General features: G+C 68.6%; 46 protein-coding genes and 2 tRNA genes (1 of these 48 only partly in view). 29 read left to right on the forward strand and 19 right to left on the reverse strand.

From position 1 onward, the window contains the following. From RIB98_04215 to RIB98_04230, 4 genes are all read left to right on the forward strand, one after another. Nucleotides 1-510: the 3' end of a CoA transferase gene (locus RIB98_04215; protein ID MEQ8840163.1), read on the forward strand. It extends 750 nt beyond the left edge of the window; the window shows 510 of its 1,260 coding nt (coding positions 751-1,260); the start codon falls outside the window, past its left edge; the stop codon is at nt 508-510. Nucleotides 511-544: 34 nt separating this feature from the next. Continuing rightward, nucleotides 545-1,213 carry a TetR family transcriptional regulator gene (locus RIB98_04220; GenBank protein MEQ8840164.1) on the forward strand — a complete coding sequence of 223 codons (669 nt, stop codon included), beginning with the start codon at nt 545-547 and terminating at the stop codon, nt 1,211-1,213. Nucleotides 1,214-1,416: 203 nt separating this feature from the next. Then, entirely contained in the window at nt 1,417-1,674 is a 258-nt protein-coding gene (locus tag RIB98_04225) for a DUF5658 family protein (protein MEQ8840165.1), read from the forward strand. Between the two features lie 21 nt (nt 1,675-1,695). After that, on the forward strand, nt 1,696-3,195 hold the full coding sequence (locus tag RIB98_04230) for a carboxyl transferase domain-containing protein (protein MEQ8840166.1): 1,500 nt from the start codon (nt 1,696-1,698) through the stop codon (nt 3,193-3,195). Between the two features lie 12 nt (nt 3,196-3,207). Here the strand turns inward: RIB98_04230 and serC are convergent, their stop codons facing one another. Beyond that, the gene (gene serC, locus RIB98_04235; protein ID MEQ8840167.1) at nt 3,208-4,359 is read right to left on the reverse strand and encodes a phosphoserine transaminase; all 1,152 of its coding nucleotides are present in this window, start codon (nt 4,357-4,359) and stop codon (nt 3,208-3,210) included. A 72-nt stretch (nt 4,360-4,431) separates the two neighbouring features. Here serC and RIB98_04240 point away from each other — a divergent pair, with 72 nt between their 5' ends. From RIB98_04240 to RIB98_04260, 5 genes are all read left to right on the forward strand, one after another. Then, nucleotides 4,432-5,640 carry a pyridoxal phosphate-dependent aminotransferase gene (locus RIB98_04240; protein ID MEQ8840168.1) on the forward strand — a complete coding sequence of 403 codons (1,209 nt, stop codon included), beginning with the start codon at nt 4,432-4,434 and terminating at the stop codon, nt 5,638-5,640. A 158-nt stretch (nt 5,641-5,798) separates the two neighbouring features. Beyond that, the gene (locus RIB98_04245) at nt 5,799-7,559 is read left to right on the forward strand and encodes a prolyl oligopeptidase family serine peptidase (protein ID MEQ8840169.1); all 1,761 of its coding nucleotides are present in this window, start codon (nt 5,799-5,801) and stop codon (nt 7,557-7,559) included. A 28-nt stretch (nt 7,560-7,587) separates the two neighbouring features. Next, entirely contained in the window at nt 7,588-9,426 is a 1,839-nt protein-coding gene (locus RIB98_04250; GenBank protein ID MEQ8840170.1) for a putative glycoside hydrolase, read from the forward strand. A 91-nt stretch (nt 9,427-9,517) separates the two neighbouring features. Then, nucleotides 9,518-11,083, forward strand: a complete 1,566-nt coding sequence (gene serA / locus RIB98_04255; protein MEQ8840171.1) for a phosphoglycerate dehydrogenase — start codon at nt 9,518-9,520, stop codon at nt 11,081-11,083. Nucleotides 11,084-11,107: 24 nt separating this feature from the next. Next, the gene (locus RIB98_04260; protein MEQ8840172.1) at nt 11,108-12,322 is read left to right on the forward strand and encodes a hypothetical protein; all 1,215 of its coding nucleotides are present in this window, start codon (nt 11,108-11,110) and stop codon (nt 12,320-12,322) included. On the opposite strand, the gene RIB98_04265 is transcribed toward RIB98_04260, so the two are convergent. The 4 genes from RIB98_04265 to leuC form a co-directional block, all read right to left on the reverse strand. Next, complete coding sequence (locus RIB98_04265; GenBank protein ID MEQ8840173.1) at nt 12,319-12,717, reverse strand: hypothetical protein; 399 nt, start codon at nt 12,715-12,717, stop codon at nt 12,319-12,321. The two genes, RIB98_04260 and RIB98_04265, sit on opposite strands and share 4 nt — an antisense overlap. Nucleotides 12,718-12,756: 39 nt before the next feature. Next, nucleotides 12,757-15,129, reverse strand: coding sequence for a beta-propeller domain-containing protein (locus RIB98_04270; protein ID MEQ8840174.1), 2,373 nt, complete (start codon nt 15,127-15,129; stop codon nt 12,757-12,759). Nucleotides 15,130-15,262: 133 nt separating this feature from the next. Beyond that, nucleotides 15,263-15,856, reverse strand: coding sequence for a 3-isopropylmalate dehydratase small subunit (gene leuD / locus RIB98_04275; GenBank protein MEQ8840175.1), 594 nt, complete (start codon nt 15,854-15,856; stop codon nt 15,263-15,265). A 114-nt stretch (nt 15,857-15,970) separates the two neighbouring features. Continuing rightward, entirely contained in the window at nt 15,971-17,374 is a 1,404-nt protein-coding gene (gene leuC, locus RIB98_04280; protein MEQ8840176.1) for a 3-isopropylmalate dehydratase large subunit, read from the reverse strand. Nucleotides 17,375-17,439: 65 nt separating this feature from the next. Here leuC and RIB98_04285 point away from each other — a divergent pair, with 65 nt between their 5' ends. After that, nucleotides 17,440-18,093, forward strand: coding sequence for a helix-turn-helix domain-containing protein (locus tag RIB98_04285; GenBank protein ID MEQ8840177.1), 654 nt, complete (start codon nt 17,440-17,442; stop codon nt 18,091-18,093). A gap of 9 nt (nt 18,094-18,102) precedes the next feature. Then, complete coding sequence (locus RIB98_04290) at nt 18,103-18,231, forward strand: hypothetical protein (GenBank protein MEQ8840178.1); 129 nt, start codon at nt 18,103-18,105, stop codon at nt 18,229-18,231. Here the strand turns inward: RIB98_04290 and RIB98_04295 are convergent, their stop codons facing one another. The 5 genes from RIB98_04295 to RIB98_04315 form a co-directional block, all read right to left on the reverse strand. Next, the gene (locus tag RIB98_04295) at nt 18,232-19,917 is read right to left on the reverse strand and encodes a class I adenylate-forming enzyme family protein (GenBank protein ID MEQ8840179.1); all 1,686 of its coding nucleotides are present in this window, start codon (nt 19,915-19,917) and stop codon (nt 18,232-18,234) included. Next, nucleotides 19,914-20,807: an alpha/beta fold hydrolase gene (locus RIB98_04300; GenBank protein ID MEQ8840180.1), complete on the reverse strand. Its 894-nt coding sequence runs from the start codon at nt 20,805-20,807 to the stop codon at nt 19,914-19,916. The genes RIB98_04295 and RIB98_04300 overlap by 4 nt, the downstream gene beginning before the upstream one ends. Further along, nucleotides 20,807-21,277: a transcription elongation factor GreA gene (gene greA / locus RIB98_04305; protein MEQ8840181.1), complete on the reverse strand. Its 471-nt coding sequence runs from the start codon at nt 21,275-21,277 to the stop codon at nt 20,807-20,809. The genes RIB98_04300 and greA overlap by 1 nt, the downstream gene beginning before the upstream one ends. A gap of 107 nt (nt 21,278-21,384) precedes the next feature. Further along, a complete protein-coding gene (locus RIB98_04310; GenBank protein MEQ8840182.1) occupies nt 21,385-24,342 on the reverse strand; it encodes an S-layer homology domain-containing protein in 2,958 nt (985 codons plus the stop codon). A 140-nt stretch (nt 24,343-24,482) separates the two neighbouring features. Further along, nucleotides 24,483-25,412, reverse strand: a complete 930-nt coding sequence (locus RIB98_04315) for a phytanoyl-CoA dioxygenase family protein (protein MEQ8840183.1) — start codon at nt 25,410-25,412, stop codon at nt 24,483-24,485. Between the two features lie 220 nt (nt 25,413-25,632). Here RIB98_04315 and RIB98_04320 point away from each other — a divergent pair, with 220 nt between their 5' ends. From RIB98_04320 to RIB98_04340, 5 genes are read left to right on the forward strand one after another with little or no spacing between them, the layout of a single operon-like run. Continuing rightward, entirely contained in the window at nt 25,633-26,613 is a 981-nt protein-coding gene (locus RIB98_04320) for a 3-isopropylmalate dehydrogenase (protein MEQ8840184.1), read from the forward strand. Nucleotides 26,614-26,635: 22 nt separating this feature from the next. Beyond that, nucleotides 26,636-27,553, forward strand: coding sequence for a branched-chain amino acid transaminase (locus tag RIB98_04325; protein MEQ8840185.1), 918 nt, complete (start codon nt 26,636-26,638; stop codon nt 27,551-27,553). Then, nucleotides 27,550-29,229, forward strand: a complete 1,680-nt coding sequence (gene cimA / locus RIB98_04330; GenBank protein ID MEQ8840186.1) for a citramalate synthase — start codon at nt 27,550-27,552, stop codon at nt 29,227-29,229. The genes RIB98_04325 and cimA overlap by 4 nt, the downstream gene beginning before the upstream one ends. A 36-nt stretch (nt 29,230-29,265) precedes the next feature. Continuing rightward, nucleotides 29,266-29,838 carry a DUF427 domain-containing protein gene (locus RIB98_04335; protein MEQ8840187.1) on the forward strand — a complete coding sequence of 191 codons (573 nt, stop codon included), beginning with the start codon at nt 29,266-29,268 and terminating at the stop codon, nt 29,836-29,838. 22 nt (nt 29,839-29,860) lie between these two features. Then, nucleotides 29,861-30,382: a hypothetical protein gene (locus RIB98_04340; protein MEQ8840188.1), complete on the forward strand. Its 522-nt coding sequence runs from the start codon at nt 29,861-29,863 to the stop codon at nt 30,380-30,382. A 5-nt stretch (nt 30,383-30,387) separates the two neighbouring features. On the opposite strand, the gene RIB98_04345 is transcribed toward RIB98_04340, so the two are convergent. Continuing rightward, nucleotides 30,388-31,575 carry a hypothetical protein gene (locus RIB98_04345; protein ID MEQ8840189.1) on the reverse strand — a complete coding sequence of 396 codons (1,188 nt, stop codon included), beginning with the start codon at nt 31,573-31,575 and terminating at the stop codon, nt 30,388-30,390. Nucleotides 31,576-31,650: 75 nt separating this feature from the next. Continuing rightward, nucleotides 31,651-32,022, reverse strand: coding sequence for a DUF4190 domain-containing protein (locus tag RIB98_04350; GenBank protein MEQ8840190.1), 372 nt, complete (start codon nt 32,020-32,022; stop codon nt 31,651-31,653). Nucleotides 32,023-32,080: 58 nt separating this feature from the next. On the opposite strand from RIB98_04350, the gene gltX reads away from it, so the two are divergent. The 3 genes from gltX (at nt 32,081) to RIB98_04365 (ending at nt 34,316) form a co-directional block, all read left to right on the forward strand. Further along, entirely contained in the window at nt 32,081-33,505 is a 1,425-nt protein-coding gene (gltX, locus tag RIB98_04355; protein ID MEQ8840191.1) for a glutamate--tRNA ligase, read from the forward strand. Between the two features lie 3 nt (nt 33,506-33,508). Continuing rightward, on the forward strand, nt 33,509-34,138 hold the full coding sequence (locus RIB98_04360) for a YdcF family protein (protein MEQ8840192.1): 630 nt from the start codon (nt 33,509-33,511) through the stop codon (nt 34,136-34,138). Nucleotides 34,139-34,244: 106 nt separating this feature from the next. Next, nucleotides 34,245-34,316 (forward strand) — tRNA-Gln (locus RIB98_04365). 56 nt (nt 34,317-34,372) lie between these two features. Here the strand turns inward: RIB98_04365 and RIB98_04370 are convergent. Both RIB98_04370 and RIB98_04375 read right to left on the reverse strand, forming a co-directional pair. Beyond that, nucleotides 34,373-35,203 carry a methyltransferase domain-containing protein gene (locus RIB98_04370; GenBank protein ID MEQ8840193.1) on the reverse strand — a complete coding sequence of 277 codons (831 nt, stop codon included), beginning with the start codon at nt 35,201-35,203 and terminating at the stop codon, nt 34,373-34,375. Continuing rightward, a complete protein-coding gene (locus RIB98_04375; protein MEQ8840194.1) occupies nt 35,204-35,737 on the reverse strand; it encodes an OsmC family protein in 534 nt (177 codons plus the stop codon). Nucleotides 35,738-35,852: 115 nt separating this feature from the next. Here RIB98_04375 and RIB98_04380 point away from each other — a divergent pair. Then, a tRNA-Glu gene (locus RIB98_04380) sits at nt 35,853-35,928 on the forward strand. 62 nt (nt 35,929-35,990) lie between these two features. Here the strand turns inward: RIB98_04380 and RIB98_04385 are convergent. Next, nucleotides 35,991-36,305, reverse strand: coding sequence for a hypothetical protein (locus tag RIB98_04385; protein ID MEQ8840195.1), 315 nt, complete (start codon nt 36,303-36,305; stop codon nt 35,991-35,993). A gap of 128 nt (nt 36,306-36,433) precedes the next feature. Here RIB98_04385 and RIB98_04390 point away from each other — a divergent pair, with 128 nt between their 5' ends. The 9 genes from RIB98_04390 to RIB98_04430 all read left to right on the forward strand — a co-directional run bounded on the left by RIB98_04390 (nt 36,434) and on the right by RIB98_04430 (nt 45,971). After that, on the forward strand, nt 36,434-37,099 hold the full coding sequence (locus RIB98_04390) for a response regulator transcription factor (GenBank protein ID MEQ8840196.1): 666 nt from the start codon (nt 36,434-36,436) through the stop codon (nt 37,097-37,099). A 125-nt stretch (nt 37,100-37,224) separates the two neighbouring features. After that, on the forward strand, nt 37,225-37,467 hold the full coding sequence (locus tag RIB98_04395; protein ID MEQ8840197.1) for a sigma factor: 243 nt from the start codon (nt 37,225-37,227) through the stop codon (nt 37,465-37,467). A gap of 480 nt (nt 37,468-37,947) precedes the next feature. Next, a complete protein-coding gene (locus RIB98_04400; protein MEQ8840198.1) occupies nt 37,948-38,499 on the forward strand; it encodes a hypothetical protein in 552 nt (183 codons plus the stop codon). A gap of 136 nt (nt 38,500-38,635) precedes the next feature. After that, nucleotides 38,636-39,151, forward strand: a complete 516-nt coding sequence (locus RIB98_04405; GenBank protein MEQ8840199.1) for an inorganic diphosphatase — start codon at nt 38,636-38,638, stop codon at nt 39,149-39,151. Nucleotides 39,152-39,175: 24 nt separating this feature from the next. Further along, on the forward strand, nt 39,176-40,003 hold the full coding sequence (locus tag RIB98_04410; GenBank protein MEQ8840200.1) for an SDR family oxidoreductase: 828 nt from the start codon (nt 39,176-39,178) through the stop codon (nt 40,001-40,003). Between the two features lie 73 nt (nt 40,004-40,076). Continuing rightward, nucleotides 40,077-40,523 (forward strand): SRPBCC family protein, encoded by a 447-nt coding sequence (locus RIB98_04415; protein MEQ8840201.1) that lies wholly within the window; start codon nt 40,077-40,079, stop codon nt 40,521-40,523. Further along, nucleotides 40,520-43,087, forward strand: coding sequence for a sulfatase-like hydrolase/transferase (locus RIB98_04420; GenBank protein ID MEQ8840202.1), 2,568 nt, complete (start codon nt 40,520-40,522; stop codon nt 43,085-43,087). Before RIB98_04415 ends, RIB98_04420 begins: the two co-directional genes overlap by 4 nt. 97 nt (nt 43,088-43,184) lie before the next feature. Further along, entirely contained in the window at nt 43,185-44,360 is a 1,176-nt protein-coding gene (locus RIB98_04425) for a ferritin-like domain-containing protein (protein MEQ8840203.1), read from the forward strand. 138 nt (nt 44,361-44,498) lie between these two features. Next, on the forward strand, nt 44,499-45,971 hold the full coding sequence (locus RIB98_04430) for a carotenoid oxygenase family protein (protein MEQ8840204.1): 1,473 nt from the start codon (nt 44,499-44,501) through the stop codon (nt 45,969-45,971). A 10-nt stretch (nt 45,972-45,981) separates the two neighbouring features. On the opposite strand, the gene RIB98_04435 is transcribed toward RIB98_04430, so the two are convergent. The 4 genes from RIB98_04435 to RIB98_04450 are packed head-to-tail and all read right to left on the reverse strand — an operon-like array spanning nt 45,982 to nt 49,327. Beyond that, nucleotides 45,982-46,776, reverse strand: a complete 795-nt coding sequence (locus RIB98_04435; protein MEQ8840205.1) for an SDR family oxidoreductase — start codon at nt 46,774-46,776, stop codon at nt 45,982-45,984. Then, on the reverse strand, nt 46,773-47,627 hold the full coding sequence (locus RIB98_04440) for an LLM class flavin-dependent oxidoreductase (protein MEQ8840206.1): 855 nt from the start codon (nt 47,625-47,627) through the stop codon (nt 46,773-46,775). The genes RIB98_04435 and RIB98_04440 overlap by 4 nt, the downstream gene beginning before the upstream one ends. A 4-nt stretch (nt 47,628-47,631) precedes the next feature. Next, nucleotides 47,632-48,000 (reverse strand): ester cyclase, encoded by a 369-nt coding sequence (locus RIB98_04445; GenBank protein MEQ8840207.1) that lies wholly within the window; start codon nt 47,998-48,000, stop codon nt 47,632-47,634. Nucleotides 48,001-48,031: 31 nt separating this feature from the next. Beyond that, nucleotides 48,032-49,327, reverse strand: a complete 1,296-nt coding sequence (locus tag RIB98_04450) for an MFS transporter (protein ID MEQ8840208.1) — start codon at nt 49,325-49,327, stop codon at nt 48,032-48,034. Nucleotides 49,328-49,491: the final 164 nt, after the last annotated feature.

The raw sequence follows: 49,491 nt of genomic DNA on the forward strand, positions 1-49,491 counted from the left end.
GATCTCGTCGTCGAAGGATCGCGTCCGCGGGTCATGGATTCGCTCGGGATCGATCCGGTGGTGACTGCGGCACGGGGCACGAGCTGGCTGTCGATCACGGCTCACGGCCGGACGGGTCCGGCCGCGGATCGCATCGGCTTCGGCGACGACGCGGCGGTCAGCGCCGGCGTCGTGGTGCCGGGAGATCCGCCGATGTTCGTGGCGGATGCGGTTGCCGATCCGTTGGCGGGCCTGAGCGCCGCCGCCCATGGCGCCGAGCTGCTGGCCGCAGGGCGTGCTGCGGTGGTCGAGGTCCCCCTCGCTCGAGCGGCGGCCTGGGCCGGATCCCGTCAGTTCGCGGCACCGCTGCGGCCGGCCGGCAACGGGTGGGAGGTCGAGGTCGACGGCGAGTTCGTTCCGGTTGCGGAGCCTCGTCATCGGCCGGTGCCCCCGCCGGCGCCACGCCACGGCACGCACACAGCCGCGGTTCGCGCCGCGTTTGTCCACGACGACCTCGTGCCGCCCGGCTGATCGTCGGGTGGTCGCCCCGATTAGGGTCCGCGGGATGGAGGACAGACCGGCGGAGACACGTGGTGCGACAGCCGAGAACCCGCTGGCCTCGGATGGGCGGGTGCCCGGACGACGCGGTCGGGCCACCCGGCAGCGGCTGCTCGAGGAAACCGAGAACCTCCTGGGTCACGTGCCGTTCCACGACATGAAGGTCGTCGACATCAGTCGCGGTGCCGGAACGTCGCCGGCGACCTTCTACCAGTACTTCGCCGACGTCGACGCGGCGGTGCTCTCCCTGATCGAGGAGATGGTGACGAACGGCAGCGACGAGCTGCGGGCGCTCGTCGCCGATCCGGCGTGGACCGGTCCGGACGACGCCGCCGCGCTGGCCGAGGGATTCCTGCGCTACTTCGACGAGCACGCAGCGATGCTCCGCGTGCTCGACCTGGCGACGACCGAGGGCGACGAACGATTCCGGACACTGCGGCTCCGTCTGCTCAACGGTGTGTTCCTCGCCCTACGCGAGTTGACCGAAGGGGCGGCGGCCGAGGGGAGGCTCGCGAAAGGGGTCGATCCGGGCGCCGCAGCCGGCATCCTCACCACCATGCTGGCGCACGTCAGTGCGCATCAGCCCGGGTTCGCCGGCTGGGGAATCGAGCGGGGTGCATTGGCCCAGACGATGGCGACGTTGATCGACTGGACGATCCGCTCCCACTCCCGGTGACCGGGCTGATCACTCTGCGTGTTGACGTGGGGTGGGTCGTTCGCACTAGGTTCGGCCGGGGCGAAGGATGCGCCGGGCGAAGAGCGCGTGTGACGGGAGCGAGTGTGCCAACCGAGATCGTGGGACTGGAACCCCGAACATCGAACCGATTGCGGTGGAGTGCATTCGTCGCGGATTCGAGATGGCCGCTCTTCGCGATCCTGGTGGTACTGAACGTCGTCGACCTCATCACCACGGTGATGGTCCTCGACCGTGGCGGCGTCGAGCGCAACCCGTTCGTGCAACCCATCGTCGACAACATGTGGCATGTCGGACTGTTGAAGGGCGTCGTCCTCGTGTTGGTCGCGACCCTGCTCACCCGCTGTCACGGGTCACGCATCGCGGAGCTGGCGCTGACCCTCACCACCGGCTGGTATCTCGCCGTGGTGTCGTGGAACGTCGCGGTTCTCACGATCCTCTGAGTGCCCACTAGGGTCCGCTCGATGACCGACGGCCACGACTGGGCGGACACCCTCGACGATCTCGAGGCCCGCCGTACCCATGCCCACGCGATGGGTGGGCCCGACAAGCTCGAGGCCCGTCGGGCGGCCGGGCGTCTCGATGCCCGTGGTCGCCTCGACGCACTCCTCGACCCCGGGTCCTTCGTAGAGATCGGCACACTCGCCGGCGCCGGCGCACCCGCCGATGCCCTCGTGGCCGGTGTCGGACGGATCGACTCACGCCCGGTGGCGGTGGGCGCCGAGGACTTCACCACCCTCGGCGGCTCGATCGGGCCGGCCGCCAGTCGAAAGCGGTGGCGAGTCGCCGACATCGCGAGACGCGAACGCATTCCCCTGGTCATGCTGCTCGAGGGCGCCGGTCATCGCCCGCCGATGCCCGGCGACCCGGGCGGTGGCGGACCCGGTGACCTGCAGGCCCAAGGTCGGCTCTCCGGGCTCGTGCCGATGGTGTGCGGCGTGATGGGATCATCGGCGGGGCACGGCGCCATCACCGCGCCATTGTGCGACTGGGCGGTGATGACCGGCGACGCCGCGATCTTCACCGCCGGACCTCCGGTCGTGCAGGCCTCCCTCGGAGAGGACGTGACCAAGCACGAGCTCGGCGGAGCCGCGGTCGCCGTCGCCAGCGGGGTCATCCACAACGTGGCCGCCGACGACGCGGCCCTCGTGGCCGACATCCGCACCTATCTCTCGTACTTCGGCTCGTCGGCGTGGGAGCGGCCGCCCTGGGTCGACACCGGCGACCTCGACCGTCGCCGCATCGACGACCTCCTCGCGGTGGTGCCCCGGGACGCCAACGTGGCCTACGACATGCGCCACGCCGTGAGCCTCGTGGTCGACGGCGGCGGCTTCTTCCAGATCCAGCCCGACTTCGGGCCGTCGATCGTCTGTGCCCTGGCTCGGATCGGCGGCCACGCCGTGGGCGTGGTCGCCAACCAGCCCGCGTTCATCGCCGGGTCGATCGACGTCGACGCGGCCGACAAGGCCGCCCACTTCGTACAGGTCTGCGACAGCTTCCATCTGCCGCTGGTGTTCATGACCGACAATCCGGGTGTGCTGGCCGGCACCGCCTCCGAACGGGCCGGCATCCTGCGAGCCGGCGCCCGCATGTTCACCGCCCAGACCCGGGCTCGGACGGTGAAGATCCAGGTGACCCTGCGCAAGGCCTACGGATTCGGGTCATGCGTGATGGCGATGAACGGCTACGACGAGCAGACACTCTCCTATGCGTTCCCCGGTGCCACGATGGGTGCGATGGGTGCTCAGGGCGCCGGCAACGCGGTGGGCGCCGACGACGAGACCCGGGCCGGACTCCGCCAGGCCGAGCTGGAGTCCAGCTATCGCTCGGCGTCGGGACTCGGGTTCGACGAACTCATCGACCCGCGAGACCTGCGCAACGCGGTGCTCGACGGGCTCACGCTCAGCGCTCGGCGGCGGGCCGGAGCGGCCGAACCCGTCGCCCGTGTCGGCATCACCCCCTGATCGGGCGGACGGTCAGGCGAGGGCGCTCACGCAGTAGTCGAGACAGTGGGTGAGGGCCTCGATGTCGGCGGGCTCGATGGCGGGGAACATGCCGATGCGCAGCTGGTTGCGGCCCAGCTTGCGATAGCCGTTGGTGTCGACGATGCCGTTGGCCCGCAGGACGTCGCACAGCGTGTCGGCGCTGATCGACTCGTCGAAGTCGATGGTGGCGACCACCTTGCTGCGCTGCGATTCGATCTGCACGAACGGCGAGGCGGCGTCGCTGGCGTCGGCCCAGCCGTAGAGGATGTCGGCCGACGTCGCCGAACGGCCCGCCGACCACGACAAGCCGCCGTTGTCGTTGAACCAGCCGACGGTCTTCGCCGTGAGGAAGAGTGTGGCCAGTGCCGGGGTGTTGTAGGTCTGGTCCTTGCGCGAGTTGTCGAGCGCGATCTTGAGATCGAGCGACGGCGGGCACCAGCGGTCGGAGGCGGCGAGGCGCTCGATGCGTTCGACCGCGGCAGGGGAGATCATCGCGATCCACAGCCCGCCGTCGGCGGCCAGCGCCTTCTGGGGAGCGAAGTAGTAGACGTCGGTGGCCGACGCGTCGAAGTGGAGACCGCCGGCGGCCGAGGTCGCGTCGACGAGCATGAGGGCGTCGGGGTCGTCGACGCGCACCGGGTCGAACATGACGCCGGTGGACGTCTCGTTGTGCGGGTAGCAGTACGCGTCGACACGTGGTCCGTCGAGACCGCTGACGGCAGCGAGTTCGGGGTGGGTGCCGGCGTCGGATTCGGCGACCGATGGATCGGCCAGGTGGGGCGCTGCCGCGATGCCCGAGGCGAACTTCCCGCCGAACTCGCCGAACGAGAGATGATGGCTGCGCTGCTCGATCAGACCGAACGTGGCGCAGTCCCAGAAGGCCGTCGATCCGCCGTTGCCGAGGATGATCTCGTAGCCGTCGGGTGCACGGAGAAGCTCGGCCAGTCCGTTGCGGACCTCGGCCACCATGAGCTGGACGGGCAGCTGGCGGTGCGACGTGCCGAGATAGTCGACGGCGTGATCGGCCAGTGACCGGGCGATCTCGGGACGGACCTTCGTGGGGCCGCTGCCGAACCGTCCGTCGGCCGGCAACAGCTCGGCGGGGATGGTGATGTCGGGCACGGGCGGGGGTGTCGAGTTCACGCCAGCCATGGTGACAGGAAATGCCCGAAACCGTCGCGCTTTCCTCGGGGAAGTTCCATAGTCTCGATTGCCATGAGCACACCCGAGAGCACCGCTCGAATCTCGCGCCGCGTCGGCGCCATCGCCCCCTCCGCAACCCTCGCCGTCTCCAACAAGGCGAAGGCGCTGAAGGCAGCCGGCGAGAACGTCATCGGCTTCGGTGCCGGCGAACCCGACTTCGCCACACCGGACCACATCGTCGAGGCCGCCGTCACCGCGTGCCGCAACCCGGTCAACCACAAGTACTCCGCGGTGGGTGGACTGCCCGACCTGCGTGAGGCACTGGCGGCCAAGACCCTCCGCGACAGCGGGTTCGTCTGCGATGCGGCCGACATCCTCGTCACCAACGGCGGCAAACACGCCGTCTACAACACCTTCGAGGCGCTCCTGAACCCCGGCGACGAGGTCATCCTCCCGGCCCCGTACTGGACCACCTATCCCGAGCCCATCGCCCTCGCCGGCGGGGTCACGGTCCCGGTGCTCACCACCGCACCCAACGGATTTCGGGCCACGGTCGAGCAGCTCGAGGCCGCACGCACCGACAAGACCAAGGCGCTCGTGTTCGTCTCGCCGTCGAACCCGACGGGCGCCGTCTATTCCCTCGACGAGATCGAGGCGATCGGCAAGTGGGCCGCCGAGCACGAGATCTGGGTCATCACCGACGAGATCTACGAGCACCTCGTCTACGGCGACAACGAGTTCCACTCGATGCCCGTCGTCGTGCCCGAGATCCGCGATCGCTGTGTGGTGCTCAACGGCGTGGCCAAGACCTACGCGATGACCGGTTGGCGGGTCGGCTGGATGATCGGCCCGTCCGATCTGATCAAGGCCGCCTCCAACCTCCAGTCGCACTCCACGAGCAACGTCTGCAACGTCGCTCAGGCCGCCGCGCTGGCGGCCGTGTCCGGTCCGCTGGACGCGGTCGTCGAGATGCGGGCCGCGTTCGATCGCCGCCGCCGCACCATGCACACCATGCTGAGCGGCATCGACGGTGTGGTCTGTCCCGAGCCGCAGGGCGCGTTTTACGCGTACCCCGACCTGTCGGGCGTGCTCGGCCGCGCCTACGACGGCGTCACGCCGACCACCACTCTCGAGCTCGCCGACCTGTTGCTCGAGAAGGCGAAGGTGGCCATCGTGCCCGGCGAGGCCTTCGGCGTTGAGGGTGGCGCTCGCCTCTCGTTCGCTCTTGGTGACGACGACCTCGGCGAGGGCGTCGGCCGCATCGTGGAGTTCCTGTCCTGAGCGCCGCATCCGACACGACTCCCTACGGGGCCTGGCCGTCGCCGATCTCGGCAGCGTCGCTCGTCGAGGGCGCGGTCGGGATCAACGAGGTCGCGGCCGACGGCGACGATGTCTGGTGGGCCGAGTCCCGTCCGCAGGAAGCCGGTCGCACCGCGGTCATGCGCAGCCGCGCCGGCACGGTGGAGGAGATCACCCCGGCCGAGGCCAACGTCCGCACCCTCGTGCACGAATACGGCGGTGCGTCGTGGTGGGTGGCCGACGGCGTGTTGTTCTGGGTCGACTTCGCCGACCAGCGGCTGCGGCGCACGGCGGGAGCGCAGACGACCGTGCTCACGCCCGAGCCGCCCACACCCCGTGGCCTGCGCTACGCCGACGGTGTCGTCACCGCCGACGGCGCAACGGTCGTGTGTGTGCGGGAGCGGCACGGCGACGGCGCCGAGCCGGTCAACGAGCTCGTCGCGATCGCGACCGACGGCAGCGAGGCCGCGACCGTGCTCTGGCAGGGGAGCGACTTCGTGTCGTCGCCCCGACTCTCACCCGACGGCGCCATGCTCGCGTTCATCTCCTGGGACCACCCGGCGATGCCGTGGACCCGCACCCGCCTCCATGTGTACGCCGTCGACGGTGCCTCGCTCGGGGCCGAGCTGTTGGTGCTCGGCGGCGAGCGCGCGTTCTGCGAGCCGGGGTGGGACACCGCCGGATCCGATACTGCAGGTTCCGATACCGGCCGCCTGCTGGTCGTGGTCGACGACGACGAATGGTGGAACCTCTACGCCGTCGACATCGGGTCGGGCGCGCTCGAGCCGGTCGTCAGCGGTCGATTCGAGATCGCCATGCCGCCATGGGTCTTCGGTATGAAGCGGTGGGCGGTCGTCGACGGCACCATCGTGGCGGTTGCCGGCCTTCCCACCGGCGACGAGCTGATCGTCGACGGGCGCACCTCCACCACGATCGACAGCAGCATCAACTCGCTCTCCGCGGCCGGCTCGTCCGTCGTCGCCACCGGCGCCGGCTACGACCACGAGGTCGAGGTCGTCTCGATCGACGTCGCCGATGGCGTACCCCGACGACACATCGTGCGGCCCGCCAAGCCGCTCGACTACGACCGCGGGTACCTCGTCGAGCCCGAATGGATCTCGTTCCCGACCGGACCGTCGGGCGAGGCGGTGGCGCACGCGCTCTACTACCCGCCTGCGAACCCCCGCCACGTCGGCCCGGCCGACGAGAAGCCGCCGCTCCTCGTGCTCGCCCACGGTGGGCCGACCACGCAAGCTCGGCGCCGGCTCCAGACCTCGCTGCTGTATTGGACGTCTCGTGGTATCGCCGTGGTCGACGTCGACTATCGCGGCTCGAGCGGTTACGGCCGCACCTATCGCCAGGCCCTCGACGGGCAGTGGGGTGTCAGCGATGTCGAGGACTGTGTCGCCGCTGCGTCCTTCCTGGCCGATCGCGGTGACGTCGACCCCGATCGACTGATGATCCGCGGCGGTAGCGCCGGCGGGTTCACCGTGCTCAGCGCGCTGGCCTTCCACGATGTCTTCGCGGTCGGTGCGAGCCGCTACGGCGTCGCCGATCTCGAAGCCCTCGCGACCGACACCCACAAGTTCGAGTCCCGCTATCTCGACTCGCTCGTCGGCCCGTACCCCGACGCCAAGGCCATCTACCACCAGCGATCGCCGATCCATCACGTCGACCGGCTGCGGGCGCCGATGATCGTGCTCCAGGGCGACGACGACGCGATCGTGCCGCCCAACCAATCGGAGATGATCGTCGATGCGCTCGAAGCGAACGGTGTCGAGGTCGAGTACCGATTGTTCGAGGGCGAGCAGCACGGATTCCGCAAGGCGGAGAACATCGTGACCGCGCTCGAGGCCGAGTTGGCCTTCTTCGGCCGCATTCTCGGCTTCACTCCGGCATAGCCCGTCAGGCGACGCCTACTGTCGGGCGATGACTCGTCACAGGATGCCAGTCGTGTGGAGAGCGCTGGCCGGGTGGATGTTGCTGGTGACGGTGATGGGACCGGCGACGTCCATCGGGACGGCCGAGTCCGCGCGTGCCGCCGAGTCACGGCCACTGTCCGTGCTCGTCACCTCGACAACCGGCACGCCGCTCGCCGGCGCGACCGTCGCGGCCGGTGGTCGGCTCGCGGTGACCGACGGCCAGGGCCGCGCCGCCATCGCCGACGTCGTGCCCGGCACGGTCACGATCTCACATCCACGCGGCGAGCGAGCCGTCGAGTGGGACGGCACGGGCGATCGGCTCCGAGTGATGCTCGGTGGCGCCGTACTCCGGGCGCTCCACGTCGGCGGCGCTCTGCCGGGCTCGGCCCGGTGGCACGAGTTGCTGGCAGTGGCCGACCGCACGGCGCTCAATGCGGTCATGCTCGACATGAAGGACGAGGCCGGCACGGTCTGGCCGACGTGGAGCGGCTCGGCCCCGGCCCGGCCGGGCGCCGGGCGGTGGGATCTCGCCGAGGTCGTCGCCGAGGTCCACGCCAGGGGGCTCGCGCTCATCGTGCGCATCGTCGCCTTCCAGGACCCGCGTTTCGCGCGGCTCGCGCCCGGCGCCGCGGTCTTCGACGCCGCCCGCGGCGCACCGTTCGAGCGCAGGGGACAGGTGTTCCTCGATCCCAGCGATCCCGAGGCCCGACGCTATGTGCGCGAGCTGGCCGAGGCGGCCTGTGCGGCGGGAGTCGACGAGGTGCAACTGGACTACATCCGCTTCCCGGACGGCCTCTCGCCCGACCTCCGCTTCGACCGCGCCGACCCTGGTGATGCCCGGTCCCGGAGCGACACGATCACCGGCTTCATCTCGGAGGTGCGAGAGGAGGTCGGCGCCTGCGTGCTGGCGGCGGACATCTTCGGGTTCGTCACCTCCATCGACGGCGACGGGGGCATCGGGCAGGACATCGAGTCGATGGCCGCGGTCACCGATGTGCTGTCGCCGATGGTCTACCCGGACCACTGGACTCGGGGCTGGTTCGGCTACGACTCGCCCGAGGCGAATCCGGCCGGCGTGGTCACGGCCTCGATGACCAACGCGCTCGTCCGGGCCGGCGACGCCGCGATCATGCGACCGTGGCTGCAGGACTTCGGCTCGTATGGCGCAGCGGAGGTCCGGGCCCAGATCGATGCCGCCGACGCACTCGGCCTCGGCTGGATGCTGTGGAACGCACGCAGCGAATACCACACCGACGCGTTGCCGACCGCCGCGGAGGTGCGAACACCCGACGAGCCGCCTCCGCCCACCGTCGAGTTCCTGCCCCGGTCGGGCTACTGGGACGTCGCCGATCGCAGCACGTTCAGTGGCGATGTCGCCTGGCTCGGCGGCCAGGACATCACCCGGGGCTGTAACCCGCCGTGGCGCGACGAATTCTGTCCGGCGCGGGGCGTGACCCGGGCCGAGGCCGCGGCCTTCCTGGTCCGAGCCCTCGACCTGCCGGCGTCCGACGTCGACCGCTTCGCCGACGACGACGGGAACACTCACGAGGACGACATCGACGCGCTGGCGCTCGCGGGGATCACCCGGGGCTGTTCGTTCACCCGCTTCTGCCCGGACACCGTGCTCACCCGTGAGCAGATGGCGTCGCTGCTCGCCCGCGCCCTCGACCTGCCACGAGGCACCGGCGGGACCTTCGTCGACGACGATGGATCGACGCACGAGGCGGACATCGAACGCATCGCGGCGGTGGGCATCACTCGCGGGTGCGGCGCCGTCACCTACTGCCCGAGCAGTCCTGTCACCCGCGAGCAGATGGCGGCCTTTCTGCACCGGGCTCTCGGCTGATCGTCGGCGAGCCCCTGTCGTTCGGGGCCTCGGTGACGAATAACCCGGCGGCCGGGTTGGCGGCCCACGTCTCGGCCGCAAGGATGGCGCCATGTCTCGCATTCTCGTGACCGAATCCATCGCCGAGTCGGGGCTGGACCTTCTCCGTTCGGCCGGCCACGAGGTCGATGTGCAGCTCGGTCTCGAACCCGACGCCCTGCTCAGCGCCATCGTGGGCGCCCACGGTCTGATCATCCGATCCGCGACGCAGGTCACCGCCGAGGTCATCGCCGCCGCCGACCAGCTACTCGTGGTCGGTCGGGCCGGGATCGGGCTCGACAACGTCGACGTCGCCGCGGCCACCGCAGCGGGTGTGATGGTGGCCAATGCGCCGCAGTCCAACACCATCTCCGCGGCCGAACACACGATGGCCCTCCTGCTGTCACAGGCCCGCAACGTCCCGCAGGCCCACTCGGCCCTCGTGCAGGGCCGGTGGGAACGCTCCAAGTGGGAAGGCGTCGAGCTCGCCGACAAGACGCTCGGCATCGTCGGCCTCGGTCGTATCGGGTCACTCGTGGCCCAACGAGCGGCCGCGTTCGGCATGCGCCTGATCGCCCACGACCCCTTCGTGCTGCCCGAGGCCGCCAAGAAGCTCAACGTCGAACTCGTCGACCTCGAGACGCTCGTCGCCACGGCCGACTTCCTCACCCTCCACCTGGCGAAGACGCCGGAGACCGCCGGGCTCATCGGCAAGGAGCTGCTCTCCAAGGCCAAGCCCAACCTGCGGGTGATCAATGTCGCCCGCGGTGGCATCGTCGACGAGGCTGCGCTCGCCGACGCCGCCCGCGAGGGCACCATCGGTGGCGCTGCGGTCGACGTCTTCGCCACCGAGCCCACCACCGAATCGCCGCTCTTCGACGTGCCCAACATCGTCGTCACGCCCCATCTCGGGGCGAGCACGGCCGAAGCGCAGGACAAGGCCGGTGTCACCATCGCCGAGCAGGTCGCCCTGGCGTTGGCCGGCGAGTTCGTTCCCCATGCGGTCAATGTCGACGCCGCCGAGGTGAGCGAACTCCTCCGCCCGTTCGTGCCGCTGGCCGAGCACCTCGGGGCCATCTTCGGCGGGCTGGTCGAATCGGTCCCCGCCACGATCGACGTCGAACTGCGGGGCGCGATCGCCAAGGACGACACCCGCATCGCCGTGTTGTCCGCAGTGAAGGGGATGCTGTCGGCCCACACCGACGTGCCGGTCAGCTACGTCAACGCGCTCGACATCGCCGCGGAGCGCGGGCTCGAGATCCGTACCATCACCGCCCCGGCGCAGGACCACGTCAATGTGATCCGCATCGCCGGCGGCGGTCACTCGGTCTCGGGACGCCTGTCGGGACTGGACTCGAGCCATCGGATCTCCGAGCTCGATCAGCACGCGCTCGACATCCACCCGAGCCCCCACATGGTGATCATCCGCAACCAGGACGAGCCGGGCATGGTCGGTGTGGTCGGGGCGACGCTCGGCGACGCCGGCATCAACATCTCCAACATGCACATCGGTGAGAGCGGCGACGGCGTCGAAGCACTCATGGTCGTCTGCACCGGTGCGCCGGTGCCCGCTGCGGTGCAGGATGCGCTGCGGGCCAACGAATACGTTCGATTCGTGCGGGCGATCACCGTCAGCTGACCGAGATCGGTACCCTCCACCGCCATGGAGCGGCGAGACGCACTCATCACCGGCGTGGTCCTCGGACTCATGTTCGCGGCCATCGCGACATTGATCGTCATGGCCCGCAGCGACGAGACGGACCGGTTGGCCTTCGATCCGGATGTGTCGTCGACGCCCGACGACCCCACGACTGACGAGCCGACACCCGACGACCCGGCACCCGACGGTGGCGAGTTCGACGCCTTCGTCGACGAGGCGATCGTCTTCGTCGAGGAGACCCGAGGAGGGCGATTCCTCACTCGCCCGATCGTGGTGACGCTCGGCGAGTCGGACTTCGTCGCACGCGTGACCAGCGATCTGGCCGCCGACTTCGCCGAGGCCCCCGACGAGGTCGAGGTGTTCAACGCGACCTACCGGGCGCTGGCGCTGATCGGTCCCGACGAACGGATCGACGAGGTCTACGGACGCTTCGGCGAGGCCGGCATTCTCGGGTTCTACGACCCGACCACCGACGAGCTCGTGGTCCGTCAGCGCGACGAACTCTCTCTGCTGACCAAGTCCACGATCGTGCACGAGCTGACCCACGCCTGGGACGACCAGCACTTCGACCTCGACCGTCCGGAGTACGACGACCGTACCGACGAGATCGGCTGGGGTTTCATCGCGGTCGCCGAAGGCAGCGCGACATGGGTCGAGGCGGAATGGGAAGCGACGCTGGACTCCGCCGACCGGGGCGCACTCCTCCAGGAGGAGCTCGGCTTCAGCGATCCGGGCATCATCGACGAGTTCACGTTGGCGTTCCTGCTCCTCGAGCTCTCCCCCTACGAGTACGGCGAGCCCTTCGTGACCCAGCTCGTGGAGAGCGGTGGGATCACCGCCCTCGACACCGCGCTCACCGAACCGCCGGTCACCAGTGAGCAGGTGATGTCACCCGACCGCTACGACACGCAGGAGGGGCCGATCGACATTCCTGCGCCGCCGGCCGACGGCGAGGTGCTCTACTCCGGGCTCGGCGGTGACGTGGTGATCGAGTCGATCCTCGCCGGCACCGGCGTCGTCCGTGACTTCGAGTGGGGCGGCGACCAGCTCGTGGTGTGGACGGCCGACGGTCAGAGCTGCATCCGCTGGGACATCCAGGCCGAGGACGGCTCGACGGCATCGGTGCGGAGCGCCTTCGAGACCTGGGGATCACGGGTCGGCGACGTAGAGGTGTCCGAGGTCGATTCGCGCACTGTGCGAATCGATCGCTGCGTCTAGCGTTTGGCTCGACGAAATCCGTCGGCTTCGGCGTCGGCCTCGGTCGCGTAGCAGCGTTCGGGCACCGTGCGTTCGTAGGACATGCCGCCGGGAACGTGGAAGATGCCCGAGCCCGCGTTCCCCTTGATCGGGTGGCTGAGCGGGCAGGCGCCGTCGACGGGTTCGACCCACGTGGGTGCCGGTGTCGATGCCACGGTGAGGGTGGCGGGTTCGGTGAACTGGACCATGCCGGTTCGCTTGGTGGCACCGGGTTCGTCGACCAGTGGTTGCCAGGTGGCCTGCCCGGTGACCGCGGGAGACCCCGACCGACGCGCGGCCCGAACGACGCCGACACCGACGGCGACGATCGCGCCGACCTTGCAGATACGCACGAGTCGTTTGACGAGATCCGGCATCGAACTCCCTTTCCGCATGGACACCCGCACCGTACCGGTTCAGAGGTTCAGCGCGTCCAGCCGCTCGAACGTGGTCAGGTCGTTGACCTGCAGCCGGGCCGGGTTCGCACCGCCCAGCCAACCCCACGGAGAGCTCACGGTCCAGAGTTCACCGTCGGGCAGTACGAGCGAACGGCTGATCTGGGGAACGCCGTCGCCGATCGGCCAGCAGGAGACGATGGTGCCGTCGATGGCGAGCCCCGCTCGCGCCGCGTCCTCGGTGACCCACTGCTCCTCGTGGCACTCGAAGCCCGTGGCGGCGGGTGCCTCGCCGTCCTCGCAGTCGAGGATGAGGCCGTAGCCGTCGGCGATCATGTACTCGACCTCGGTCTCGAACCGGCTCTGGTCGGTGGTGGGCAGGTCGTCCTCGGTCACGGTGCGGCACTCGGTCTCGCCGACGGCGATCGTCTCGTCGTTGTGGTCGATGCGGCCGACCTCGGTGATGGTGCCGTTCTCGATGCGCAGCAACACCACGCCGGCCCACTGCTCACCCTGGTCCCAGGTGTCGATCGGGACGACGGCCAGGTTTTCCGGCGCCCACCAGAGGAACGCGTGGGTGTCCCAGCCGACATTGTTCCAGCTGTCGGGGCCGATCCAGGTGGCGATCTCGGCCGGGGCCGCGAGGTCGCTCACGTCGAACAGCGACACCTTGGACCCGGTGACCTGGCCGTTCTGCTCGTCGGCTTCGCTGCCGACACCGATGACGAGCCCATCCCCGATCGGGTGGAGGTAGCTCGAGAAACCGGGGATCTTCAGCTCGCCCACGACCACCGGGTCGGTGGGGTCGCTCAGGTCGACGGTGTAGAGCGGATCGACCTGGCGGAAGGTGACGACATAGCCGATGTCGCCCTGGAAGCGCACGGCCTGCACGGCCTCGCCGTTGCCCATGTCGCCGACCGAGCCGACCTCGACGAGTTCTCCGTCCTGCTCCTCGAGCACTCGCACGAACGACTCCGACGTCTCGTCCCAGTTGTTGCCCGTTGTCGTGACCACCCGGAGATGACCGTCGTACTCACTGAACGAGTAGCTGTCCCGAATGAGACCATCGATCGATCCGCTGGCGGTGTACGCGGCCGACGAGCTCGAGCCGATGTCGAAGCGGTGGATCGAGGTGGTGACGTTCTCGGTGATCTGCTCGCGGGCGGCGTCGAGCGTCTCGAGATCGAACCACGAGGTGGTGGCCACGAAGACCGAGTCGGTCGAGGCATAGACGACCTCGCCGGGGGCGAGGACGGCCGTGGTGCCCGACGGGTCCAGGTCGCCGTCGACGTCGATGGTCAGCACCGAGAGCACCCCGAAACCGGCGAACTCGGTGGGCGCGTGGACCTGCTCACAGGGAACGAGGAGGCCTTCGTCGGTGGCCGATCCGTCGGCGTCGAGCCGCGTGTAGCCGGGCAGCCAGTCGGTGAGCTCGGAGTCGAGCAGCGCCTCGCGGTTGCTCTCCTCGGCGCGTTCCTCGCCGCTCTCGCTCTGCGGGAAGACGAACGGGAACGAGTACTGCGGATTGGCCCGCACGATGATCCGGGCGGTGCCGTCGATGGCCCGGGCGCTGACGTAGTCGCCCTCGGCCGCGAGGGTCTCGAGGATGCGGGGCGTGTCGCCGTCGACGGTGATGCGGGTGATGGTGGTCTGGCTGCGGCCGTAGGACGGGCCGACGATGTCGCTCGCGAAGCTCGCCTCGGCGTCGCCGCCGACCGCGACGCCGTCCTCGACCCAGCCCTGCCGGAGGAGCAGCAGCTCGTCACCGTCGATGAAGAGTTCGGCGCGATCGCCCTCGGGCACGGCGACCGTGCCCACCACGGTGCGGCCGGCGACGTCGACGATCACGAGCTCACCGCTGGCGACGATGTAGATCCGCTCGCCGTCGGTCTTCACGATGTCGGCCTCGTCGACGCCGGTCTCCTGCACGTTGGTGCCGGAGAAGTCGACACCCTCGGCGAGACTCCCGCCAGACGTGTCGGCACCCCCCTCGGCGCCCCCTTCGGGGGCGGCCGTCGTGAGCGGCGCCTCGGGGGCCGACTCTGCGGTGTCGAAATCGGCGGCGTCATCGGTCGCGTCGTCCTCCATGGTCATGACGTCGCCCTCCATGGGCCACCATCCGCCGTACCAGCCCTCGTCGAATCCCCAGGGTCCGACCCGCTCGGCTCCTTCGGCCCGCAGGTGATCGAGGAGGGTGTCGCAGTCGCCGAACCCGGAGAGGGCGCTCGTGAGCGCGATGTCCTCTCCGCCGATGTCGACGACGATCTCGCCGCCGGCTCCGGTGCCGTCGCTGGCGTCGGGGGCATCGGGTGTGGCATCGAGGGGAAGATCGTCGGCCCCACAGGCCGTCGACAGGGCGGCGACGACAGCAAGGGTTGTCAGGAACTTGCGCATGACGATTCTCCGGGTAGGTGCAGGGATCGGGGTTGTCCCCTACGACGCCCCCCACCCCCGAATGGTTCCCGTCGTCACCAGAGTTTCTTCCCCAGTTGGGACACCGGGGTCAGACCCCCGTCCCAACTCGGGTTCAGCGGCTGGCGGGGAGCCAGGGGCGACGGGTCGATTCGTACTCGTCGATGTCGCCGGCGTGGCGCAGGGTGAGGCCGATGTCGTCGAGGCCCTCGAGGAAGCGGTCCTGCGTCGAAGCGTCCATCGGGAAGCTGCTCTCCAGGCCGGCGGCCGGCGCCTCGACCGTCAGGCGTTCGACGTCGACGGTGATCTCCAGCGTCGGGTCGGCTTCGACGGCGCGCATCAGGGCGGCATTGAAGTCGGCTTCGACGGTGACGGGGACGAGCCCGTTCTTCGTGCAGTTGTTGCGGAAGATGTCGGCGAAACGCGGGGAGATCACGGCATCGAAGCCGTACTGCTGGATGGCCCAGACGGCATGTTCGCGAGACGACCCGGTGCCGAAGTTCATGCCCCCGATCAGGATGTTGGCGCCGGCGTACTCCTCCTTGTTGAGCACGAAGTCGCGGTCGTCGCGCCATTCCGAGAAGAGCCCCTTCTCGAAGCCGGTGCGCTCGACCCGCTTGAGCCAATCCGACGGGATGATCTGGTCGGTGTCGACGTCGGTGCGATCGAGCGGCACCGCGGTGCCCGAGACAATGCGTACAGCCTTCATGGTGATGCGAATCCTTCTCCAAATTGAGGCGACTTGACCACCGCAGGGGTGGTGAACCCGCCTCAATTTGGTGGGCTTGGGAGGGTGAGCGGGGCTGGAGGGGAAGGGGGTGGGCTAGGGGAGGTCGGCGGGGGTGGCGAAGGTGCCGGCGATGGCGGTGGCGGCGGCGACGGCGGGAGAGACGAGGTGGGTGCGTCCTCCTCGGCCCTGGCGGCCCTCGAAGTTGCGGTTCGACGTACTGGCCGCCCGCTCGCCAGGCTGGAGCTTGTCGGGGTTCATGGCCAGGCACATCGAGCACCCGGGCTCGCGCCAGTCGAAGCCGGCCGCCCGGAAGATCTCGGGCAGGCCTTCGGCCTCGGCCTGGGCCTTGACCTGGCCGGAGCCGGGCACCACGAGCGTGCGCATGCCGGCTTTCACCTGACGACCCTCGGCGACCTTGGCCGCTTCGCGGAGATCCTCGATGCGGGAGTTCGTGCACGATCCGATGAACACGGTGTCGACAATGACGTCGCGTATCGGCGTGTCGGCGGTGAGGCCCATGTACTCGAGCGCCCGGGCGGCGTTGTCGCGCAGGCCCGGGTCGTCGAACGAGTCAGGTGATGGAATATCGCCGTGCAGTGGCATCACCTGGGCCGGGTTCGTCCCCCAGGAGACGTACGGCGTGATGTCGGCGCCGTCGAGGACGACCTCCTCGTCGAAGGTGGCATCGTCGTCGGTGGGAAGCGTCTTCCAGTCGGCGACGGCGGCGTCCCAGTCGGCTCCCGTGGGGCTGTGTTCGCGACCCTCGAGATAGGCGAACGTGACCTCGTCGGGGGCGATCAGGCCGGCCTTGGCGCCACCCTCGATCGACATGTTGCAGATCGTCATCCGGCCTTCCATCGAGAGGTTGCGGATGACGTCGCCGCGGTACTCGATGATCTTGCCGATGCCGCCGCCGGTGCCGATGCGGCCGATGATCGCGAGGATCACGTCCTTGGCGGTCGAACCGGCGGGCAGCGTGCCGTTGACGGTGACGGCCATGGTGCCGGGCCGCGTCTGGGGCAGGGTCTGGGTGGCGAGCACGTGTTCGACCTCGCTGGTGCCGATGCCGAATGCGATCGAGCCGAACGCCCCGTGGGTGGCGGTGTGGGAGTCGCCGCACACGATGGTCATGCCGGGCTGGGTCAGGCCCTGCTCGGGACCGATCACGTGGACGATGCCCTGCTTCGGGTGACCCATCGGGTAGTTGGTCACACCGAACTCGGCGGTGTTGGCCCGAAGCGTGTCGATCTGCTTGCGGCTGATCTCGTCGGCGATCGGCTGGTCGATGTTCTCCGTGGGGACGTTGTGGTCTTCGGTCGCCACGGTGAGATCGGGCCGGCGCACGCCGCGGCCGCTGATCCGCAGACCGTCGAATGCCTGCGGTGAGGTGACCTCGTGGATCAGGTGGAGGTCGATGTAGAGCAGGTCGGGCGCGCCGCCCATGCCGGCGGCGACGAGGTGCCGATCCCAGATCTTCTCGCTGAGGGTCTTGCCCATGAGATTCCCGATTCGTCGTGACTGGATCTTGACAGTCTCATATATTGATACATACGTTCTGAACTGTGGAACACACGATAAGCGGTGTCGGCGTCATCGACAAGGCCGCGGCGTTACTTTCTGCGGTGGAACGGGGTCCGGTCGCGCTCGCCGGGCTCGTCGAGCGCACGGGCTTCTCCCGTGCGACCGCCCACCGACTCGCCTCCGCGCTGGAGGTCCACGGGCTCTTGCGGCGCGACGGCGAGGGACGGTTCGCGCTCGGGAGTCGGCTGCTCGCCATGGGCCAGGCGGCGGCGAGGGCCTGGCCGATCGCCGAGGCCGCAGCCCCTGCGCTGGCCGAGCTGCGCGACGCCACCGGCGAGTCGGCCCAGATCTACGTGCGCGACGGCGCCGATCGTGTGTGCGTCGCCTCGCTCGAATCGCCCCACGGGCTGCGTACGATCGTGGCGACGGGTGCGGTGCTGCCGCTCGACCGCGGGTCTGGTGGCCGGGTGCTGTCGGGCCAGGTCGATGCGGGTGGCTACGTGGTGTCGGTCGAGGAGCGCCAGGCGGGTGTGGCCTCGGTCAGTGCCCCCGTACGGCATGGGGCGGCGACGATGGCGGCCGTGAGCGTCAGTGGCCCGATCGAACGACTGACCCGTGACCCGGGTCCGGTGTTCGGACCACCGGTGGTCGCCGCCGCCGCTGCGATTGCCCGGGCCGCGGGTCTCGACGGATAGCGTCTCGCCGTGTCCGCCCGCCCGCCAAACGACGACGAGCCCGAACTCGGCCCCGGGTCGATGTGGCTGCTGCGGGTCGGCGCCGTCGTGTTCCTGGCGATCCTCGTCTGGTTCCTGATCGACGCGATCGTGGGCTGATCAGTCGTCGTGCGCGGTGAACTCGCGTTCGCCCGTGAGTGCGCCCTTCACGACCTTGCCGGCCGCGTTGCGCGGCAGCGGTTCGGTGCGGATGTCCCACTGTGTCGGCACCTTGAAGCGGGCGAGACTCTCCGCACACCACGAGTGGAGGTCGGCCTCGTCGAGGCTCTGGCCGGGTGCCGGCACGACGGACGCCGCGACGGCCTGCCCGGTTTGCGGATCGTCGAGGCCGTAGACGGCGGACTCCTGGATACCGGGGTGTTCGTCGAGGCGGTACTCGATCTCGACGGGGTACACGTTCTCGCCGTTGTGCAGGATCATGTCGCGGGCCCGGCTGTCGATGAACAGCAGCCCGTCGACCATCCGGCCGACGTCGCCGGTGTCGAGCCAGAAGCCGTCGTCGATCGTCTCGGCCGTGGCGTCGGGGTTGTCCCAGTAGCCGAGCATCGAATAGGCCGAGCGGACGCACACCCGTCCGTTGATGCCATCGGCGACGGCACGATTGTCATCGTCGCGGATCTCGACCTGCATCGTGGGCAGCACATGGCCGGTCGCCGTGGGCTCGGCAACGTAGTCGTCGCCCCCGAAGGAGGCGACCACGCCCACCGTCTCGCTCGACCCGTAGCCGATGGCGACGTTGGCGGTGGCGTTGGGGAAGGTGTCGCGGACCCGCTGCTGGAGTTCGGGACTGGCCGGCGCGCCACCGAAACCGACGTTGGTCAGCGAGGTGAGGTCGTAGTCGCCGAGTCCGGGATGATCGACCACACGCGGACCCATCGACCCGATGAGCGTCCACGCAGTGATGCGCTCCTTCTCGACGAGCGCGAAGCACTCTTCCTCGTCGAAGCGGCCCTCGCGGAACACGAGGGTGCCACCGACGAACATGTTGATGAGCGTGGATCCCGACAGGCCCGACACGTGGAAGAGCGGGGAGGTCATCAGCACGCGCGGCTTGGCGGCGGAGCGGACGGGCGGGGGGTCACCGGCGGCCTCGGCCTGCGCGGCCGCCATCATCATTTTCAGCGCGCCGTTGAGCATCTGGACCTCCACGAATCCGACCAGCCCGCGATGGCTGACCACGGCGCCCTTGGATCGGCCCGTGGTGCCGCTCGTGAAGAAGATCGAGCAGGCGTCGTCCTCGTCGATGGCGACGGCAGGGAGCTCGTGTTCGCCCGCCTCGCGCTGGAGCCGGTCGCGTTCCGCATCGATGTCGACCATGGGCACGGCGAGATCTGCGGGCACCCGATCGAGGCGCTTGCGGTCGCCGAGGATCAGCGACGGTGTCGTCAGCTCGGTGGCGTGGCGAATCTCGTCGCGCGTCCACCAGCCGTTGTAGAGGCAGACGACCGCGCCCATCGACACGAGGGCGAAGTAGGCGATGACCCAGTCGGGGGAGTTGGCGGCCAGAATCGCCACGCGGTCGCCCTTGCCGATCCCGTGGTCGGCGGCAAGGGCCGCGGCCTCCGCGGCCACGAGGCCGATGAAGTCTTCGTGGGTGATGCGGCGGTCGCCGAGGACCAGGAACTCCGCATCGCCGTGGGCGGCGGACCCCGTGACGAAGTCACGCAGCGAACGCTTGCGATTGACGAGCACGGGGACCTCGTGGCCACGTACGTCCTGGAGCTCGACAGGGAAGAAGCCGTCGGGTCCGGTGAGCTGATCGATGAGGGACTGGCGGGCGTTCACGGTGCTCCTGCGGCATGGCGGACGAGGTCGACGAAGCCGGGTACGAACTGATCGGGACGGGTGACGCAGCCATCGTGGTCGATCGGCGCGGACACCAGCTCGGCGTGGGGGATCAATGCGGCCATCCGGTGCTGGCGGTCGGGTGGGACGATGCCGTCCCGCGACGTGATGAAGATGCCGGTCGGCACATCGACCTCGCCGAGCCACGGGCGACTGTCGAAGTCGGCGATCGCGCCACCGGCCTCGAGCATCATCGGGACCGAGCCCGACCGGACCTCGGCGATGAACCACGGCGGTCGCTCGTTGGGCAGGCTGCCGCCGGCAACCATGGCGCGGGTGAACACGTCGAGCTGACGGCGTCGCGGCATCAGCCTGCTGGCCCGGCCGAGACGCCCGAGGCCGCGCAGCGCGACGCGTTCCTGGGGTCGCCGTGACGAGCGGGCGAAGGTGGCTGCGAGCACCAGGCCCTGTACCCGATCGGGGTGGCGGCGCCACACGAGCTGGCTGACGGGGCCGCCCATCGAGTAGCCGGCGACGACGAAGCTGTCGATGTCGAGGTGGTCGGCGAGCGCCACGACGTCGTCGGCCGCGTCCTCGAGACGGAACGCACGACCGCTGCGGATGCCGCGGCCGTGGCCACGATGGTCGAGGCTCACCACGCGGGCGATGGCCGAGAGTGGCTCGTAGACCCGGTACCAGTTGAGGGCGGAGGTGACCGTCCACCCATGGAGGAGGAACACGACCGGTGCGTCGGGTGTGGGCCCGGCGACCTCACGCACGAACGTGGTGCCCCGACCGGGGAGGACGATGGCGCGACCCGGCGGTAGGGAGGGGCGCCCGATGTGGGGCTCGGCCGGCTCTCGCCCGACGGACTGCGCGGTGGCTGCCACTATTCGATCTCGACGACCTTGACCTTCAGCGTCGCGCCGGTGGGCGCCTCGTACTCGACGGTGTCGCCGATCGTGGCACCGAGCAACGCGCCGCCCATGGGCGAGCCGGGCGAGACGACGGTGACGTCGGCTCGCTGTTCCTCGATCGATCCGACGAGGTACTTCTCGACCTCGTCGTCGCCGTCGAAGACGATCGACACGATGGCGCCGGTGCCGACCGTGTCGCCGCCGCCGGCCCCGTCGACGATGATCGCGTCCTCGAGCACGCGAGCGAGATGGATGATGCGGCCCTCCATCTTGCCCTGCTCCTCCTTGGCGGCGTGATAGTCGCCGTTCTCGGAGAGGTCGCCCAGTTCGCGGGCGGTCTCGATCTTGCGCGCGATGTCGATGCGGCCTCGCGTGGTGAGGTCGTCGTGTTCGGCCTTGAGGCGGTCGTATGCCGCCTGTGAGAGCTGGTGTGGGTCAGCCATCGGCAGAATCTACCGCCAGGATGACGCCGGACGCGAACAGGGCGGAGGCGACACCCGAAGGTGTCGTCCCCGCCCCATCCGGACGATGAACCGTCAGAACGTCGTGATCAGTACAGATCCTCGGTGTTCAGGCGGTGGAGCATCGTCAACGCCTCGGCCCGGGACGTGCTGCCCTCGGGGTCGAACGCATCGTCCGCGTCGGCCAGCCCGGTGGCTCCCATCCACGAGGTGGCTGCGGCGTAGAAGCGATCCGAGTCGACGTCGGCGAAGGAGACGCCGTCGTCGGGAGTCGGCAGCTCTGCCAAGCGGTGCAGAATCGCAGCGAGTTCGCCACGGGTCACCGGTGCGTCGGGATCGAATACGTCACCGTTGCGACCCTCGATCACGCCGGCACCGTAGGCCCAGTCGAGCGCCGTGTCGTAGTACGAGCCCTCGACGATGTCGCCGAACGGGGCGACGGCTTCGGGTTCGGGGAGACACAGCATCCGGTGGACCATGGTCACGAGCTCAGCTCGCGTCATGGCCGAGTCGGGCGCCATCGTGCCGGCGCTGCGCCCGTACACGATCTCGTTGCGGTAGGCCCAGCTCGTCGGGTCGGTGTAGAAGCGGCCGGCCTCGACATCACTGAAGATGGTCGGGGACTCGATCGACCACGTCATCGACAGGCAGGGGCCAGGGGCATAGCCCGCACGGATCGTGAACGGCACGGTCGTGGAAGCGGCTGCGCCGTAGGTGTCCTTACCGGTCACGGTGAAGGAATGATCGCCGTCCTCGAGGTCCTCGGGGAGCGTGACGGTGCCGGTGAAACATCCGTCGGAACCGATCAGCGCGGTGCCGAGATCAGTGCCGTCGTCGAGGGTGAGCTCGACCTCGCTGCCCGCTTCGAAACCACAAGCGGTGATCTCGACGGGGTCGCCGGAGCGGAACTCGTCGTCGTCGTTGGTCGGATCCTCAGGATCGTCGAGGACAGCGGCGGGCGCGTCGGCGGCGATGATCCGGAAGGCGGCCGAGGTGGCGGCGACATACGTGCTGTCGCCGGCCTTGGTGGCCACGACCCGGCAGACGCCGGCGGTGGTCGACGTGATGGAGGTCCCGTTGATGACACACGGGCCGCTGATCACCTCGTAGGTGACGGCGCCGGTGCCGGAGCCACCGGTCGACCCGAGGGTCGCCGACTTGCCGATCGAGAAGCCGCCGGTGACGCCGACGAGCGGAGCCTGACCGGTGCGCGGCGTGGCGGACTTCGGCGCGGAGGCCGCGCCGGTGCCGTTGGCGTTGGTCGCCATCACGTCGAACTGGTACTCGGTGCCGGCGGTGAGGCCGGTGACCGTCGTCGAGGTGCCGGTGCCGACGCCGTCATCGAAGACGGTCCAGTCGACTCCGTTGGTCGAGTAGCGGACGACATAGTCCGTGATCGGCGAGCCGCCGACCCACTCCGGTGCGGTCCAGTCGAGTTCGACCGCATTGATGCCGGAGGTGGCGGTGTCGAGCACCGGGGCGCCCGGCGCCGTTTCGACGTTCATCTGGATCTCGAAGTCGGTGGCGACGGTGACACCGTCGACGGTCATCGAGACCTCGTAGGCCTCGCTGTCGTCGACGACCATGGCCTCGGCCAACGCGTCGTCGACCTCGGCGCGGTAGTTGCCGGTGGCCGATTCGACGTAGAGCGTCGACCAGGTGCCGACGACACGACGGTCGTAGGTCACGCCGTCGAGTTCCCAGCTCCCGGTTTCCGAGTCGGTGATGTCGAACGCCTTGACGTCCTCATCGGGATCGTCGCCGGTGATGGTGCCGGTGATCGGGGTGAAGTCGTCGTCACCCTCGAGGTTGTTGAACACCGCGGCGGCGGGGTCGTCGATCGACGGTGCGTCGTGCACCGGGGTGATCGCGATCTCGAACGTGTCCGTCGCGGTGCCGTCGACCTGGCTGACGGCATCGATGGTCACCGTACGCGTGGGCGTCGGGGCATCGGAGCCGTTCTCATACGTCAGGAGACGGGCGATCTGCTGGACGGCAGCGTCGTTCACCTTCGAGCCGTAGACCCGCACGTTGTCGATGTGGAGGGCGGCACCGGCAGCGTTGCCGCAAGTGGCGTCGTACGTGCCGCTGACGAACACGAACTTGTACGTGCCGTCGGCCGGGATCGTCGTGGCCTTGGTGACCCAGTCCGTGTTGGACGTCGAGTTCGTGTAGGTGTCGAGCACGACGGTCTCATTGCCCGCTTCGTCGATGATGTAGCCGAACACGTGGTACGCGTCGGCGCCGGAGAACGCACGCCAGTCGAAGAAGATCTCATCGCCCGAGGACGCCTCGAACCCGCCGCTGATGGCGGCGGGACCATGGACGACGTCGCAGCTGTTCAGCGTGGTCATACCAGACGAGGAGAGGCGCATGGAATAGGTGCCGGCCGACGCAGTGCTGCTGTCGGACGTCACCGAGAAGGTGCCCGGCCTGGAGGGGAAATCGTTGTCGTTCCCGCCGGAGTTGGCCGGGTAGTCAGCGCTGTCGGGTGAGGTGAAGCCGGCGAGCTCGGTCACACCGAGGTCGACGACGCCTTCGACGAGCGTCCAGCCGTTGGTGCTGCCGCCGTCCGTCTCGAAGCCCGGGTTCTGGAAGTCGGAGGTGAAGTTGATGCGCAGCTTCTGGCCGTTGGTGCCGTTGAAGACGCCGTCGATCGAGGCGATCACGGTGGCGGCCGCGCCGTCGCCGAGATAGATCGACGTGCCGACGACCGAAACGACGCCGTTGGTGACGTCGGGGGTCTCGACGGACTGGAGGGCGAGGATCTCCTCGGCCTGCTGCGAGTCGAGCGAGAAGTCCATGAACTCGCCGTCGTAGGCGTTGCCCCCGTTGATGGTGATCCCGGGCGCCGCCAGGAAGGCGGGGTCCTGCTCGGTGTACTCGTGGTCGGTGAGCCCGCCGATGGTGGTCACGGCCGCAGCCACGCCCTGCCCGGCCAGCATCAGGAGCACGGTGAGAACGAGAATCGCCCTTCCGGCTCGAGGTGTGCGTTTCGATGTCATCTGGATGTCCCTTTCGCCCAGCGCGATTGCCGGTCGGGTCACCGTCGGCACGTCGGGCGGCTCCTTTAGGCAGGAGATCGACCAGGGCCGAAATCCCTCGGGAGCGCGAGGACATCGGTCGTCGGCGGACACTGGAGGTCATCTGCGGCCGGGCACTGCCGCAGGGCGGTTCGCCGGAACGTTCAGGCCATGAGACGTGTGTAGGTCTCGGCGAAGCTCGACGGCGCAAAGAACCAACATTCCACCGCGAGCCTGGTGGTCGTCAGGCCGGGGACGGCAGCGGTGCGATGGACGAAACGGTCGTCGAAGAAGATCGCGTCGCCGGCCCTGAACACGGGGTTCACCACCGGCGTTGTCACGGCGATCTCGTCGACGGTCTCGAAGGGGATGGCGTGGGGCACGATGCCGCCGGTCGTGTCCAGGATCTCTTCGACGCGCCGGGGAATCATCTCCATGCCGGCGCCGCCGGTGTCGCCGCCGCAGTCCGTGAGTGCCACCCAGAGGTTCATCGCCCGCACGTTCTCGCCCATGAAGGCGCCGTCCTGGTGCCACGTCGTGAGCCGTTCCGCCGGCTCGACACTGCGCATGGTCGACTTCTGCAACGAAATGAGTGGCGGCTCGCCGAAGTGTTCGCCGAGCAGGCCGGTCACGCCGGCGCGCGCGAGAGCGCCGAGGTAGCGCTCGGTGGCTCTCGGCGAGTCGGCCAGCCACACACCGCCGATGTCGGCGTTGGACTTGCGCAGTACCGCGTCCATCTTCGAACCGGTGTCGATCGGGCCGAACCAGTCGTGGTCGCAGGCAATTCCGTCGTAGTGGCGGGCCTGCTCGGCCCGGGCCCGGCGCATTGCGTCGATCATCACCGCGACATCGTCGTCGGCCAGGAGGGAGCGCACGATCAGGGCGCCGTGGTGCTGTACGGCCCCACCGAGAATCGAGACGTCGAGCATCGGCCGATCGATCTCGACGAGGCCGCCGCCGATCGCCGGGAACGGGTCGGCGTAGGTCGGCGGCCAGGGCGCGCGGCCGACCCCGGTGTAGTGCTCGGCCGCCCGGATGCGGTCGTCTCGCCGCTCGCTCGGCGGGCGGCCTGCGGCGATCGGTGGAGAGCCCATTGCCGCCCGAGAGTACTGTCCCCTTGCCCCCGCGGCCAGACCGGTGGGCGAGCCCGATTGAGCAGCGCTTCGTCGCGCCGTTACACTCGTCGCATGATGATGCAGACGATCATCGCGATTTCGTAGCGCACGCCGTCGGCGTGCGCATTCGACCGTCCACTTCGGTGGACGGTTTTTCATTTCTCGGTCTCTTCACTCACGAACACACAAGCGAGCACTCATGACACAGCAGGTTGGTCCCCACCGGGTCGGGATCGTCGGCGGCGACGGCATCGGTCCCGAGGTCATCGCCGAGGGCCTGAAGGTGATCGCCGCGGCCGGGATCGATCTCGACACCGTCGACTACGACCTCGGTGGCGACCGCTACCTGAAGGACGGGGTCGTGCTCACCGACGAGATCGTCGCCGAATGGCGCGGCCTCGACGCCATTTACCTCGGCGCTGTCGGCACCCCCGACGTGCCCCCCGGTCTCATCGAGCGCGGGCTGCTCCTCAAGATGCGCTTCGATCTCGACCTCTACATCAACCAGCGGCCGTTCGTTGCTCCTTCGCACGACTTCATCGTCATCCGGGAGAACACCGAGGGCACCTATGCGGGGGAGGGCGGGTTCCTGCGCAAGGGCACGCCCGAGGAGATCGCCACACAGGGATCGGTCAACACCCGCCACGGTGTCGAGCGCTGCATTCGCTACGCGTTCGAGCTGGCGATGACCCGCCGCAAACACCTGACCATGTGTCACAAGACCAACGTGCTCACGTTCGCCGGTGACCTGTGGGAGCGCACCTTCAACGAGGTGGCCGAGGAGTTCCCCGACGTGGACACGGCCTACAACCATGTCGACGCGGCGTGCATCTACTTCGTCGAAGACCCGCAGCGCTACGACGTGATCGTCACCGACAACCTGTTCGGCGACATCCTCACCGATCTGGGTGGTGCCGTGAGCGGCGGCATCGGCTTCGCCAGCTCGGCCAATCTGCACCCGGGTCGGGTCTCGATGTTCGAGCCGGTCCATGGCTCCGCCCCCGACATCGTCGGAACCGGCAAGGCCAACCCCACCGCTGCCGTATTGTCGGGGGCACTGATGCTCGACCATCTGGGAGAGACCGAGGCCGCCGACCGCATTCGGGCGGCCTGCGCCGATCCCGACACGCTGACCGGCTCGACCTCGGAGATCGGCGACCTCATCGCCGGTCGTCTCTGAGGGCGAGGAAACAGGAGACGAAATGCCGCTCGAACCCACGCCCCACATCTGGATGAACGGTGAGATGGTGCCGTGGGCGGACGCCAAGATCCACGTCCTCACCCACACGTTGCACTACGGCACCGGCGTCTTCGAGGGCATTCGTGCCTACGAGACCGACGACGGCCCTGCCATCTTCCGGCTGACCGAACACATCGAGCGGCTCTACAACTCGGCCAAGATCCTGGGCATGCCGATGACCTACTCGGTGTCCGAGATCGTGCAGGCCTGTAAGGACGTCGTGGCCGACTCGGGGCTCGCCGCCTGCTACCTGCGCCCGATCGCCTACTACGGCTACGGCGAGATGGGCCTCGCCACCGGCGCCTGCAAGGTCGACATCTCCATCGCCGCCTGGCCGTGGGGTGCGTATCTCGGAGACGACGCCGTCACCAAGGGCGTGCGCATGAAGATCTCGTCGTGGACCCGCCACGATCACAACATCATGCCGCCGGCGTCGAAGACCACCGGCAACTACGCCAACAGCACGCTGGCCAAGATGGAAGCCCTCAACGCCGGCTACGACGAGGCGATCATGCTGAACAACGCCGGCCTGGTCAGCGAATGCTCTGGCGAGAACATCTTCGTCGGCAGGGGCGGCGTGGTGCTGACTCCGCCGTCCTCGTCGGGCGCGCTGCCGGGCATCACGCAGCACACGGTGATGACCCTGGCCGAGGATCTCGGCATCGACATCCGGGTGGGCGACATGGCCCGCAGCGACCTCTACATCGCGGACGAGATCTTCGTCGTCGGCACGGCGGCCGAGGTCAGCGCGGTGAACTCCGTCGACGATCGTGCCGTGCCCTGCCCCGGGCCGGCAACCAAGGCGATCGCCGAGGCCTACGCCGACGTCGTGCGGGGCAAGAACGACAAGTACCGCTCGTGGAACGAGCTGGCGTCGTGAGCGCCGACGGCGGCCCGGTGGACAGCGACGACGTCGTGATCGACCGCTCGCCGGTCCACGATCCGTCGTGGCCGACCCGGGTGGAGATCTACGACACCACCCTGCGCGACGGCTCCCAGCTCGAGGGCATCTCTCTCACCGTCGACGACAAGCTCCGCATCGCCGAGCAGCTCGACCGGCTGGGCGTCGGCTACATCGAGGGCGGGTGGCCGGGTGCCAACCCGAAGGACGACGAGTTCTTCGAGCGGGCAAAGACCGAGCTCGAACTCACGACGAGCGAGTTCGTGGCGTTCGGATCGACCCGCCGCCCCAGGGGCAAGGTCGATGCCGATCAGACACTGGCCAATCTCGTGGCCGCCGGGACCAACGTGGTCTGCATCGTCGGCAAGTGCTGGGACTATCACGTCACCGAGGCGCTCAAGACCTCGCTCGACGAGGGCGTCGCGATGGTGCGCGACTCGGTCGAGTACCTCGTGGCCCAGGGCAAGCGGGTGTTCTTCGATGCCGAGCACTTCTTCGACGGCTACAAGCGCAACCCCGAGTTCTCATTGTCGGTGCTCGAGGCGGCGGCAATGGCCGGCGCCGAAGCCGTGGTGCTGTGCGACACCAATGGCGGCTCGCTGCCGCCCGATGTCGAGTCGGCCGTGCGGGACGTGGTCGCCCATGTCGACTGCGCGGTCGGGATTCACCTCCACAACGACACCGGGTGCGGTGTGGCCAACGCGCTCGCTGCGGTGCGGGCCGGGGCCACACAGGTGCAGGGCACCATCAACGGCTACGGCGAGCGCGTGGGCAACTGCGATCTCGTGCCGATCATGGCCAACCTCGAACTGAAGATGGGCATCTCCTGCCTGCCCGAGGGGCGCCTCGAACACCTCACCTCGGTCGCTCACCATGTCGCCGAGCTGGTCAACTTCACGCCCGATCCGCAGCAGCCCTACGTCGGTTCCACCGCATTCGCCCACAAGGCGGGGCTCCACACGAGCGCACTCAGCCGCCGGTCCGATGCCTACGAACACGTATCCCCGGCCTGGGTCGGCAACGGCACCCGGGTGTTGGTGTCGGAGATGGCCGGCCGGTCCACGCTCGAGATGAAGGCCGCCGACCTCGGCATCGAGCTCGACGGCAACGGCATGGGCGGCAAGGTGCTGGGCGACATCATCGACACGCTCAAGCGACTCGAGCACGAGGGCTACCACTTCGAGGCCGCCGACGCGTCGCTCGAACTCCTCATGCGGGGCGCGACCGGGTGGGAACAGCCCTACTTCGAGCTCGAGTCGTTCTCGGTCGACATGGCCCACCGCTCCGGAACCGGCGCGCGTATGTGGAACGACGTGGCGGTCGAGGTCGACACCCAGGCCACCGTGAAGCTGTGGATCGGACCCGAACGCAAGATGGCGGTGGGTGAGGGCAACGGCCCGGTCAACGCCCTCGACGCCGCGGTGCGTGCCGCCCTCGACGGGCGCTACCCGGCGCTCGATCGGGTCAGCCTGACCGACTTCAAAGTGCGGGTGCTCAACACCGAGAAGGGCACCGGCGCGGTCACTCGGGTGCTGCTCGACTCCACCAACGGCGACCGCAGCTGGTCGACCATCGGTGTGTCGGAGAACATCATCGAGGCGTCGTGGCAGGCCCTCGTCGACTCGCTGGTCTACGGACTCCTCCACACCACCTGATCCACTACCGTTCGCGACGACAGGGCTTCCGACAGCATGGCCTCCAAGAGCAGGGACTCAAAAAGCAGCGACGCGCCGCGATGGCTCCAGGACGCTCGCGATCACTGGACGCATCGCGGGGCCGAACGGCCCGCGTTCGCCGAGGAACCCGGTCGCGGACAGGAGTCCGTGTGGGACTACCCACGGCCGCCGGCGGTCGTGCCGGACTCCCGCCGGGTCGTGGTCGAGGACGGCGACGGGGTGATCGCCGACGCGGCCCACTCGATCCGCGTGCTCGAAACCTCGCATCCGCCCACCTTCTACGTCGCCCCCGAGTTCGTGGTCGCCGGACGGCTCGCGCCGGTGTCGGGTTCGTCGCATTGTGAATGGAAGGGCATCGCGGAATACGTCGGTGTCACAGGGTCCGAGGAGCCGATCGGGTGGCGCTACCCGAAGCCCTATGCCGAGTTCGCCGACCATGCCGGCTGGGTCGCCTTCTATCCAGGTCGGGTCCGGTGTCTGGTCGACGGGGAAGTGGTTCGTCCGCAGGCCGGCGGTTTCTACGGCGGCTGGATCACCGATGACGTCGTCGGCCCGTTCAAGGGCGATCCCGGGACATCGGGCTGGTAGCGGGTCCGGTACGCTCTCGCCCATGTCGGCACCCACGCACGTTCCCGGTCGTCTCAACCAGCCGAAGGTCTACAGCTCGCCGCCCCGTCGTGACGGATCCTGGCGAGCCGATCGCCCGGGCGAGGTCATCGGCACGCCCCAGCCGTCGGGGCCTGCGGTCGGCAACCAGGGCCCGGACCAGGGCTACGTGTTGAAGCTGGCGACGACCTTCGCCGATCAGCTCGTGCTCTCGCCCGGCGAGCACGCTGCTGACGTGTTGACCGGTGCCTGCGCCGTCGCCCTGCGGCGGGCCTCGCTCTACGGCCGTGCGCCGATACGTGGCGACCTCGAGATCGCGCTGACCCTGTTCGGCTACCTGGGGCCGGCGCCCGACGAGCTCGTGACGCTCCGCCGCAAGTACTTCGACGAGGTGCACCACACGACGATCCACTACTTCGCCGAGCGCGAGATCGCCGATCTCGTTCCCGAGGCGACGCTGCGGATGTCGCCCGGTGGCGTCGCGGCCGCATGCGCCACCGACTGGAAGGCCCCGCTCGGGCTGTAGGTCGTTCACGGCGGAACGACGTGGAACGCGCCCTCGTCGTCGATCTCGACCCGCCAACCCTGGTGATGGATGAGGGTGTGGCCGTGGTCGCACACGAGCACCAACTGGTCGATGTCGGTCGGTCCTCGGGCCGGTGGGGCCCACGCGGTCACGTGGTGAGCTCGACAGCGAGCCGGGTCGGCCCCGCAGTGGCGGCACCCACCGTCGCGGTCGATGAGCGCATGCCACTGGTCGTCGGTGGCCAGGCGGACGCTGCGGCCCTGCGACAGGACAGCGCCGTCGGCGCCGTAGACGGCGCCGATGAACGCGCTGTCGCAGGCGATGCGCTCGAGCGTCGACTGTGGGATGGGTGTGCCGTCGACAAAGGCCGCCGTGCCGCTCGGGTCGGCGGTCGTACAGCGGCTCAGGTCGACGCGTAGATGCGTGGTGTAGCGCGGGTGCGGCTGCTTGGCGCGCGATGGCCTGCAGGTGGGGCCGGCGGCGGGCCCCGGCGATGACGACGGCGTGCGGGTCACGAGGTTGGTGAGGGCATCGGCACCGCGCTGGGCGTAGGTCCGCGTCGTGGCCGGGTCGGCGTCGCGTCCGCCGTCGAGCCGGTAGAGCCGGTCCATCTCCTCGTTCCATGCCGCGAAGACGGGGCCGCCGGCGACCGGGTCGAGCTCGCCGCAGATACCGATGCGGCCGTTCTTCTTTCGCCAGAGGCGCCCGTCGCGCTCACGGCGGGCCCGCTCCTGGCGAGATTCCGCCGCCGCTTCGTCCTCGTTCTCGCCGGCCCACTCGCGGGCCTTCTTCGCGAACCGATCGGCCGGCAGGAGGGTGGCCAGCTTCGTCAGTGCCGTGTCGGCGGCCTCGGGTGAGACCCGCTCCGCGGCGGCCGCAGCGGCATCCGCGTGCTCGGGCGAGATCTCGCCCTGTGCGAGCGCCTCCCTGAGCGCCGGCATCATCGTGATCTGGTTCGCGGTGGCGGCAGCCCGCTTCGAGGACTGCGACGATTCACGAGTTCGGGCCCGGTTGGTATCCGCCGGCGCGGCCCCCTCGTCGGCGAGATCCGCCAGCGCGGCCAGCGTGGAGAACTTCTTCGACGCGACGAACGACGTCAGCCGGCCACAGCGCTCGAGAGCGGCTTCGAGCTGCCGACGGGTCTTGCCCGCCGGGTCGAACCCGCACAGCTCCTCGAAGTCCACCGTGTCCATACCCTCGATCCTAGCGAACACATGTTCGCCCTACACACCAAACCACAGGAAAACAGGTGAAATGAGCTGGAATGTCTAGCCGAGAACGATCAGGAGCGCGAGCACGCCGCCGGCGATGCCGATGTAGCCGACGATCAGGCCGATCATCGCGTTGCCTCGGCCGACTTCGCGCCCCTCGGACTCCTTGATCTGCTGCATGGCCAGGTGCCCGAAGATCACGCCGAGGATCGAGCCGATGAAGAACACCCACGAGATCGAGAGCACCAGCGACGCAAGAGCGAACTGATTGTTGCGAGGCGGTCCGACGGGCTCCTCGATCACCGGCGCCACGTTGACCGGCGGCATCTCGGGTGACGCGGCCCACGCGGTGCCGTCCCACCATCGCTCCACGGCGTGGTTCCGCGGGTCCGGGTAGTAGCCGGCCGGCGCCGGTTCGCTCTGTCGCACGGCATGGAAGTTAGCGCCGTCTGCTGGCCGATGAACGGCGGGGGATAGCCTCGGCCCCGTGACCGCGCCCCGAGTACGTTTCGCCCCGGCACCGACGGGCTTCCTCCACGTCGGCAGCGCCCGCAGCGCGTTGTTCAACTGGCTCTACGCCCGCCATACGGGGGGCACCTTCGTGTTGCGGGTGGAAGACACCGACGAGGCGAAGACCACCCAGGAGTTCGTCGACGCGATCACCGAGCCGCTCACCTGGCTGGGGCTCGACTGGGACGAGGGTCCCCTGTTCCAGTCCGAGCGTCGGACGCAACACGTGGCCGCCGTCGACCAACTCGTGGCCGACGGCAAGGCCTACTTCTGTGACCTCAGCCGTGAGGAGATCGGACAACGGGCGACCGACGCAGGCCTGCCCGCCGGCTACCACGGTTGGTCTCGCGATCGTGACGTGGCCGACGGTCCCGGTGTGGTCGTGCGGTTCCGGGCACCCGACGAGGGCAGCACGGTGATCGACGATCTCGTGCGGGGTCGGGTCGAGGTGGCCCACGACACCATCGAGGACTTCGTGATCCGCCGTGGCGACGGCTCGCCGGTGTTTCTGATCGCCAACGCGGTCGACGATCACGACATGGGCATCACCCATGTCATCCGCGGCGAGGATCTGCTCAACACCACACCCAAGGTGAAGCTGCTCTGGGACGCGCTCGGTTTCGGCGAGTCGCCCACCTACGCGCACCTGCCGCTGCTGGTCAACGAGCAACGCAAGAAGCTGTCGAAGCGGCGCGACGATGTCGCCCTCGCCGACTACGTGGCCAAGGGCTACCTGCCCGGAGCGATGCGCAACGCGCTGGCGCTGCTCGGCTGGGGCCCCAAGGACGGGGTCGAGATCCGCCCGATCGAGGAGATCATCGAGCTGTTCGAACTCGCCGACGTGAACAAGGCGCCGGCCTTCTTCGACCCGAAGAAGCTCGATCACATCAACGCCGAATACATCAAGGCGATGACGCCGATGGCATTCCTCGAGGCCGCCGAGCCGTGGTTCGTCGCCGACGACGCCCCCTACCCCGTCGCCAACTACGACCGCACCATCGCCCTGGCGCTGGTGGAGGACGTGCAGCAACGGATCTCGACGCTGGCCGAGGCGCCCGCCTGGCTCGACTGGCTCTTCGTCGATTCCATCGACGACTACGAGGAGAAGGCCTGGACCAAGGCCATGGTGAAGGGTCGGGTGCCAGATCGGGTGCTCGACGACATCGCGGCCGCCCTCGCGGACGACGACTTCACCGACCGCGACCGGCTCGAGGCGACCGTGATGGGCGTCGGCACCGCGCTGAGCGAGGAGCTCGACGCAAAGGTGATGTCGCAGGCACCGCTGCGGATCGCGCTGACCGGGCGTGGCGCGGGCATTCCGTTGTGGGAGGCGATGACGCATCTCGGCCACGACGTCTGCCTCTCCCGCATCGCCGCGGCCCGTGCCCGGCTCGACGCCTGAGCCATGCAGGTGCGGCGGCCCACCTGGCTGACCGCCCGTGTCATCCGGCGCGCTGCGGCCGTCGCCGGTCTGCTCGGTGTCCTCTATGTCGGGGTCACCTTTCTCCAGGTGCTTCGCTCCGCGGGGGAGGACGAGCGGTCCCCGGTCGACGCCATCGTCGTCCTCGGCGCGGCCCAGTACGACGGTCGACCCTCGCCGGTGTTCGCCAGCCGTCTCGACCACGCGCTCGAGTTGTGGCAGGCGGGTGTCGCCGACATCGTCGTCACCACCGGGTCGAACCGTCCCGGCGATCGCTTCACCGAGGGCTTTGCCGGCTTCGAGTACCTGCGCTTCGCGGGCATACCCGAGGAGCAGATCCTGGTGGTCACCGACGGCGACTCGTCCTGGCAGCAGCTCGCCGCCACGGCCCGGGTCCTGCGCGGCGAGGATCTCGATTCGGTCGTGCTCGTGAGCGACCCCTATCACGCTCTGCGCCTGCGCCAGATCGCCGATCAGGTCGGTCTGCGCGCCAACGTCTCGTCGACCGACGGCTCGTCGTCGGCCAAGCAGCTCGCCCGCGAAACCGCCGCCGTCTCCCTCGGCCGCATCCTCGGCTACCGCCGCGTCGACAACTGGCTCGGCAGCGTCGGCTGACCCCCCCAGTTGGGACGCTGGGGTCAGACCCCCGTCCCAACTGCTGTCCGACTCGGTGAAACCGGGTCGGCACCGGCGGTCGGGTCGGGTAGCATTCACCCGTCCTTCGGGGATGGTGTAATCGGTAACACAACTGGTTCTGGTCCAGTTATTGGGGGTTCAAGTCCTCCTCCCCGAGCTCGGCGAAGCGGCACCCTCCGGGGTGCCGCTTCCGCGTTCTCCCCGGCCCGGTGGTCAGGCCGCTGAGACCCCGCGGGACGCGGACGCGACGACGAACTCGCCGGAAACTCGATAGCCGTTTCCGTCTCGAAACGGCGCGAGCGATGCGAGGTACTCCTCCTCGACCGCCCGCTTGGTGTCGTCGTCGAATCGGCCGTAGGGGAGAGCCACCGGCCCGCCCAGGAAGGCGGCCCCGATGGCGTCCTCCTCGTTGCGGTAGGCCAGCTCGACCACGAGCCGCGTGACCTCGACATCGCGGAAACCGGCGCCGGTGAGGACCGACTCGATCGCCCCGGGCGCACCGAGCGAGAAGAACATCGGACACACGTCGGACTGCACCCGGTGATCGACGATCGGGAAGATCTCGGCCCAACCGCAATTGCGGCGTTCGCCCCACACCGACACGGCGATGCGTCCTGCCGGCACGAGACAGCGGTGCATCTCCTCCACCGCGACCGCTGGCAACGGCACGTACATGAGCCCGAGCGAGCACAGCGCCACGTCGTAGGCCGCATCGTCGCAGCCGAGTTGCTCGGCATCGGCGCGGCGGAATGTCACATTCTCGGTACCCCGCTCGGCTCTGTCCGCGTCGGCTCCAGCGACCATCTTCGCCGAGATGTCGAGACCGAGGACGGTGCCCTCGGCGCCGACGGCCTCCGCCGCGCGGAACGTGATCTGGCCGCTGCCGCAAGCGACATCGACCACCCGCTCGCCGGATTTCAATGCCGCCTTGCGGACGAGTTCGTCGTGGGCGGGGCGGAGTTGGTCCCGCCAGAAGGGCTCGTAGGAAGCGGCGGCCCGGTCCCAGCCGTATCGCTGCACCCGGCGTTGGAGCTTCGGTTCCACTCAGACCCCCGGCGGCCGGATCGACACCTGGCGCTGCATCGGTGTGGTTGCCGAGAAGACGTCGAGGTACGGACTCAGCAGGTCGCCTTCGTCGATCACCCGCTGGATGTCCGCTTCCGGCGCGTCGCTCTCGACGGTGACGTGGTAGCGCACCTCGGAGTAGCCGGGTCGCGCGTCGGCATCGGGCGACAGCATGCCGGCGACGTCGTAGTCGGCCTCGATCTCGACTCGAATCGACAAGACCGGAACGCCGAGTCGAGCGGCCCGCATCTGGTAGCCGATCGCCAGGCAACTGCCGAGAGCGGCCCGGCCGAGCACCCCGGGGGACGGGCCGGAACCCTCCCCGCCGAGGGTGTCGGGGAGGTCGGTCTCGAACCGCCAATCTCCTTCCTCGGACGTGCACCGCAGCCCGCCGGTGACGGTGCTGACCGATCGCTCGGTGTCGCGGCCGAACTCGGGACGCCTGGAGAGGACGGCATCGAGACGATCGTGCGCCTCGCGGATGCCCTGGCCCGAATCGGACTCCGTGGTCATGGTGCACCGTACCGCAGTGTGCTGGGTCTGTTCTCCGGACCGGAATCTGCGTTGGGCCGCCCCGCCGAGGGGGCTACACTCACCCAGTCGCAAACCGCCTCGGCGGATTGAACGGGCCCCGTTCGTCTAGCGGCCTAGGACGCCACCCTCTCAAGGTGGTAGCACGGGTTCAAATCCCGTACGGGGTACCAGCGAGCGACGGTCAGTGGCCGTACTCGTGCTACTCGCCGAAGAGGCCTCAGGGCTACGCGACTCAGACACGTCCGTTCGCGCGGCGCGGCGACATCACCCGGAGGGTCGGCGCAAGGCCGCAGAGCTCTATCAGGCGCCGAACCGGGGTCGAGGCGATGATGTCCGTGGGCCGGTTGCCGGTGATCGCGAGCAGCAGTGAGATGCCGCTGGCATCGATGAAGGTCACGTCTCGGGCATCGATCATGCGCACGGCCACGGGTGCTGCGTGTCGCAGTGCGACGAGGTCGTGGGAGGTCGTGTGCATGTCGAGCTCCCCGCGCAGGATCAGCACGGGTTGGGCGCGGGCAGCATCGATCGTGAAGTGTGCTCTGGGCATGTCGCTCCGAGGGTCGCGGCGACCGCGAGCCAGTCCAGTCCCACACTCTTTCATCGCGCCCCGGGCGCGCCTCACCCCTAGGGGTGATTTGGGTTGCGTTGGCCGGCCTCGGCTGTGACACTCCCACGGTGACGTCGTCAACGGGTGTCAGCAGTAGCGCGCCGGTGCAGGTGGCGATCGTCAACGACTACAGCGTGGTCCTGGCGGGGCTCCAGGTGATCCTGGAGCCGTTCGCTCATCGGTTCGAGGTCGCCGAGATCGACGCGAACATGCCGGTTGCCCAGCCGGTGGACATCGCGCTCTACGACACGTTCGCCGAACCCAACACCGACTTTGCCACCCTCCAGCAGCTCATCTCCAACGACCTGGCGGCGCGGGTCGTGGTGTTCACCTGGAACTTCCGGCCCGACCTCATCACCGCGGCGCTCGGCCTCGGCGCGGTGGGCTATCTGTCGAAGCACATGTCCGGCGACGAACTCGTCGATGCGCTCGCCAACATCATGCACGGCGACGTCGTGGTCAGCGACCCGCCCCGTCGTCGGTACTCGAATCCGGATCTCGAGTGGCCGGGGCGCGACGCCGGGCTCAGCGAGCGAGAAGCCGAGATCCTCGCGCTGGTGACCCAGGGCAAGACCAATATCGAGATCGCCGCGCTGCTCTACCTCAGCATCAACACGATCAAGACCCACATCCGCGGCGCGTACCGCAAGATCGATGCCACCACGCGGGTGGAGGCGGTTCTCTGGGGCACGGCCAACGGGATGAGCCCCGACCGTCAGCGGTTGGTCGAATAGACGTTCCGGTCCAGCTGTCGAGGTTTGGCTCCGGGTCGGACGGGGTAACAGCGCTCATCATGGGCGCGAGCACTCCAGCACTTCCCTCGCAACCGGCGACCGCGCCCGATCCGAACCTCGCGCTGATGGCGAAGGTGGCGGGTGGCGACCAGCAGGCGTTCGCCGACCTCTACGACCAGCTGGCCCCCTCCGTCTGGGGCCTGGTTCGCAATGTGGTCGACGACCCGATCGCCGCGCAGCAGGCCATGTTCGACGCCCTCGTGAGCGTCTGGGCCCACGCCCGCTTCTTCGAGCCCGGGACAGGTTCGGTGCAACTCTGGGTCAGCTCGATTGCTCACCAGAGAGCAGTCGCCCACCGCGCCCGCTGAGAACTGTCCGAGGGGCGACCCACGCTGACCCGCCTGGCGATGACACCGTCGGTCGTCGGCATCGTCAGCCTCTTCCCGCAGCTGATCGCCGGACCGATCGTGCGGGCCACCGACATCGGCGCCGAGATCACCCGTCGTCGGGTGGGGCGGACCCGGCCGGCGAGGAACGGGATCGGGCGGCGTTGCCGGCGCTGTCTTCGTCACCGGTCGACACCGACACGTGGGCTGCGGTCGACGCCTGGTACCGGGACCGCATTCCGTTTCGCAACGACCTGATCGAGGTCGAAAGCGACCTGAACGACGTCATCGACGACCGGCCGCCCACCGCGGCCGCACCGACGCCACCTGTCAGCAGCGGAACCGCGCCGCCTTGGAATCGACCGTGCTCGCCGACCCCAACGCGCGGCTCGTTCGACGACGATCCCGGGAGGGGCCCGGCGGCGCTACTGTCGCCTCACCCCTGATCCGGAGACATGCGACATGTCCGCTGCGACCGTGCCCACGCTGACGTATCTCTATGGCCCGCCGGCAGTCGGGAAGCTGACCGTCGCCGAGAAGCTCTCGGAGCTGACGGGGGACCCGCTGTTTCACAACCACCTGAGTGTGAACGTGGTCCGGCCGATCTTCGGCCTCGGCACCCCGTCGTTCAACGCGGTGATCGAGCGGCTGCGGGTCGATGTGTGTGCGACGGCGATCGCCGAGGGCATGTCGCTCATCTTCACGAACAGCTCGGCGTGGGGCGGTGACGACGGTCGTGATCGGTTCGTTTCGTTCGCCGCCCGGGTCACCGATGCTGTCGCCGCCGCCGGCGGTCGCAGCCTCCTGGTGCGCCTCACCGGCGACCCCGCCGATCTCGAAGCGCGGGTGGACGGCGACTCGCGCCAGGGCCATCACAAGCTGACCGATGCCGTGCGGCTGCGCGAGATCCTGTCGACCTTCGACGACTCGCCACTCCCCGGCACCGCCCTCACCGTCGACACCTCCACCACGACCCCAGCCGCGGCCGCCGAGGCGATCGCCGCCCTCCCCTGAGTTGGGACGCCGGGGTCAGACCCCCGTCCCAACATCGCATGATGACCTCCGAGGTCGGACACGAGGTGGGACAGGGGTCTGACCCCAATGTCCCAACTGGCGGCGGTTCCTGGCCACAAGGGGCCACAATACGAGCATGGAGAACGACCTCAACGATGCAGTTTTCGACATGGTGGTGGAAATCCCGAAGGGATCCCGCAACAAGTACGAGATCGATCACGAGACGGGGGCGATCTGGCTCGATCGTCACCTGTTCACGGCGACGTCCTACCCGGCCGACTACGGGTTCATCCCCGACACGCTGGGCGAGGACGGCGACCCGCTCGACGTGCTCGTGTTGCTCGAGGAACCGACGATCCCCGGGTGTCACATCACCGCCAGGGCGCTCGGCGTCTTCTGGATGCGCGACGAGATGGGCCCTGACGCCAAGGTTCTGTCGGTCCCGGCCGGCGACCCCCGCTGGGACGAGATCAAGTCGCTGAGCGACGTCTCCGCTCATCTCCGTGCGGAGATCAGCCACTTCTTCGAGATCTACAAGGCCCTCGAGCCGTCGAAGTCCACCGAGGTGGGGGACTGGGGCGGGCTGAGCGAAGCGGTCGCGGAGATCGCCGCGGCTCGGGCTCGCCATGAGCAGATGGGCGCTCACGAGTAGGGCGCTCACGGGTAACGTCGCGCCATGGAACTCCAGGGAAAGGTCGCCGTCGTCACCGGTGGGGCGAGCGGCATCGGCGAGGCGTTGGTCGAGCGCTTCCATCGAGAGGGCGCCGCCCATGTGGTCGTGGTCGATCGGGACGAGGCGGGTGCGGCCGCCGTGGCGTCGACCGTCGGCGGCACGGCGGTGGGTTGCGATGTCACCGACGAGGCGGCGATCCGGGCCGTCGTCGACGAGACCGAAGGCGATCACGGTCCCATCGGACTCTTCGTGTCCAACGCCGGCTACGTCACCCTCGGCGGCCTCGAGGCGCCGGTCGAGGACCTCACCCGGATGTTCGAGGTGCACGTGCTCGCGCATCTCTACGCCGCCCGGGCGGTCATCCCCCACATGGCCGAGCGTGGTGGCGGCTATCTCCTCAACACCGCCTCGGCGGCGGGTCTGCTCTCCCAGTTCGGGTCGCTGCACTACACGATCACGAAGCACGCGGCGGTGGCGCTCGCGGAGTGGGTGGCGATCACCCACGGTCATCAGGGCATCAAGGTCTCCGTGCTGTGCCCGCAGGCCGTGGCTACGAACATCCTCCCGAACAGCCCCGACGTCGACAAGCTGGTCGGCCCCGGCGCCGATGTCGCGGGCGCCGATGGCACGCTCAGCTCGACGGACGTGGCCGACAGTGTCATCGAGGCCCTGCGCGACGAACGATTCCACGTGCTGCCCCACCCCGACGTCGCCGAGTACGTCACCCGCAAGGGCGCCGACGTCGACCGATGGATCGGCGGGATGCAGCGCTGGCAGGGTTCGATGTTCCCGCCCGACCTGCACCCCGCAACCTGGTTGACCGGGCGCTGAGTATCGCCCACCTCGGCAATGTGCGACGAACCAATGTGTTGACAGTTGGACTGTCACTACTTAGGGTCCGTCCATGGTGAGTGTCGTCAGAAGCCGGGTGATCGCAGCATCGTCCGATGAGGTGTGGGCCGCCCTGTCCGACTTCGCGAGCATCAGCGCATGGGCCCCGAATGTCGACCACTCCTGTCTGCTGACCGAGCAGACCGAGGGCGTCGGCACGACGCGCCGAATCCAGACCGGCCGCATCACTCTCGTGGAGACCGTCGAGACCTACGAGCCGGGCCGCACGCTCGCCTACCGCCTGACCGGGCTTCCCCCGGTGATCAGGTCGGTCACCAACACCTGGCAGTTGGCGCCATCAGGTGATCAGACGTCGGCGACGCTCACCTCCCAGATCGATGCCGGCCCGCGGCTCCCGCAGAAGGCGATCGCCCGGGCCGTGGGACGACGGCTCGGCGCGGCGTCGGAGCAGATGCTCGACGGCCTGGCCGCCCACTTCGCACCGGAAGCCGGGGCATGACCGACCGACCCGATGTCGTCATCTTGATGAGCGACGAGGAGCGCGCGGCCCCGCCCTACGAGACCGACGACGTCGCCGCGTGGCGGCGTCGAGTGCTGGCCGCCGAATCCTGGTTCGACGACAACGCCGTGAATTTCCGGCGCCACTACACCGGCTCGCTCGCCTGTGTTCCGAGCCGGCCCACACTGTTCACCGGGCAGTACCCCGGTGTCCACGGTGTGACCCAGACCGACGGACTCGGCAAGATGGCCGACGACTCGCGGATGCGCTGGCTGCGCGAGGGCGAGGTGCCGACGCTCGGCCACTGGTTCCGGGCGGCGGGCTACGACACCCACTACGACGGCAAGTGGCACATCACCCACGCCGATCTCGTCGATGACGACGGCGAGCGGGTGACGACCAACGACGACGCCGGCAACGTGATCCCGGAGGCGGTCGAGCGCTACCTCGCCGCCGATCGGCTCGACCCCTTCGGCTTCTCCGGCTGGGTGGGGCCCGAGCCCCACGGTGGGGCCTTGGCCGACTCGGGACTGCGCCGTGATCCGCTGATCGCGGCGCGGGTGGTCGCCTGGCTCGAGCACCGCTACGCCCGCCGCCGAGCCGGCGATGCCGACGCCCTCAGGCCGTTTCTGCTCGTCGCCAGCTTCGTGAACCCCCACGACATCGTTCTCTTTCCTGCCTGGCTTCGGCGCAACCCGCTGCAACCGTCGGCTCTGCTCGATCCGCCGCCGATCGACGAGTCGCCGACTGCCCACGAGGATCTCGCGACGAAGCCCGCCGCGCAGATCGCCTACCGGGAGGCGTACCCGGGCGGCTACGGGCCGGCGCCCGCCGTGGCTCGGCTCTATGCCGGCAATGCCCAGAAGTACCGCGACACCTACTACCGGCTCCATGCCGAGGTCGACGGACCGCTCGACCAGGTACGGCGGGCCGTCGTCGCCGGCGCCGAGAACGCCGTCGTCGTTCGCACCTCGGATCACGGCGAACTGCTCGGTTCCCACGGCGGCCTCCACCAGAAGTGGTTCCAGCTCTACGACGAGGCGACGCGGGTGCCGTTCGCGATCGCCCGGGTCGGGCAACGGGCCACATCCGGCTCAGCCGTCGTCGACGCGCCCACCTCCCACGTCGATCTCGTTCCCACCCTGCTCGGTGCCGCGGGTATCGACGAGGCCGAGGTCGCGGCGACCCTGCGCGCGTCGTTCTCCGAGGTCCACCCCCTCCCCGGCCGCAACCTCATGGCGGTCGTCGACGGCGAGGTCACGGCCGACCGCGACCGGGCGGTCTACCTGATGACGAACGACAACATGCTCGAGGGTGACAGCGGCGCGTCCGGCGTGGCCCGTCGCTTCGGCCGCACCGAGAAGCCACCGATGCCGCTGCGCATCCAGGTGCCGGCCCACGTCGCCGCGACTTTCGAGGGGATCGTCGCCCGCGTCGCCGACACCGAGGCGTCGGGCGGTGACGGCCACCTCTGGAAGCTGGTGCGAACGTTCGACGATCCGTCGACGTGGACCGAGCCCGGGGTCCGGCATCTGGCCGCCGATGGTCCCGCGGGGCCGCAGTACCGCACCGAGGCACTCCCGGATCAGTGGGAGCTCTACGACCTCGACGCCGATCCGATCGAGGCCGAGAACCGCTGGCGCGACGAGGTCGCCGCAGCCGTGTCGGCCCACCTCCGCGTCGTGCTCGAAGACGAACGTGCCCGATCCGTTCCCGAGCGGAACACCCCGTGGCCGTATGCGTCACGCCGTCCTCCCCGAGGCCCCATGACCAAGACCCCGCCGCCCCCCGCCCGTCTGGTGCGCAAGCTCCTCCAGAAGGTCGGCATGCATCCCGATGACACCGATCCTGTCGAGTTCGACCTTCCCGGCCGCCGAGCGCTCGTGGTCGCGACCAACGCCGGCGTGCTCGACATCGGCAAGCCGACCGGCGTGTTCGCGAGCGAGATGACCGTGCCGTACTACGCGTTCCTCGACGCCGGCCTGTCCGTCGACATCGCCAGTCCGCTCGGCGGTGTGGTCCCGGTCGACCCCCAGTCGCTACGCGCCCCGATCCGCACCCCCGAGGACGACCGCTTCCTGGGTGACGACGAGCTCCGTGGGAAGGTCAGCGAGTCGCTCGCCATCGGTGATCTCGACATGAACGACTACGACATCGTGTTCCTCGCCGGTGGGTGGGGCGCAGCCTTCGACTTCGGATTCTCCGAAGTGCTCGGCGAGAAGATGACCGAAGCCAACGCGGCCGGCAGGCTGATCGGCGGCATCTGCCACGGCCCGCTCGGCTTGATCAACGCCAAGGGAACCGACGGTGAGCCGCTCGTGAAGGGCCGCAGGATCAGCGCCGTCACCGACAAGCAGGTGCAGGAGCTCGGTATCGGCTCGACGCCACATCATCCGGAGACGGAGCTGCGCAGGGTCGGCGCCGAGTTCGAGAGCGAAACCCGTTTCCGCGATCCGTTCGCCAACCACTGGGTGGTCGACGGCAACCTCGTCACCGGGCAGAACCAGAACGCGGGCCCGATGGTCGCGCGCGAGCTTCTCGGCCTCCTCGCCGCCCGCACCTGAGAGGTCGAGGACGGGGCCGGGGGACTGGCCCTTCCCTGCATGCGACATACAGCGTAAGGTGACGACACCGGCGAGTCAGCGAATCAGGGGAAACACCATGGCCATCACCGACGTCACTGCGAAGATGCGGTCCAACGAGGAGATCATCGGTCGCGGCGACCTCAACGACGCCGAGGCGATTCTCGCCATCACGACACTCGATGAGACCGACGTGATCCACGCGGTGAAGGACAATGCCGAGGCGATCTTCACCTGGGGCTACGACAAGGGCGAGCGGGCCAAGCTCGACAAGCTCTACGAGAAGGCGAAGACGTCGCAGTGGAACGCCACCACCGATCTCGACTGGTCGACCGAGGTCGACATCGAGAAGATGGTCCGCGACCAGAACCTGGCCATCTCCGGATCCGACGAGCTCGCGCCGCCGTTCGACCTGTCCGACACGCCGCTCAAGAACTGGGGCGACAAGGAGTTCCTCGAGTTCGGTATCGAAGCCCAGAACCACCTCCTGAGCCAGTTCATGCACGGCGAGCAGGGGGCGTTGCTGTGCACCGCCAAGATCGTCGAGACCGTCCCGTGGATCGACGCGAAGTACTACGCCGCAACCCAGGTCGTCGACGAGGCCCGCCACGTCGAGGTCTTCTCGCGCTACCTCGACGAGAAGCTCGAAGGCAACTACCCGATCAACGCCCACCTGCGGATGCTGCTCGACGACATCATCAACGACAGTCGCTGGGACATGACGTATCTCGGCATGCAGATCATGGTCGAGGGACTGGCCCTCGCCGCCTTCGGCATGTTGCACCAGACCACCAGCGAGCCGCTGCTCAAGAAGCTGTTGCGCTACGTGATGAGCGACGAGGCCCGCCACGTCGCGTTTGGCGTGCTCAGCCTCGAGGAGTACTACCAGGGCCTCTCGTCGGCCGAACTCCGTGAACGCCAGGAGTTCGCCTTCGAAGCTGCGGTGCGCATGCGCGACCGATTCCTGCAGCAGGAGGTGTGGCAGCGCTACGACATCGACGTCGCCCCGCTCATCCCGCTGATCCAGCAGGACCCGGGCCGCATCCTCTTCCAACAGTTGCTGTTCTCCAAGATCGTGCCCAACTGCAAGAAGCTGGGTCTGCTCGACGCCGGCGTGCCCGAGGGCCAGAAGGGCTGGCTGCGCGAGCGCTTCGAGGAGATGGACGTCATCCAGTTCGAGGACATGGCCGACACCGGCGACGAATACCTCGAACTCGACGCCGTCGCCCAGGATCGCGAAGCCGCCACCGCCTGACCCGTCCACCCCGTCGTCCTGCTGCGTTGGTTCTGGTGGACCAATTGCGCGGAACACGCGCAAATGGTCCACCAGAACGGAGAACTGACCGCGCCTGAAGTATGGTTGGTTAACAGTGTTCACCGGGGGGACCGAACCATGACGGCAGTCGACGACATCAGGCTTGCGACGACGGACGCACCGACCATGCACGGGGCGCTCGCCAACCTCGACGAGGAGCACAGCTATTGGCTCGAACAGATCGAGGGCGAGGTGCCGTCCGACCTCGAGGGCACCTTCATCCGCAACGGTCCGGGCCGGCAACGCATCGGTGACACGCCCTACGGACACTGGTTCGACGGTTGCGGCATGCTCAGCGTGTTCTCGATCGCCGACGGGTCGGTGCACTTCAAGAACCGCTACGTGCGCACGCCCAAGTACGTGAAGGAAACGGCGACCCAGCAGATCCGCTACCGCGGGTTCGGCACCCAGATCCCGGGCGGCCTCCGCAAGAACATCGGCCGCATGCCGGGCAACCCGGCCAACACGAACTCCGTGTACCACGCGGGCAGGTTGCTGGCCCTCTATGAGGGCGGGCGACCCTTCGAGGTCGATGCCACCACCCTGGAGACCGTCGGCGAGTACACCTACGACGGCGAGCTCAAGAAGTCCAACGTCTTCAGCGCGCACGGCCACTTCCACGGCCCGACCGGGCACTGGGTCAACTTCGGGTCGGGCTCCATGGGCATGAGTGCCAAGGGACCGAAGCTCTGCTTCAACATCTTCCGGATCGACACTGCCGGAAAGATGATCGCCAAGGGGCAGCTCCCCGTCGATCACTTCCCGTTCGCCCACGACTTCGCGCTCTCCGGGAAGTACGCGATCTTCTTCATCAACTCGATCACGATGGGTTCGATCGGTCAGGTCATGCTGGGGCGGCGATCGATCTCCGACGGCGTGGCGTTCGACGAGTCGTTGCCGATGCACGTGGCCGTCGTCGACCTCGACACGATGCAGGAGGTACGCCGAATCGAGACGGCGCCCGGCGCCATCATCCACTTCGGCAACGCAGTGGACGAAGGCGACGAGATCGTGGTCGACGCCATGTACTCGGACCAGTTCGAGGCCAACGAGTCACTCAGCGACATCTTCAACGCCAAGGCGCTCAAGGGCGGCGAGTGGCGGCGCTACCGGATCAACGTGGCCACCGGAACCCTCGACTTCGAGGTGATGACCGAGACCAACTCCGAGTTCCCCACCTTCGACCAGCGACGGGCGTGCGAGCGCAACGAGCTGACGTTCTCGGCGGCCTCGGTGGACAACGGCCACGACAGCTTCTTCAATGCCTTCCAGCGGATCACCCGCGACGGCGAGGTCCAACTCCACACGCTCGCACCCGGGTTCTACGGGTCGGAGCCGCTCTTCGCCCCGTCGACGAACAGCGCCGACGAGAACGACGGCTATGTGCTCGAGGTGGTCTACGACGGCTTCAACCACACGAGCTCGCTCGTGATCTTCCGGGCCGCCGACATCAGCGAGCCGGTCGCGTCACTGCCGCTACGGCACCACCTGCCCCACCAGTTCCACGGGTTCTGGCATGACGAGGTCCTGCTGAAGGAAGCGCGCCGCTAGGAGCGCGATCTCAAGCGATGTGCTGGCCGGCCGTGACCTGGATCTCCTGACCGGTGATGTTGCGTCCCCGCGGTGACGCCAAGAAGAGCACCGCCTCGGCGATGTCGTCGGGGTCGACATGGCGGCGCAGCGCAGCGCCCTTCGCGAAGCGGGCGCTGACCTCTTCGGGTGTGCGGGACTGGGCGACGGCCATGCGCTCGAACATCGCGTCGAGCTGCGGACCGTTGGTCATGCCGGGGGTGACGATGTTGACGCGAACGCCGGCCGGGCCCATCTCCTTCGCCATGGTCTTCGACATCGACTCCATCGCACCCTTGGTCGAGGTGTAGCGGGCCATGTCGGCCATCAGCGTCGTCGCGCTCAGCGCCGAGATGTTGACGATGGAGCCGCCGTCGCCCTGGGCCATGTGACGCGCCGCGGCCCGACAGATCTCCATGGTGCCGATCACGTTGACCTGCACCGATTCCCGATAGTCGTCCCAGTCGATCTCGATGACGGACGCGGTGGGATTGCCGCCGTGGGTCGCCACGTTGACGACCACATCGATGCGGCCGAACTCCTCGACGGTGCGCTCGACCGCCGCCCGGCACTGGTCGACATCGGCGATGTCGGTCGGTACCGCGAGCGAGCGGCGACCGGTGGCCTCGGCGATCTCCTCCGCAAGGGTCACGAGCGGTTCGGCCCTTCGAGCGGCGACGACGACGTCGGCGCCGTCGTGGGCCAGCGCGAGGGCACAGGACCGTCCGATTCCGGCGCCCGCGCCGGTGACGAGGGCAACCGCGCCCGTGAGCGTGCGTCCGGTCATCGGTGGTCGACTCCAAGGGTGGTGACGGCCTCGGCGGCTCGCTCCATCGGCGCGGCACCGAAGGGCGGCTGGAAGTAGGCGATGGGCTGGTCGATGCCGGCCTCGATGGCGGTGCCGAAGTTCTGGGCGATCTCGTCGACCGACTGGGTGTCGAGCACGAAGATGTGGCTCGAGTGGCGGATCGTGGACGGGTCACGGCCGATGTCGGCACAGTGCTGCGCGAGGGTGTCGCAGCCGGCGCGATACGCGTCGACATCGAAGTAGGGCGTGTTCCACCAGTCGGCGAAGCGGGCCACCGCCCGCAGGGTGCGGGTGGGGCCGCTGCCGCCGATGGTCACCGGCGGCGGGATCTGCGGCCCCTTCGGCGCGAGGTACGCGTCGGTGATGGTGAAGTGTTCGCCGGCGAAGTTCGTGACGTCGTCGCGGAGCAGGCCGACGATGATCTCGCAGGCCTCGTCGAACAGGTCGAATCGGTCGGTGAGCCTCGGTGGCAGCGTGAGATCGTAGGCCTCGGCCTCGGCGACGTGCCATCCGGCCCCGAGTCCGAGCTCCAACCGCCCGCCGCTCACGATGTCGATGGTCGACGCCATCTTCGCCATGACCGCAGGGGCCCGGTACGGCGTCGCCCCCACGAGACAGCCGAGCCGTACCCGGTCGGTGACCTCGGCGAGGGCGGCGAGCATGGTCCAGCCTTCGAGGCACGGGTCGGAGAGTTCGCCGTAGATGGGGTAGAGGTGGTCGAAGTTCCAGCCGATGTCGTAGGCCTCGGTCTGGTCGGCCAGCGTCCAGAGTTCGCGCAGCAGCGGCCACTCGATGTTCTCGTTGGCGATCTTGAATCCGATGAGGGTCATTGGGCTACCAATCGAGGTCGGGGAGGTGCATGGTCCATGCTTCGGCGATCCGGCCGTCGGTGACGCGGTACTGCGTCATCCAGGTGAGGTCGAGCTGGTTGCCGGTGTCGAGGTTGACGCCGGCGAGATGGACGCGGGCGAACACCATGTCGTCGACCGACGCGATGTCGACGATCTTCACCTCGGTGCCCCGGATCGTGCGCACCACCCCCGAGAGGTGGCGGATGTATTCCGTCGGCGAGGCGGACACGGTGCCGTCACGGGTGTGGCGGATGTAGGGGTCGGCGACGATGTCGACGAGATCATCGATGTCGCCCGACATCCAGATCGTGTGCCAGAGGCGGGTCACCAGGTCTTGGTTCTGTTGTGTCATCGCGAGCCTCCGGGGCTTGACGGGTCGTGCGTCAGAGATCAGGAATGTCGGGTTGGGGTTGGCGCCGGCGCCAGTAGTCGCCGGCGAGCACGCAGGCTCCCACGACGAGGCCCATGCCGGCCATGGTCTCGCGGATTCCCAGCGAGTCGGCGAGGAGACCCATCGGCAGCGCCATGAGACCGAAGCCCGTGAACGCGAGCATCAGCAGGCTCTGCACCCGGCCGTGGTACTCCACGTCGGCGATCACGAGCGCCTGGGAGTTGTTCATCGACTGGAACGCGGATGACGCGCCGCCGACGATCACCATGACGAGCACGCCGCCCCAGTATTGGGGCACAGCGGCGAAACCGATGAGCGAGACACCGAACATCACGCCGGCCTTGAACTGGAGTGACGAGAGCCGCCTCGTCTCCACGTTGGCGAGGAATAGCGACGCGCCCACCGCGCCCACCGCGGCGGCGCCGGTGAGCACGCCGAGCGCCCAGGCGTCGAGCACGTAGACGTCCTGGATCATGCCGGGCAGGAACGTGATGTGGGGGTAGCCGAACATGATGACCAGCACGCCGATGATGAGCAGCCGCTTCAGCTCCGGCCGGTTCCGCACATAGTTGATGCCGTCGGCCAGGTCACCCAACGGGGTACGGCCCGACGAGCCACGTGGGTTACCGGGCGGGAGGCCGGCGGTGGCGACCAGCGAGAGCGCGGCCAGCGCCGCGCCGAGGAAGTAGACGCCGCCGATACCGACCGGTTCGACGGCGATGAGGACCCCGGCGACCACCGGGCCGAGCACCCGAGTGGCCTGGATGCTGCCGTTGCTCAAGAAGATGGCGTTGGTGAGAATCCTTCGGTCGACCAGTTCGGCGGTCATCGCCAGGCGGGCCGGCGCCAACATGGACACCCCACTGCCCTGGACCACCGATGCGGCGATCAGCATCCAGTATTCGATGGTGTCGGTGGCCACCGCGATGGCAATGCCGAGTGCCGCGGCGCCCATGGCCGTCTGGGCCCACATCATGATCCGACGCTTGGGGAACCGGTCGGCGATCACGCCGGCGCTGGGCACCGCGATCAGACTCGACACGCCGAAGCCGAAGATCACGCCGCCCAGACCCTTGTTGCTCCCGGTCAGGTCGTAGGCGAGCCAGCCGCGGGCCACCTGTTGGGCCTGGCTGGCGAGAAACACGAAGATGCCACCCCACCACAACCGGCGGAACTCGCGCACCGAGAGTGCGGCGAATCGGCCGCTCAGCGCACGGTCGCCATGAGGGTCGGCGTCGGGGTCGTCGGAAAGGCCGTCGGCGGGGGCGCCGGAAGTAGCATCGCTCACTGGTTGGACCGTACTGCGGGGCAAGCATGCCGCACGCAATCGCCGGGCCTAGACATCCCACGGGTCGTAGGTGTCAAGCGGCGAGTTCGTGGCGGTGTGCCCAGGCGGTGTGTTCGTCGTAGTGGGTTTGGTGTTTGAGGCAGCCGTGGAGGATGCCGACGAGA

The organism is Acidimicrobiales bacterium (assembly GCA_040219515.1).
In the GTDB taxonomy this organism is placed as follows: Bacteria; Actinomycetota; Acidimicrobiia; order Acidimicrobiales; family Aldehydirespiratoraceae; genus JAJRXC01.

What these genes read in the sequence shown, in the direction of transcription:
- RIB98_04220 (MEQ8840164.1), top strand. Translation starts at nt 545, where the DNA reads ATGGAGGACAGACCGGCGGAGACACGTGGTGCGACAGCCGAGAACCCG.
- RIB98_04230 (MEQ8840166.1), top strand. Translation starts at nt 1,696, where the DNA reads ATGACCGACGGCCACGACTGGGCGGACACCCTCGACGATCTCGAGGCC.
- RIB98_04240 (MEQ8840168.1), top strand. Translation starts at nt 4,432, where the DNA reads ATGAGCACACCCGAGAGCACCGCTCGAATCTCGCGCCGCGTCGGCGCC.
- RIB98_04245 (MEQ8840169.1), top strand. Translation starts at nt 5,799, where the DNA reads ATGCGCAGCCGCGCCGGCACGGTGGAGGAGATCACCCCGGCCGAGGCC.
- RIB98_04250 (MEQ8840170.1), top strand. Translation starts at nt 7,588, where the DNA reads ATGACTCGTCACAGGATGCCAGTCGTGTGGAGAGCGCTGGCCGGGTGG.
- serA (MEQ8840171.1), top strand. Translation starts at nt 9,518, where the DNA reads ATGTCTCGCATTCTCGTGACCGAATCCATCGCCGAGTCGGGGCTGGAC.
- RIB98_04260 (MEQ8840172.1), top strand. Translation starts at nt 11,108, where the DNA reads ATGGAGCGGCGAGACGCACTCATCACCGGCGTGGTCCTCGGACTCATG.
- RIB98_04265 (MEQ8840173.1), bottom strand. Translation starts at nt 12,717, where the DNA reads ATGCCGGATCTCGTCAAACGACTCGTGCGTATCTGCAAGGTCGGCGCG.
- RIB98_04270 (MEQ8840174.1), bottom strand. Translation starts at nt 15,129, where the DNA reads ATGCGCAAGTTCCTGACAACCCTTGCTGTCGTCGCCGCCCTGTCGACG.
- leuD (MEQ8840175.1), bottom strand. Translation starts at nt 15,856, where the DNA reads ATGAAGGCTGTACGCATTGTCTCGGGCACCGCGGTGCCGCTCGATCGC.
- leuC (MEQ8840176.1), bottom strand. Translation starts at nt 17,374, where the DNA reads ATGGGCAAGACCCTCAGCGAGAAGATCTGGGATCGGCACCTCGTCGCC.
- greA (MEQ8840181.1), bottom strand. Translation starts at nt 21,277, where the DNA reads ATGGCTGACCCACACCAGCTCTCACAGGCGGCATACGACCGCCTCAAG.
- RIB98_04315 (MEQ8840183.1), bottom strand. Translation starts at nt 25,412, where the DNA reads ATGGGCTCTCCACCGATCGCCGCAGGCCGCCCGCCGAGCGAGCGGCGA.
- RIB98_04320 (MEQ8840184.1), top strand. Translation starts at nt 25,633, where the DNA reads ATGACACAGCAGGTTGGTCCCCACCGGGTCGGGATCGTCGGCGGCGAC.
- RIB98_04325 (MEQ8840185.1), top strand. Translation starts at nt 26,636, where the DNA reads ATGCCGCTCGAACCCACGCCCCACATCTGGATGAACGGTGAGATGGTG.
- RIB98_04335 (MEQ8840187.1), top strand. Translation starts at nt 29,266, where the DNA reads ATGGCCTCCAAGAGCAGGGACTCAAAAAGCAGCGACGCGCCGCGATGG.
- RIB98_04340 (MEQ8840188.1), top strand. Translation starts at nt 29,861, where the DNA reads ATGTCGGCACCCACGCACGTTCCCGGTCGTCTCAACCAGCCGAAGGTC.
- RIB98_04345 (MEQ8840189.1), bottom strand. Translation starts at nt 31,575, where the DNA reads ATGGACACGGTGGACTTCGAGGAGCTGTGCGGGTTCGACCCGGCGGGC.
- RIB98_04360 (MEQ8840192.1), top strand. Translation starts at nt 33,509, where the DNA reads ATGCAGGTGCGGCGGCCCACCTGGCTGACCGCCCGTGTCATCCGGCGC.
- RIB98_04375 (MEQ8840194.1), bottom strand. Translation starts at nt 35,737, where the DNA reads ATGACCACGGAGTCCGATTCGGGCCAGGGCATCCGCGAGGCGCACGAT.
- RIB98_04385 (MEQ8840195.1), bottom strand. Translation starts at nt 36,305, where the DNA reads ATGCCCAGAGCACACTTCACGATCGATGCTGCCCGCGCCCAACCCGTG.
- RIB98_04395 (MEQ8840197.1), top strand. Translation starts at nt 37,225, where the DNA reads ATGGCGAAGGTGGCGGGTGGCGACCAGCAGGCGTTCGCCGACCTCTAC.
- RIB98_04400 (MEQ8840198.1), top strand. Translation starts at nt 37,948, where the DNA reads ATGTCCGCTGCGACCGTGCCCACGCTGACGTATCTCTATGGCCCGCCG.
- RIB98_04405 (MEQ8840199.1), top strand. Translation starts at nt 38,636, where the DNA reads ATGGAGAACGACCTCAACGATGCAGTTTTCGACATGGTGGTGGAAATC.
- RIB98_04410 (MEQ8840200.1), top strand. Translation starts at nt 39,176, where the DNA reads ATGGAACTCCAGGGAAAGGTCGCCGTCGTCACCGGTGGGGCGAGCGGC.
- RIB98_04415 (MEQ8840201.1), top strand. Translation starts at nt 40,077, where the DNA reads ATGGTGAGTGTCGTCAGAAGCCGGGTGATCGCAGCATCGTCCGATGAG.
- RIB98_04420 (MEQ8840202.1), top strand. Translation starts at nt 40,520, where the DNA reads ATGACCGACCGACCCGATGTCGTCATCTTGATGAGCGACGAGGAGCGC.
- RIB98_04425 (MEQ8840203.1), top strand. Translation starts at nt 43,185, where the DNA reads ATGGCCATCACCGACGTCACTGCGAAGATGCGGTCCAACGAGGAGATC.
- RIB98_04430 (MEQ8840204.1), top strand. Translation starts at nt 44,499, where the DNA reads ATGACGGCAGTCGACGACATCAGGCTTGCGACGACGGACGCACCGACC.
- RIB98_04435 (MEQ8840205.1), bottom strand. Translation starts at nt 46,776, where the DNA reads ATGACCGGACGCACGCTCACGGGCGCGGTTGCCCTCGTCACCGGCGCG.
- RIB98_04440 (MEQ8840206.1), bottom strand. Translation starts at nt 47,627, where the DNA reads ATGACCCTCATCGGATTCAAGATCGCCAACGAGAACATCGAGTGGCCG.
- RIB98_04445 (MEQ8840207.1), bottom strand. Translation starts at nt 48,000, where the DNA reads ATGACACAACAGAACCAAGACCTGGTGACCCGCCTCTGGCACACGATC.